The organism is Marinobacterium iners DSM 11526 (genome assembly GCF_900107855.1).
Taxonomy (GTDB): domain Bacteria; phylum Pseudomonadota; class Gammaproteobacteria; order Pseudomonadales; family Balneatricaceae; genus Marinobacterium; species Marinobacterium iners.
In genome coordinates, this window is record NZ_FNRJ01000008.1 from 115,344 (window position 1) to 156,924 (window position 41,581).

Here is a 41,581-nt window from a genome sequence, read left to right on the forward strand (position 1 = left end):
GCCCAGCCAGCCTGCAGGATCTGCCGGCACTGGTTGCGCTGGAAAACCAGACCTTCAGCGAAGATCGCATCAGCCGACGTCAGTTTCGCTGGATGCTCAAGCGCGGTCACTGTGCTCTGATTACCGCCAGTACTGAAACGATTGGCCTTGTGGGATATGTGCTGGTCCTGTTTCACCGTGGCACCTCGCTCGGACGTATTTATTCGCTGGCTGTAGACGATCGCATGCGTGGGCAGGGTATCGCCCGTCAGCTGATGCAGGCGGCGGAGCAGGCCGCACTGGAGCATGACTGTCTTGCCTTGCGGTTGGAGGTGCGTACCGACAATGCCAGTGCCATCCAGTTGTATGAAAAGCTGGGCTACCGCCAGTTTGGACTGTATGAAGACTATTACGAGGATCACGCCCCTGCGCTCCGGCTCCAGAAGCGCCTACTGGCCCTGACTACCCGCTCACCGGGGATGGTACCCTGGTATGGCCAGACCCTGCCCTTTACCTGCGGCCCGGCCTCGTTGTTGATGGCAATGAAGGCTCTCGACCCGGCCATCGTAATGGACCGACGTCAGGAGCTTCAGATTTGGCGCGAAGCCACGTCCATTTTCATGACAACCGGTCACGGCGGCTGCGGCCCTCGAGGGCTGGCACTGGCGGCCTGGCGACGTGGCTTCGGAGCGGAACTGTATATCAACCGCGAAGGCCCCCTGTTCATTCACGGGGTCCGAACCGAACTGAAAAAGGAAGTCCTTGAGCTGGTGCATCAGGACTTCAAACAGCAAACCGAAACGGCTGGCATCATCGAGCATGCAGAAGAGGTCAGCCTGGAGGCCATCGAGCAGGCACTGTCAGCCGGTCGTTTTGTTCTGATGCTGATCAGCAGCTGGCGTTTCAGTCGGCAAAAGAGCCCGCACTGGGTGGTGCTGACCGGCATCGACAACCACTATGTGTATCTGCATGATCCGGAAGTGGATGAAGAGGATGACAAAACGCGGCTGGATATCCAGAACGTGCCGGTGCCCCGCAATCATTTCTGGCGCATGGCGCGCTTTGGCAAGGAAGGGCTGCGAACGGCGGTAATCATTTCAAAACAGGCCACGGGGTGAGACTCAGTCCGTATCGGCGATCACCAGCGCGTTACGATTGCGATGCTTGGCCTCATAGAGGGAGCGATCGACTCGTTCAACAAAGGCTTCAAGGGTTTCAATCGCACCGGGCAGGCAACTGCCCAAACCACAACTGAAGGTCAACTGCTCGGAAATCGGGGAGTCACTGTGCGCAATACCTGCCTTGGCCAGCTGCTCATAACAGCGCTGTATCACTCTCTGCGCCGCCACACGGTCAGTCTGCGGCAGAACCAGGACAAATTCCTCGCCTCCAAAGCGAGCCAGAAAATCACCACTGCGAATGGCAGCCTGTAACAGCTGCGCCACCTGCTTCAGGCACTCATCTCCCTGAAGATGACCATAGCAGTCATTGTATTGCTTGAAGTAATCGATATCGAAAATTGCCAATGACAGCGGCTGGTTGTGACGCTGTGCCCGTTCCCATTCCTGTTCCAGAATCTGATCCAGATGGCGACGATTGGCCACGCCGGTAAGACCGTCGCGCAGTGAGAGCTCTTCCAGTTCTTTCTGCAGGCGCAGCAATTCCTGTTCGGTGCGCTTGCGTTCACTGATATCGAACATGAAACCGACAAGGGCTTCTACTTCTCCGGCTTCGTCGCGCACCACATGCACCACATCACGAATCCAGACATAATCACCCGAGGCTGTCAGAGCCCGGTAGTCCGCCTCATGGTCAACGCCACTTTGCGACTGTGATACACAGAAGTTGACCACCCATTCACGATCATCCGGATGCATCCGTGTTGCCCAGTCGTCAACGCTGACCCAGCTTTCCTGACTCCAGCCCAGCAGAGGCTCTATTTGAGGGCCGATATAGGCAAACTGCAGGGTTTTCCAGTCGATTTTCCAGGGGATTGCCCGAGTTGATTCCAGTAGAGTCTTGTAGATACTGGCGTCCGTTTCCAGCGCCTGGCCAGCTGAGTCATCCGCTACTGACATGGCAATCTCCAACAGAATTCAGGTTTCATCACGATAATCGACTCTACCTTATACCTGCAACGGTAGTGAGTGTTCCAGTATAAAGGTCTCGGCTGACAGGCTGACGCGCCAGACCAGCACTTCAACCCCCCGCGAGATCGCCGTGCGCAGCAGTTCTCCATAGCGACCATCGATCTCGTCCGCCGGCCGGGCCACTACAGCCCCTGTGTGCTGCACGCAGAAAAACAGCACGGCTCTATGGCCCTGCGCCACGACTTGCATCAGCGTTAGCAGGTGTTTCTGGCCACGCTCGGTGACTGAGTCGGGAAAAGCGATGATGCCATCATCGGGATCATCAGGCCCCGGCCCCAGGGTGACATTTTTCACCTCAATAAAGGTATGCGGTTGCTTGCGCTCTCCCAGCGCCAGATCGAAGCGGCTGTCACCGAAGGTCACTTCTCGCTCAACACCGGTCAGCGGCGACAACTCGGGAATCCGACCTGCACGCACAGCCTCTTCCACCAATCCATTGGTGCGGCTGGTATTCACGCCCGCCCAGTGACCGTGCGCGACCTGCAGCGCCTCCAGCGTGTGGCGATACTTGCGCTTGAGGTTGCCGCTGTCGGAAATCAGTGCAAGCTGCTCGACTCCCGGCAACACGCAATTTTTCATTGAGCCGGTATTGGGGCAGTGTACCGTCATTTCACTGCCATCGGCACGGCGCACATCCGCCAGAAAACGCTTGTAGCGGCGCAGTAGAGTCACGGCTTCAAGCGGGGGGTCAAACTTCATGTTCACCCTGTCCTTTCGGGTCGTCAACCCAGCCCTGCTGCTGCATCCACAGCGCCAAGCGCTCGCCCATCACAGGGCCTTGAGTGTGTGACAACTGCTCGGCAGGCGTCAGATCGGGCCGCGCCCTTACCTGCTCAAGCAGCGGGGCGAGCTCCAGCCCATTGAGATGCCAGATGCCCAAAGGTTGGTCGGGGGTAATCACCACCTGCGCTTCACGAATCAGCCCATCCTGCACCACAGGCCGCACGCCAGTGCTGACCTGATCGGGCATCACGTCCAGATGCAGCGGGACCTGATCCGGCCATTGGCTGCGTCCCTGCCAGAACGGGTTGGTCGGCCACTGGGATTCCTGCGCATAAAAGTCACGTCCTATGCGCGCAAAACGGTAAAAAAGCCCTTCAATCCGGGCCTCATGGAACTGCTTGGCAAGACCTGCCCGCTCCGGGTGATTAATCAGCGTGTTGATCACTGCCGGGGCCTGCAAGGCCGATGACAGTGCCTGAAAAATGCCGTTGCCCGAGAGCGGGTCCACCGCCATTGCGGCATCGCCCACTCGAATCCAGTTATTACCAACACTGTGCTCACACAAAACCGGTGTACTGGTACGCGCATAGACTTCGCCAGCCGGTTCGGCGCCGGCCATAAAAGGCTGAGCCTGCTCAAGCTTACTCAGGCGCGCCTGACACCAGTCGCCCAGTTCTCGCTTGGGCGGCAGGTCGGCACTGGCCACATCCAGTGTCAGCTGCAGGTAGCGGCGCCCATCGGCTCGCAGGGCCATCCAGGCCCATCCATCGGCAAAGCTTTGTACCGCCGAACAGGGTGTATCCGCCGGCCCCTGCCAATACTGCAGCAAGGATACGGTCTGCGATCCTTTCACGCGGGGCACGCCGGCTGCCGGGGCCGCTCGCCCGCGGGCTTCTACCAGAAAATCGCCCTGCAACTGCAGCTGTTCTCCACTGACCAGACTGACTTCGGCCACATGCCCGGTTGCATCGGGCTGAATGCCGGTGACACGCCCCTGAATCACGTGGGTGCCCTGCGCCTTCAGATCATCCAGCAGTGCCAGATCGAAGGCTTGACGCGGAATCAGACGCTCGGTATTGGCGGCACTGGTGATACCGTTCCAGGTTACCCGCCGCGGTGAAGGTTCAGCCATCTGCTCCAGTGCCAGATTAAATCCGGCACCCTGCAGCCCCTGCACCACACGATCGGAGATACCCTCAACCGCATCAAAGGGGCGCGGCTCGCTCACCAGCGTGACCGAGTAGCCCAATCTGACAAGACCGATCGCAACCGCACCCCCTGCAGGACCACCGCCCAACACCAGCACCTGTGACTTATTCATCTTCTGCTCCTGTATAGACACCTCTGCGCTGTTCAGGGCCCTGGTAGCTGGATTGTTGGACCAGCCAGTCCCTCACTTCGCTGAGGCTGACAGCATTCCGTTGGAGACAACGTGCCACCCACGCGCTCAAGTGAGCACACCCCATACTGGCCCCCGACTGCCCACGACTGTTATCCAGAGGCCGGACACAGCCACCAAAATCAGCAAACTCGGTGTCCAGGTGGGAGATCTGTTCACGATCACAGCGAGCATCGCCCGTCATGCGAAACACCCCGGGATAGGCAGACGGATAGACTGGTTCCCCTCGGGCCGGGCTGGCCGCACAGAGAAAAACCCCCTGTTTCAGGGCCCGCTCACAGGCTTCCCTCAGCACTGCTCGGTCCTGCCTTAAGCCCAGACTCAGGTTGATCACCTGTACCCCCTGCTCCACGAGCCAGTCGATGGCAGCCGCCACCTGTGCAGCCGTGGTGGACAATCGATCACTGAATACCTGCGCACTGAACAGTGTTGCCTCGGGCATCAGGTGCTGGATGATTTCAATGATGCGAGTGCCATGCCCCAACTGATCAGGCTCCGCTTCCGTCAGCCAGAGTTGACCATCCTGCAGCACAAAGGCGGCACTGGACGTCACCGCTTGCTGCTCTGAATAGCCGGAATCCACAACCCCGATACGAATCGGCTCAACCGACATCCACCACCTCTTCAATCTCACTCAGATGGCCGTTTTGCAGCAACAACCGCAAATCGGCTCCTGCCAGCGTAGAGGGACGGTGACTGATCAAAATACGCGTGCGGTCGGCAAACAGCCGGTCCACAGCCGCAATCACCTGCTGTTCGGTGGCTTCATCCACCGCTGACGTTGCCTCATCCAGTACCAGCACCGCAGGCTGCTGCAGCAGCGCTCGCGCAATGGCGATGCGCTGTTTCTGGCCTCCGGACAGCTGCTGGCCGCGCTCGCCGAGCGGAGTGTCCAACCCCTGCGGCAGACGTTCAATCAGCTCATCAAGTTGAGCCTCACGGGCCGCCCCCCGCACCTGTTCATCACTGGCCTCCGGGCAGGCATAGCGCAGATTGTCCGCGAGCGAGCCTCTGAACAGCGTAATTTCCTGCGACACCACTGCAACAGTGCGTCGCAAGTCCGACAGGCTGAGCTCGCGGATATCAACGCCATCGAGCAACACCCGTCCCTGTAGTGGGTCGTAGTGGCGCTGCAGCAGGTCGATCAGAGTGGACTTGCCCGCTCCCGAGGCTCCCGCCAGCGCGATTTTTTTGCCTGCCTGCAGACGGGCGCTCACATTATCCAGCACTGGATCTCGGCCAGTGTAGGCAAAGCAGACCTGCTCAAGCTCAAGCTCGCCCCTCAGCGGCTGTGGCAGCGCACGCGGGCTCTGTGGCGATTCGATTTCGGCCTCAGCCTGGCGCAGCTCGCTCACGCGGTTAAGGCTGACGCTCATGCGCTGAATCGCAACATACAGGCCCAGCAGACTGTTTACCGGCCCCGTGGCCATCCCCAGATAGGTGGAAAAAGCGATCAGCGAACCCAGCTGCCACTGCCCCTGAATCACCCACCAGCCACCGACCAGAAAGGCCGCGGCACGGGTCATGGAGGTCAGTGTATTGGGAATCGCCTGAGTAAAGAATTCGGTAATCTGCAGCCGCAGCAACTGACTCAGATAACCATCGTTCAGACCTCCGAGTCGGGTGCGCTCACGATTTTCCTGGCCACTGGACTGGATGAATTTCATCGCCGGCATGGTTTCCACCAGAAAGCTGGATAGATCCGCCGAGCGCTCGCGCAACTCGCGGGTGTTAACCTCCACTTTGCGCCGCATCCAACGCAGCCAAAGTACCTCCAGCGGAATCAGTATCAATACCAGTAATGACAGCTTCCAGGACAGTGTCACCAGCAGAGCAAGCGCACCGATCAAACCGATGATACTGCTCACCGCCGAGAACAAGCTATCGACGGCGAAACGTTGGATTTCGGCCACATCTCCGTCGATACGGGACATCAGATCACCGATGCGGCGTTGACCAAAGAAGGTGGGCGAAAGCCGCTGCAGGTGAGCATAGAGGTCGGTCCGCAGGGCAAACAGGATACGCCCGGACAGGCGCGTGTGCAGGTAACGGTTCAGACCGGACAGTGCGGTGCCGAAAATGCCGACCAGAATCATGGCCACGGCCAGCTTGACCAGCATGCCATAGTCCTTGGCCAGCAGACCGTCATCAATCAAAAGCTTGGTCAGCCAGGGCTGCAGCAGCACCAGCGCCGAACCAACAAAAGACAACAGCAACAGGCCGGCAATTGCCTTCTGCTGTGGTTTGACGAAGCTGTACAACCAGCGAAAACCCTGCTCCAGACGGCTTTTGTCCGGAGCGTGGATGGCGCGTACCAGCCAATTCAGCATGGTGAGCCTTTCCTTGCATCCTGTTTATAAACGAAAAACGGGAGGACCGTTACCGGCGCCTCCCGTTGACTATACCTGATTGAGGGCCTGATCAGATATCAGTCTCTGATGGTGGCCACACGCAGGTCAGAGGTGGTCATGTCACCACTGAGTTCAATGGAGCCGATCTTATCCAGTGTTTCTGAATCATGGATCGAGATGTCATTCGCTGTTCCACCTACGTAGATGGTTTTACCATCCGCGGAGATGTTCAGGTTGTAGTAGGTGTGCTCCATTTCATGCAGCGCCAACGTTTCTCCCGTGCGCAGATCATGTTTGGACAACGTGTTAAATGACCCGTAAAGGATGTTCGGATCACGCGGATCAGAGATGAAGTTAAAGATGATGAACTCAAACGGGAATATCTCCTGACGCGTAGCTTCCCCCGTTTCCAGATTAACGCGGCTCATGCCCCACCACCATTCGGCCGTTTCGAAGTTCCATTCTTCGGAATCGAACTTGGCTGTCGAGTACGGCATGATGTATTCGTTGCTCTGCTCACCCTGAGAGTGCATTGCAAAGGCATCGGGCGGCAGCCACAGGGGCCCTTTCTCCCAATTCTGCAGCGGAGTCACCATACGAATATCGCCGGTTTTCGGGTCGATCGCTTTTACATCAGCCCCACCCAGAATGACCTCACCCTTTGCAGTGGCTGCAATTTTGGTGATACGTCGCTCAACGGGGAATGTCCGCACCGGTTTGGCACCCACGCCATCCGCCACGTTAAACACCGCCAGGCGAGGTTGCTCAACGGTGAATCGGTCACGTTTCAGCCCAAACGGGTTCTGAACCGTATACACTTCTTTTCCGTCAGCACTGACTGCCAGTGACTGGAAGCTTTTCACTTTCAGCGTCGGCGTGGACTGAGCCGCATGGAAGGTGATCTCACAGGTACGAATATCGAACCCGTACACATCCTCCATGCCATTGCTGAGCACGTAGGCGATCTTGCCGTCCGGTGACGGGGCAATGGAGCCAGAGCCGAAGTTGCCCGGAATGTCGCAGGTGCGCTCGACTTTGTTGGTTTTCATGTCGATCACATGCAGATGACCCGGACGGGTCACGGTCAGCAGGTATTCCTGCGCAGCCGCGGCCGCCGGCGCCACTGCACTGAGCAGGGCTGCCGTACCCAAAGAGCCGGCCAGAGCGGTCGATTTGAACAGTTTACTTATTTTCATTGCCAGGCTCCCTTATTCACCATCCTCAAAGATACCGTCCAGCTTGCGCCAGTCCTGCGTGGCCTTCGCCACATCCTTGTTCCAGTCCGGATAGGTGTTCATGGTGTCGGGTACCTGAGCCGGCCACCAGCAGGCATCAGCACATCCGTACAGATCCGCTTCCATCGGCTGACAGAGCGAGCCCAGTCCACCGAAGGGATCCAGTTCCCAGCCCGGGTCAGTGGTAGCAGTACAGCCCACTACCGTTTGCATGGCTACAACGTCTTCGACCTCGTCCGGGCTCACGGACTGGTTGATCAGCTGTGCTTTTTTGTTCAGAGACTTCAAATGTTTCATATCAGGCACTCCTCCTCGGAGAGACGTATGCTTCGAAGAACCCGGGGTTCTCAAGCATGATCCGCGAATACACTTCCACGCCGAAATCGACCCAGTCTCGCATCAGGTCACAGTAGTGGTAGGAAGGATGCGTCGGATCTCCATATTTGGCATAGCTTTCGTGATAACAGCCACCGGAACAGAGGTTACGGATGCGGCAGGTCGAGCAACCGGTGTCGGTACGGTCCAGACGCTGCTCGATGAACTGGCCCAGCGCAGCACGGTCAATCCCTTTCTCGACATCACCGAACGTGGGCAGGTCAGAGCCGGTGAATCGATGACAGAGGTTAAGCCCGCCATCCTTGTCCACCGCCAGCAGCTTGAGCCCGGCACCACAGGGCACCAGTTTCTTGTTGCCCTCGTACATGTCGGTAATCAGCTGGTGCATGTTGCCGTAGCCGAAGTTTTCATTGCGCAGCGCCGCTTCGAGGTAACGCTGTCCCAGTCGCTTCATGCCGGCAAACACCTCAACCAGCTCTTCACCGGTCAGGTTGAATTCGGCAATATCGCCTGAGGTAACCGGGCCAAAGCCCACCTCGAAGAAGCCCAGCTCGCCGCTGAGGTGATCATAGATCCGCTCCACATCGGTAATGCCACGCGTCAATGTGACGCGGCAACCGATCGGGCGCGCGGTATAGCGCTTGAGCAGCATCTCCACCTTGCGCCGCACCACATCGTAGGTGCCCTGACCGCCAACCGTTATGCGGTTCTTGTCGTGCATCGCCTTGGGCCCATCCATGGAGATGGTCAGGCCAAAGCGGTGCTCGTTGAACCAGTCAACCAGCTCTTCGGTCAGCAAGGTCGCGTTGGTGGTCATGGTGAAATCCACCGTGGCACCGTGCTCGGCGAAACGCTTCTCGCAGTACGCCACCATCTCACGTATTAGTGGCATGTTGGAGAGCGGCTCACCGCCGAAGAACACCACGTTGTAGTTGCGCTGATCCGGCGACTCTCGCAGCAGCATTTCCACTGATTGAATCGCGGTTTCAAGGGCCATCTTTTCCCCCTTGGATGGGGTAGTCAGATCTTCCTTGTAACAGTAGGTACAGCTCAGGTTGCAACCGGTGTTGACGTTGAGCACAACGGTGGTCAGCGGGAACTTGCTGACCTTCTGCGGTTCAGGGTTGATTCTGGCTACCGCTCCTGACTCGGAGATCACCTCCAGCGTCAGCAGTTCCTCCAGAGCCTCAGACACCTCCTGCTGAGAGTAGCGCTCACACAGCGGGGCCAGGTATTCGGGAGTCACCTGGTCATGGCTGTCGAACAGCGCCAGCAGCTCTCGACTCAAGCCATCAAGCTCAAAAATGCTGCTGCTTGGAATATGAAACAGCATCTGACGGGCATCAACATCAACCCTGTGCAGATTCGGTTTCACCAGCGTCATGGCACCCATAATCACCTCTTTATTATCGTATCTCGGTGGCTGTTCCGGCTTTTGGCTCAGTCGAGCACGCGACGGACAAAGTCAGGCACGGCAACCAGCATGCTGCCTTCACCATCGACTTTACTGGCGCCATCGTTCACCGTTGCCACCACTTTCAGGCGACCCACGTTGTTGGCCGACATCTTGCGCTCAGGGTTTGGCCCTGCGTCACCGGGTACAAAGATACCGGCCGCATTGATCTGACCCGCATAGAGGTGATCCTTGTCATGCTCAGCCACTTCATCGGCCGGCAGGATTGACCAGCTGGCCGGCATGTAGCCCAGGCGCAGATCGTCATCGGTGCCAGGCTTACCGTCAGCACCAGCGCTGTAGCCCACGGCACGATAGGTGGCACGCACCTTTTCCATCTCACTGCCGGCGCCACCGATACGGGTGACCGCATTGGCCGGCGTCACGTCAACACGCGCCAGCGTGCTGTAGACATTCAGGGCAGCGTTATTGATCGCCTTGCCGACCTTAATGGTACGTGGACCTTCTGCCCCGGTTGCCTTGGCTACCAGCGTGATGCGGTCATCGCCGCGGGCAACGATTTTCTCGACCGTGACACCTTCGCCAAGATCGATATCACCCTTGAGGCCGGCACCAATCAGTGTCAGCTCGGCGCTTTCACCGCTGCGCAGATAGGAAGGCTGAACCGCAACCAGTTGACCCATGCCCTGATCCTTCACGGCATTAAGTGCCCCGCCGATCTCCCGTTCGGTAGCGAGGAACATGCGACCTTCCATCTGACCATTCGCGTCCAGCGCCATCACCTGACGCATTTTCACATCATCAATGGTGACGGAGGCACGCCATTCGTAACCGGTGTAAACAGTCGCTTTGCCCGTACCGCTGAGCACGGTGCCATCGGCATAGTGACCTTCCAGCGTCAGGTCATATCGACCATCGCCGGTTTTGGCAGTACTCATCCAGGCGTCAAATTCGCCCTTCTCGGGAATGTAACCGGTCACACGCCAGCGACCCATGACGTCGGCCTTATCGGCTTTCTTCCAGTTATTCCACTCTTCGGTGACCAGCGGATACTTCTCGAACAGGGTATCGACGGTCTGAGTGGTGGCAATCTGATACCAGGGACGGTCACGTGAGCCGGCGTGCAGCTCAATCCCAGGGAACTGGGCCATATGGAAGTCGACCAGCATCTTCCACTCATCCTTGGCACGACGCTGCAGTCCCGAGCGCGCTTCGGAGTGACAGCGGGCACAGGTTTCGACCAGATGTTGATCCGCGCCGGCTTCCACCAGGTTGGTATCCTGCTCCAGCAAATAGCGATAGGGGGCGGCCTCAGACGGGGCCAGCCCCTGCTTGTCAGACAGGTATTTGATCAGTACCCGTTTTTCCTCTGCGCTGATTTCGAGATCACGCAGGTGGATCATACGGTTCAGCGTCATCTGCCAGCCTTCCGGCGTTTTGCGCTGCTCACTGATACGGGAGAAGGTCGGTGCCGCTGAATCACCTGACTCGGTATGACAAGCCAGGCAACGGTCCCTGATTATCTGCTCTGCGTCTGCGGCCTGCAACGGCATACTGACCAGTCCCGCCAGGGCCAGAGCACCGGTGCCGAGTACCGCACGCTTGGAATTATTATTACTCAATGCCATCACTCCCTCACTTGAGATGGGATCCTGTTTTCGCCGGAGCAGTCAAAACGTCAATTGTCGCCAGGCTGCTTCAGTGCGTGTAGCTAAACTAACCCCGTCATGTAAATGAAATTCTGAGGATTTGTGTTAAGTTGTGCACAGATGTAACAGGATGTAAAAAGCCCTTTTACTTTTCTGTGCTGCAGTTGATATTGCACCTGTCGAGTTTGCCCAGAGATGCCCAACACCCATGAATATAGCCCCATCCCACGCACATATCCTGATTGTCGAAGATGATATTGCCTCACGGTCACTGTTGGTGAGCTACTTCGAAAATGAAGGCTACCATGTGTCCGAGTCCGACCAGGCTGATGATCTCTGCGAACGTGTGGTGCAGGAGCAGATCGATCTGGTGCTGCTGGATATCAGCCTGCCCGGCAAGGATGGACTCACAGTCACGCGTGAGTTACGGGCCAGCTCCAGTGTCGGAATCATTCTGGTTACCAGCAAGGGGGATGAGATCGACCGCATCGTCGGGCTCGAGCTGGGCGCTGATGATTATGTGACCAAGCCGTTCAACCCGCGTGAATTGTTGGTGCGCGCGAAAAACCTTCTGTGGCGCATTTTCAGCGCGCGCGGCGGCAGTGGCGCCAGTGACCGAAGAGGCCCAGCCGGCTACCAGTTCGAGGGCTGGGTGTTGGACCCGCACAAGCGCCAGCTGACCAGCCCTGAAGGTGAACATGAGCGCCTGCCCGAAGGCGAGTTCAAGCTGCTGCAGGCTCTGATCAACCACCCCGGGCAAGTGCTGTCCAGGGATCAGTTAATGGATGCAATTCACGACCGTGAGTGGACCCCCAATGATCGCTCGGTTGATGTGTTGATCGGGCGGTTGCGACGCAAGCTCGGTGACAATCCATCCAACCCTCAATTGATTCTGACCGCCCACGGTGCCGGCTACATGTTTGCCGGTGACATCAGCCCATGAGTGTCCCTGAAGGCTACCGGGTTCTGCGCCGACTGCACCAGAGCCCGGGCTGCACCGTCAGCCGCGCCGTCCGGCTTAAAGACGGTGCAGCGGTGGTAATCAAGCAACTGTACCGCAGCCACTGCAGCCGCGAACGCCTGAGCCGGTTGCAGCATGAGTTCGAGATGCTGTCACGGCTGGACATTATTGGCATTGTGCGTCCGCTTGAGCTGATCCAGCTGGAAACCGGACCCGCGGCCCTTTTTACCGACTCTGGCTCGGCTTCACTGCGGCAACTGCTGGCTGAGCAGCAGCTCAACTGGTCCCAGTGGCTGTCAGTGGCGATCCGCATTAGTACCCTGTTGGGAAAGCTGCACGAAGCAGGCGTTATTCATAAGCAGGTGAATCCTGATCACCTGCTGTTCAACCCCGACACCGGTCTGGTCGAGTTGATCGGCTTTTCCCTCAGCACCGGCCTCAGCCGCGAGCAGGCCAGCTGGAACACACCGGAACTCGGTGACGGCGGCCTTGCCTATATCGCTCCGGAGCAGAGCGGACGTATCAACCGCAATATCGACTACCGCAGCGACTATTACAGTCTCGGCGCCACACTGTACGAGCTGATGACCGGGCGCCCGCCCTTTGTCAGCGACGATGGCATGGCACTGGTGCATGATCACATCGCCAAGCAACCTGCACCGCCGCATGAGATCAACCCGCAGCTGCCGCAGATGCTGTCGCAGGTCATTCTCAAACTGCTGTCCAAGGACGCCGCCCAGCGCTATCAATCCAGCGTCGGCCTGGTGCATGACCTGCGCTTCTGCCTGCAGGCACACCAGCGTGGCGAGCATGAGCTGGATTTCACACCGGGCGAGCAGGATCTTTCAGCCAGGTTCCAGATTCCACAGCGGCTCTATGGACGAGAAGCGGTGCTGGAACAACTGCACCGACTGTATGATGGTTGCCGTGATGGACAAAGCCCGCTGGTATTGATCACGGGCTATGCAGGCGTGGGCAAGACCAGTCTAGTGCACGAGCTGCGCCAGTACGTCAACCAGAAGGGTGGCAGTTTCAGCAGTGGAAAATTCGACCAGTTTCGACGCAATCGCCCCTACTTCGCCATTTTCCAGGCACTGCAGGGGCTGGTACGCCAGCTACTGACAGAACCCGAGATTCGCATTGCACGCTGGCGTGAACAGTTGCTGGACAGTGTCGGCAACCATGCCCAGATTTTGTTGAAGCTGATCCCCGAACTGGAGTTGATCATCGGCAGTCAGCCGGACGCACCGCCCTTGTCGGCAGCTGAAGAACAGAACCGTTTTTCCCGCATCTTCATCCAGATGTTGCGCGTTTTTGCTTCCCCCGAACGACCTCTGGTGCTGTTTCTGGATGACCTCCATTGGGCTGATCTGGCCTCTCTGCATCTGATCGAGACCCTGGCAGGCGTAATCGACCCGCCCAGACTTTTGCTCATCGGCAGCTTTCGCGACCATGAACTGGGCGCCACTCATCCGCTGCGCACCAGCCTTGAGCGGTTGCACAACTCCATATTGCCGCCGGTAGAGCTGGCACTGGAACCCCTGAGTCCGGACCAGGTCAATCAGTTGATTGCCGATACACTGCGGGCCGACCTGAATGAGTGTCGCTCACTGGCCGAAGCGTGCAGCGAAAAAACCCAGGGTAATCCCTTCTTTCTGAGCCAGTTTCTGCACTCCCTGCACCAGGACGGCCTGATCTGCTTCCGTGAACAGCGTTGGCAGTGGGATGAGCAGGCTATCCGGTCTCAGGAGATGACCGACAACGTCATCCAGTTGATGGTCAGTAAAATTCAGCGACTGCCCGCGAATACTCAGGCTGTCTTGCCGCTGGCAGCCTGTATCGGCAGCAGCTTCAATCTGCGTACACTGGTGGTGGTCAGCGGCCTCGAACCGCGTCAAGCCGCCGACCAACTCTGGCCCGCGCTCACCGAAGGCCTCATCGTGCCGCAGGATGACAGCTACCGTCTGTTCCAGAACATGAACCCAGGCCGCACCCGCTATCGCTTCGTGCATGACCGTGTCCAGCAGGCGGCCTACTCCCTGATTCACGATGATGAGCTGGAAGCCCTGCACCTTCAGATTGGCCGCCAGCTGGAAAACAGCCTGCGACCCGACGAGATCGATGCTCGCATTTTTGAAATCAGCAACCATCTGAATCAGGCACGACGTCTTCTGGATACACCGACCCAACGCATACGACTGGCCAACCTCAACCTGCGCGCAGGGCTTCGCGCCCGGGAAGCCGCTGCATTCGATTCCGCACTCGACTACCTCAGCACAGGACTGGAGCTGCTGCCGGAAAACGCTTGGCAGGAAAGCTACAGCCTGGCGCTTGAACTGCACACATCCGCTGCCGGCATTGCCCACATCAAGGGCCAGCAGGAGCGGATGCAGCAACTGATTAATGCAGTCGAGACACATGCACAAACACTGCTGGACCGGGTACGGGTATTCGAGATCCGCATCCAGTCACAGGTCGCCAACAATCGCTTTCACATGGCGCTTGAAACTGCGCTGGAGCTGCTCAACCAACTGGGTGTGCGGATTCCTTCTCGTCCCGGCACCGGCCAGTTGCTCAGGGCGGTGGCACGCACCCAGTGGCTACTGCGCCGACAGCCACCTGAAAAGGTTGTTCAACTGCCGGCCATGGAATCCCCACAGCTGCTGGCCGCCATGCCGATACTCGCCAGCATGTTCGGTGCCATCAAGTTCTCAAGCTCCGAGCTGCGCCCGCTGGTGATGGCGCGTCAGGTTGAACTGACACTCAAACATGGCCTTAGCCCCTCTTCCGCACTTGCCTTTGCCGGGTACGGTGGCGTGCTGTGTGGCCAGTTCCAGGCGATTGAGCAGGGTTACCGACTCGGCCAGATGGCACTGGAACTGGATGCACAACTGCCCTCCACGCCCACTCACCACCGCACTCTGTCGCTGTTTGATTGTTATATTCGCCACTACCGCGAACCGTTGCAGCATTGCATGGAGTCGCTGCTCAAAGCGCATCAGCTGGCACTGGACTGTGGCGATATGGAATGGGGGGCCTACGCACTGGCCGCCTACATCCAGTACGCCTTCCCGCTGTGCCGCAACTTGGACGAATTGCAGCCACGGCTGGAACAGTATGCTCGCTGGCTTGAGCAGTCGGGACAGCAGCAGTCGCTGCAGTACTCCCTGTTTACGCTTCAGACCATGGAAAACCTGCGCGGCCAGAACAGTGACCCGACGCGGCTCGATGGCCATTTCTATCAGGAAGAACGCGACCTGGCCGAGCTGGAACGGGAAAACCACCGTACTGCCATCAGCCTGCACCATTTCTACAAGGCACTGCTCTGCTACCTGTTCGGCGAGTACGAGCTGGCCTATACCCACAGCGAAGCCGGTGATGCCCTGCGCTCATCCATCAGCGGGACATTTACCGCGCCCTGGCTGTCATTGCTGAACTCACTGAGCATTCTGGCGCTGCTGCCACGCACCAGCATACTGCAGCAGCCGGCACGGTTGCAGAAAGTGAACAAGACCCTCAAGCGTCTGCGCAAACTGGCGCGTCACGCGCCGGAAAACCAGCGTCACCACGTCGACCTGCTGCAGGCAGAACTGTATCGCAGCCAAAAACAGTACAGCAAGGCGATGGATCTGTACGAGCAGGCGATTGAGCATGCTCGTCAGCAAGGCTTTCTGCTGGAAGAAGCGCTCGCCTGTGAACTCGCCGGACAATTCTATCTTGAGTGGGACAAACCTGGCGTGGCCCGCTCGTACCTGCAGGATGCCTGGGAGCGTTATGCCGACTGGGGCGGACGTGCCAAGCTGGAGCAGATGCTCAGGCGCTACGCGTTTGAACCCGAACGGCCGCTGCGCCAGGTGCGTCCCGAACCGTTCAGCAGCCGTTCCGACAACGGGCAGTCGCTGGACAATCAGGCTTTCGACATCACCTCCGTGATTCATGCCTCGCAGGCGATTTCAGATGAAATTGTACTGGAACGGTTGCTGGAACGACTGATGCGGCTCGCACTGCAGAATGCCGGTGCCCAGCGGGCAATTCTGATTCTGCGCCGGCAACAGAACCTCTACCTGGAAGCGGAAATCTGTCTTAATCAGCCACCAACGCTGTTTAACGTTCTGCCACTGGAACAAAGCGGCAGCCTGCTGCCACTGAGCATCATCAACTATGTTGCGCGCACCAAGGATGACGTCGTGCTGGGTAACGCGGTTGAGCATCAGATGTTCCAGCAGGACAGCTATATCCGCCACCACCTGCCCAAATCGCTGCTGGCCATCCCGATTCTGTACCACGGTGAACTGACTGCCATTCTCTATCTGGAGCATTCACAGAGCCGTGACATCTTCAACCGCGACCGACTCAAGACTCTGCAGATACTGGCGGCGCAGGCCGCCATCTCGATTGAAAATGCCAAACTGTACCAGAGTCTGGAGCAGTCCGAGCGGGAGTACCGCTCACTGTTCGAAAACTCCAGCGAGGGCATTTTCAGAATCGATCGGCGTGGCCGCTTCATCTCCGCCAACCCGGCACTGGTGAGGTTGCTGGGATATGACAGTGCCTCCCAGTTTCTGAACTCGGTCACCGATGTCATTCGTGACTGCTTCATCGACCGCGAGGACTGCCGTCGATTTCTTGCCCTGCTCAATCGACAGGAGCGAGTGCTGCGCTTCGAGACGCGCTGGCGCCGGCGTGATCGCTCCGAGGTTTATATCTCCATCTCAGCCCATCGCATTACCGATGAGCAGGGTCAGCTGAAATATTACGAAGGCTCACTGACCGATATCAGTGAACGCAAGGCCAAAGAGCAGGCGGAGATTGCGCGCGAGAAGGCCGAAGCGGCCAGCGAGGCCAAGAGCCATTTCCTCGCCACCATGAGTCATGAAATTCGCACTCCGATGAATGGCATTCTCGGTATGGCTCAATTGCTGATGCGCTCAGGTCTGAGCCCGGCACAACAACAACAGGTCGACTCCATCTACCGCTCGGGACAGTCTCTGCTGACCATCCTCAACGATGTGCTCGACTTCACCAAAATCGAGGCCGGACAGATGGAGCTGGAACGGACGCCTTTTAACCTGGTTGAACAGCTGGAGCAACTGCGCCAGCTGCTGTTGCCTATGGCGCAGGAAAAGCAGCTCGATCTGATTCTGCGTCTGGAACAGGACCTGCCGGAGCGTGTCATCGGTGATGCCCGCGCCCTCAACCAGATCCTGTTGAACCTATGTACCAACGCCCTCAAATTCACCCAGGAAGGCTATGTCCTGATCAAGGTGCGTGTCCTTGATAAACAGCAGGAACACTGCCGTTTGCGGTTTGAAGTGGAGGACACCGGCATCGGTATCCCTAAGTCGGCTCACTCTCGCATCTTCATGCATTTCAGTCAGGCGGACAGCTCAATTACACGCCGTTTTGGCGGCACCGGACTGGGGCTGTCGATCTGCAAACGGTTGGTCGAGCTGCAGGCAGGCCAGATCGGTTTTGACAGCCACGCCGGTCAAGGCAGCCGCTTCTGGGCTGAGTTGGAATATACCGTCACCAGCGGCAGCGCACTCCCGCCGCCAAGTATCGAACCTGCTGGGACGCTGGAAGAGAAGGCACGACTGGATATTCTGCTGGTGGAGGACACCCCAATCAATCAGCAGGTCACGGTTGGCCTGCTTGAGTCAGAAGGACACAGCGTCAGTGTGGCGGACGATGGCTACACCGCCCTGTCGATGCACAATGATCATGACTATGACCTGGTGCTGATGGATATCCACCTGCCGGATATGGACGGTATCGAAACCACACGCCGGATGCGCAACCACCCTGAGCCTTCCCGTGCAGCCGTACGCATCATCGCCCTGACCGCATCGGTCACACCCGCCGAAATGCGGCTCTACCAACAGGCGGGTATGGACGCTGTTGTCAGCAAGCCGCTGCAGTTCGACGAACTTAATCGCTTGCTTCGGGATACGCCGGCCAGGGATCAGTTACCCACGCTCAGTCGCGACAGCGAAGATCCCTTACTCAACCTTGGCCTGCTGCAGCAACATCGTCAGATGCTGGGCAGCGATCGCTTCACCGCCCTGTGCCAACAAATGCAGGAGCAGTGTCTTGAACTGCTGCAGCAGCTCGATGCAGCCGATTCGGAAATGCGCCCGATATTACTGCATAAACTGGCCGGAACACTGAGCAACTTCGGTCTGCAGCAGGCCGCTCGACTTAGCCGAGACCTGGAGCAACAAGCCGCAACACAAGAGAACCTGCAACAGTTGGATCAGCTTACACGTAACAGTCTGAAGGCTCTGTACAGCTGCTCAGAGCTGGGGCTGCGGGAGGCGGTGCCTGATCAGGATAGAGGCTGAAGCAAAGCCTCTTCCTGATCGGGCCGCTCAGCATCCACGTCTGCAAAGGGGACGCTGAACCGAGGATTGATCAGATAGCGGCTGACGTCTTCAGCGCTGAGAGCACGGCTGAAAAAGAAACCCTGTACTTCATCACAACCGGATAACTTCAGGCACACCAGCTGGTCCGGTGTCTCGACCCCCTTGGCTGCCACCTGCATTCCCTTGCGTCGAGCCACCGCCGCAATGGAAGTCAGTATCACGTTGTCGTCATAACTGTTGCGGATACTTTGTATGAAGCTGCGCTCGATCTTGATACGGCTAAAGTGCACACCCTCCAGCCGGTCATGTTCCAGCCCGATTTCACTGCAACCAAAGTCATCAATCACCAGCTCCAGCCCAAGGCCATAGAGTGCTTCAAGCAGACGTATCTCGATCGGCCCAAGCTGATCCAGAAACTGGTCATTGATCTCAATCTGAATCAGGCCAGGAGCCACTCGGTAATGGTTGAGCCGCTCCCGTAACCAGTCAACCAGTTCAGGATTCTGCAGCTGAGCCAGACCCAGGTTGACCGAAACCGGCAGCAACTCGAGGCCTTGCTCCTGCCATTGGCTCAGCTGGTGCACCACCTGCTCCAACACCCGGTAGCCAAGCTCGGGCATCAACCCCCGAGCCTTTGCAACATCAAGAAAGCCATCGGGCTCAATCAGCCCATGTCCTGGGCAATCCCAGCGCACCAACGCTTCAAACCCGGTCGTCATATAGCCACGCAGGCTGATGCAGGGCTGGTAGTGTACGCGCAGTTGGTGTTGCAGTGCCTGCAGCGACAACAGCGACAGGTCGGGTTTGCTGCCCGATTCATTGCCCTGCCGCGGATCATAGAAGGCAAACTGCCCCCGGCCTGAGCGTTTGGCACGATACATCGCCATATCGGCGTGCTTTACCAAGGTTTCGATATCCACCCCATCTCGGGGCGACACGGCGACACCGATACTCGGGCTTGTACTGAGCCCATGACTTTCCAAATCGGCATAGGGCGCTGACAGAGCCTCTACCAGATGCCGGGCACAGGTTTCCACATCTTCATGTCGGCGAACTTCAGTCAGCATCACCACAAACTCGTCTCCACCGAAGCGGCTCACGATATCGCTCTCTCGCAACCCTGTATCCAGCCGTCTGGCAACCTCCTGCAACAGCAGATCACCCACCTTATGGCCCAAGGTGTCATTGATCAGTTTGAAGCGGTCCAGGTCAATAAAGCAGACAGCGGCAAATCGACCCTGCCGTTTTGAACCCAGCAGATGTGAGTGTGCCAGCTCCATAAAGAGACGACGGTTATACAGCCCCGTCAGATGATCGCGGGATGCCGCTTCCAGAATATGCTGATGTTCGTTACGCAGGGAGTTAAGCAGCTTGAGATTTCGAGTTTCCGAGCGTTGCAGCGCCTGCAGATACTCATCACGTCTGCGCAGCGTCCATAGCAGCCAACCCAGCCCACTTACGGCAATCAGGGTAAGCCCCAGCACGGTCGCCAGAAACAGATCACGCTGTTCACGGTAATTCAGCATGAGATCAGGCTCTGACCGGCAGGCCTGTTCGAGCATTTGATAGAGGCGCTGCAGCTCATCCAGTTGCCAGACCGTGAGCAGCCAGACAGCCAGCACCAGCAGCAATGCAAAACCGGCAATACCAACGCACGGCAGCATCGAGGGCGTAACGTGTGACTCGGACGGAGGAAGGCTCAAGACAGACCCCTGCTAGCCTGCAACAGATTGAAAGCTCCCTGTTGGTATAGGGAGACACCCGGCAGCAACGCTAGCAGAGAAAGATGACAGCAGCATGACACCCCCGGCCAAAGCCGGGGGTGCCATTAATCAGTTGGATTCAGAGCTGTCCATTTTGGCGTCTGAATCAGGCGCTTCTTCCTGCCGCATCTCTTCCATTTTCTGACGCGCCGCTTCGGTCATCTCTTCAGTGGTTTCTGCGGCCTTTTCGCCCATTTCTTCAGCCTCGGACTTGACCTGCTCATAGGTCTCTTTGGCCTTTTCTTCCACCTGCCCGCTCACTTCAGCGGCCTTGTCCACCATTTCAGAGGTTGTGCTGCGAACCTCTTCCCCGGCTTCAGAGGCCACTTTGCCCGCTGCATCCATGGTTTCACCCGCTTCTTTCTTCAGTTCATCCATTGCGGTGGAGCCTTGCTGGCTGGCGGGTGCCGCACCGTTTGTCTTTTCATCAGATGCGCTGTCATCGCTGCAACCTGTCAGGACAACGGCCGATGCCAATACCGCCGGGGCAATCAGTTTGTGCCAACTCATATCAGTCACTCCTTTTACTTCAGTCGTGGGTAATGTGCGTGCAGTATAGAACATTAAAATGAGTCTAAGGTTAACAGGGTCGCGACTCCAAGCCCCACAAACAGAAGACACGCGGCCCAGCGGGCAACGTTAAGCGGTATTTTCTGCATCAGCCAGCTACCGGCGTACGCCACCGGCACGTTGGCCAGCAACATGCCCAACGTCGTACCGACCACTACCCAGAACAGGCTGTCATAGCGTGCGGCCAGAATAACCGTGGCGATTTGAGTCTTGTCACCGATTTCGGCCAGAAAAAACAGAATACAGGTTGCGACAAAGGCACCGTACTTAAGCACCGCGCCCCCGTCTTCATCGTCCTTATCGGGAATCAGTACCCAAAGCCCCACTGCGATGAAGCTCAAACCAATAATCCAGGGCACCCACTGGTCGGGAATCCACTGTACCAGCCAGGCACCCAGCCAGGCAGACAGCGCATGATTCAGCAGGGTAGCAACCAGAATACCCATCACAATCGCACCACGATGGGCGAAACGGGCAGCAAGAAAGAGGGTCAAAAGCTGGGTTTTATCACCAATTTCGGCGATGGCAACCGCGAGGGTCGAGGGCAGAAAAGCGTCCATAAAATATCATCCGGCGGGCTGTTGATTCCATAAGACACGCCACACCGGCCCGCCAGGACAGTGCGTTGTGTCTCAGGTCTCATCAATCCCGAACAGGACGTGACAGCCATGAGCATGAGGCTCAATTATGTTGACAGTCACTCTGATGGCCAGGGCCATTCAGACGATTACTCCCCCAAGAGTGGCGCGAATCTTAACAGCCTATCCGGCGAGGCGCAAACGGGCTGGTCTCGGTACCGATGTCAGGTAGAATGGCGTTTTATTTGAACCGCCAGAGGCCGACTGAATGAGTGCCCGTTCCATCTCTGCCACCATATTGCTGATCACCGGACTGGGTCTGAGTGGTTGCGAGAGCCTGCCTGCGCCTTTTGCACAGCCAACACCCAAGCCCCCTCGTAGCGAACCGGTGATTGCCGAGTCCACACCCACAACACCTGTACCGCTGTCTGAACAGGCGTTGCCGGCCGCGACCGATCTGAACTGGAACCCTTCACTGGAAGCGCCTCTGGATCAGCTTGAGTCCCGACTGACGCAGCAGCAGGAAAACGGCAGTTCTCAGCTGGAGATAAACGAAACCCTTTCCAGCATTGCCTATCTTTATGACGCTGAGCTCTATCTGCTATTCAAGGACACACTGGACTACCTGCCACCCAAGGCACAGCGGCACGAAGTTGATGTACAGAATCGCTGGCTGGATCAACGCCAGCAGGTGATGACACAGGCCTTTCTGATTGATCAGGATGGCGAAATCGCACGTTATACGGCAGGTCAGGCGTTTATCGCCGAGACCCGCAAACGAATCGAAGAGCTGCAGAACCTGCGCAAGCTGATCGTCATCGATTAACCGGGCTTTATGCTAGAATTGCCTCGTTTTTCAACCCTTAACAGGACCTGTGCCACCATGAGCCTTGCCCAATCCGTTCTGGCCGTAAACAACGACCTGCCGATCCGTACCGACCGCCCCGTTCACAGCGGTAAGGTACGCTCCGTTTATTGGCTGACCGAAGCCGACAGCCGCCGTCTGATCGAAGAGAAAGGCTACAACGTGGCGCCTGACGCACCACTGGCTATCATGGTGATCAGCGATCGCATCTCGGCATTCGACTGTATCTGGCACGGTGAAGGCGGCCTCAACGGTGTACCCGGCAAGGGCGCTGCGCTGAACAGCATTTCCAACCACTGGTTCCGGCTCTTCCGCGAACAGGGTTTGGCTGACAGCCATATTCTGGATATCCCGCATCCCTTCGTCTGGATCGTGCAGAAAGCCCGCCCAGTGATGATCGAGGCAATCTGCCGCCAGTACATTACCGGCTCCATGTGGCGCGCCTACAGCAAGGGCGAGCGTGAGTTCTGCGGCATTACCCTGCCGGAGGGACTGCAGAAGGACCAAAAACTGCCCGAACTGCTGATGACACCGTCCACCAAGGGTATCCTTCGCGGTATTCCCGGTGTTCCTGAAGCGGACGACGTTAATATCACCCGTGCCAACATCGTCGACAACTACGCCGCTTTCGGCTTCCGTTCTGCGGCGGATGTGGATCAGTACGAGAAACTGCTGAAGGAAGGCTTTGCCGTCATCAGCAATGCGCTGGCCGAGCTGGATCAGGTATTCGTCGATACCAAGTTTGAGTTTGGCTATGTCACCGATGCTGCCGGCAATGAGAAATTGATCTACATGGATGAGGTGGGCACACCGGACTCCTCCCGCATCTGGGACGGCCCTGCCTACCGTGAAGGCAAGGTGATCGAGAAGTCAAAAGAGGGCTTCCGCCAGCTGCTGCTGAACCACTTCCCTGACCCGGACATCCTGCTGAACAAGGATCGCATGCCGGAACGTGAAGCGCTGGCCCGGGACAACGCCTTACCGGCCGAGGTGCTCATGGACGTGTCGCGTACCTACCTGGACATTGCCGAAAAGGTTGTCGGCCACCCCATCGAACTGTCTGACAACCCGAAAGCCGAAATCATCGCGATTCTGCGCGACCAGTATGGGCTGATCGACTGACAGAACAGACAGAAAAAAGGCCGCCTGTCATTCCAGCAGGCGGCCTTTTTTGTACAGTGACCCTGGTGTCAGCGCGGCCTCAGCCGGTCACAGTCAGGCTTGCGGCCAGCTGCCAATGCCTGCTGATACAGCGGCATGTACTTGCTTACCTGACTATCCAGTTGCCGGATACGCGTGCCAGGTGCCGGGTGGGTAGACAACAGCTCCGGTGGTGCAGCGCCCCCCTTCTGCGCCATCTTCTGCCACAGGGTAACCGCTTCGCGAGGGTCAAAACCGGCCTGGGCCATCAGCTCCTGCCCCAGCATGTCCGCTTCTGATTCGTGTTTACGGCTATAGGGCAGCAGAATGCCGTACTGAGCCCCAAGCCCCAGCGCCATGACCGCGGCCTGCTGAGTTTTTGTGTCCACCCGATCCGCCAAAGCTATACTGGTTGCCACTATCCCCAACTGGGTCAGCTGTTGCTGACTCATGCGCGCATTGCTGTGCTGTGCCAGCACATGAGCCACCTCATGTCCGATCACCGAGGCCAGTTGATGCTGGGTATTGGCCACCTGAAGCATGCCGGTGTAAACACCGATTTTGCCGCCTGGCAGCGCAAAGGCATTAACGGCCTTATCCTTGAACACCACCAGCTCCCAATCCTGTGGCGCGTAGCCATATTTACGGGGCACCTGCATCACGATCGCATCGGATACACACTCCACATAACGGTTGGTACGCGCATCGGTCTCGATCGGGATTTTCTCTTTCATCTGTTCAAAAGACTGGGAGCCAAGCTCATTCATCTGTGTAGAGGAGTTGAGCAGCAGGGTTCGCTCACCGGTAGGGGAAACAGCACAGCCGGTCAAGCCGAGGGTTACAGTCAATGCAAGCGATGCCAACCATCCGGGGCGGCACCGCTGTTTCATGAAGCAGAGCATGGGTCCATATCTCCTTGAACGGATCAACTTTCCCGCAAGAATACCCTGATCAGAGCCGGCTCTCCAGTTCAGGCATCGCCTCAAACAGATCACCCACCAGGCCATAGTCGGCCACCTGGAAGATCGGCGCCTCTTCATCCTTGTTGATCGCCACAATGATCTTGGAGTCCTTCATGCCGGCCAGGTGCTGAATGGCGCCGGAGATGCCCACCGCGATGTACAGCTCTGGCGCAACCATCTTGCCGGTCTGCCCTACCTGCATGTCGTTGGGCGCAAAGCCGGCATCGACGGCGGCACGGGACGCACCGACCGCGGCACCCAGCTTGTCCGCGACCTTGTACAGCAGCTCGAAGTTTTCGCCGTTGGCCATGCCACGACCACCGGAGATGACCACCGAGGCAGCCGTCAGTTCGGGACGATCTGACTTGGCCAGCTCTTCGCCAACAAAGCTCACGTCAGCATGCTGATGAACGGCGCCGCAGCTCTCAATTGCTGCACTGCCGCCCGTGGCTTGCGCCGCATCGAACGCGGTGCCGCGTACCGTCATCACCTTGACTGCATCCGCTGACTTCACGGTTGCAATGGCGTTGCCGGCATAGATCGGACGCTTGAAGGTATCGGGCGACTCAACCGCAATGATGTCCGACAGCTGGTTCACGCCCAGCAGTGCTGCCACACGGGGCGCTATGTTTTTACCGGTCGTCGTGCCCGGCGCCAGAATATGACTGTAACCATCTGCGATCTCAGCCATCAGTTTACTGACGTTCTCAGCCAACTGGTGCGCATAAGCAGCATTATCCGCCACGATCACCTTGCGCACACCGGCAATGGCAGCCGCAGCATCGGCTACAGCCTGACAGTTTTCGCCCGCTACCAGCAGGTCGATATCACCCCCGATCTGCTGAGCGGCTGTTACCAGGCTCAGGGTAACCGGCTTGAGGGACTGGTTATCGTGTTCGGTCAGGATCAGAATGCTCATGCGACCACCTTTGCTTCGTTACGCAGTTTGTCTACCAGCTCTTCTACCGAGCCAACCTTGATACCGGCCTGACGCTCAGCCGGCGGCTCAACGCTCATCAGCTGCACACCGGCAGCCAGCTGTGCACCCAGCTCTTCAGGAGTTTTCACATCCAGCGGCTTTTTCTTGGCCTTCATGATATTGGGCAGGGATGCATAGCGCGGCTCGTTCAAACGCAGGTCAGTGGTCACAACTGCGGGCAGTTTCAGATTCAGGGTTTGCAGACCGCCGTCTATTTCGCGGGTCACCTTCAGGCTGTCGCCTTCAACCACCACTTCGGACGCAAAGGTTGCCTGCGGACGATCCATCAGCGCGGCCAGCATCTGACCGGTCTGGTTGTTGTCAGAGTCGATCGCCTGCTTGCCCAGCAGAATCAGGTCGGCTGATTCTTCTTCCGCCAGCTTCTGCAGAATGCGCGCTACCGACAGGGAGTCCAGCTGATCCGGCACCTCGACCTGAACGGCACGATCAGCACCCAGTGCAAGTGCGGTACGAAGCTGCTCCTGGCAGGCCTTGCTGCCAATAGAGACGACTACGATTTCATCTGCCTTGCCGGCCTCTTTCAGGCGTACCGCCTCTTCCACCGCGATTTCGCAAAATGGGTTGAGGGACATTTTGACATTCGCCAAGTCTACATCCGAACGGTCGGACTTGACCCGCACCTTGACGTTGTAATCAATTACACGCTTAACAGCGACCAGTATTTTCATATCTCAGTACCTTTATCGATCAGCAGCAAAGGGGAAAAAGGAGGCCCGAAGGCCTCAATGCTCACTAAGAAGCCATTTCCTCAGCTGCCTGCTTACGCAGAAGGAAACGTTGAATCTTGCCGCTTGAAGTTTTGGGCAGATCGTTCACGAATTCGATTTCACGCGGGAAGGCGTGGGTGGAAAGCCGATTGCGCACATGCTGCTTCAGAGTTTCAGCCAGTACATCATCGGCATCAACATGCGGGTGTGTCACCACATAGGCCTTAACGATGAAACCACGACTGTCGTCGGGCTTGCCCACCACGGCACTCTCGACCACCGCCTCATGCTCCAGCAGCGTGCTTTCCACATCGGCAGGCCCGATGCGATATCCGGCAGAGGCGATGATGTCGTCATCACGTCCGGTGTAGGAATGTGAGCCATCACCGTTGTTGATCACCACGTCACCGGTCAGGTAGTACTTGCCGTGGTACGGGCTTTTTTCACCCCAGGTATACCCCTGGAAGAAATAGAGCGGTGAATTTTCCATGTCGATGGCCAGCTCGCCACTTTCGCCCGCCGCCACTTCATTGAAGTTGGCATCCAGCGCCACCAGACGGTAGCCCGGCAACTGATAGCCCATGCTGGCATCGCGCAGCTGATGTTCCAGTTCATGGAAGTTGGCAGAGGTCATGCCGGTCTCGGTCTGACCATACTGGTCGCAGACCAGACAGCCGAAGGCGCGCTGTACCCAGCTCACGATTTCAGGGTTCAGAGGCTCACCAGCGCTGTTGGCCACCCGAAGATCGATCTCGGGATAGTCTTTCAACAGTTTGTCGTTGGCCTTTAGCATGCGGTAGGCCGTGGGCGCGGCTGCCAGGTTGGTGATACGGTGCTTGCGCAGAAACTCGAAGGTGTTTTCGGCGGTAAAGCCGGCTTCATTGAAGTGGGTGGTGCAACCCAGCAACAGCGGCCCCACCACGGCGTAGTACAGTCCATACGCCCAGCCCGGGTCAGCCACGTTCCAGAAGTTGTCGGTATCACGCAGACCGATGGCATAGCGCATGTAGACATAGAACGCCGACAACGCCTTGGCCGGAACCGTCACCCCCTTCGACTTGCCGGTGGTACCGGAAGTGAACATCTGCAGGAAGGGATCTTCCGGGCCGATTTTTACTGGTTCAAACTGATCCGACTGTTGATCCAGTGTCGACTGGAACAGGAAGTCCGCCTCCCCTTCCAGCGGATGACCGGCTTGTGCCACCAGCATGGTTGTGGGAAGCCCCTTCACATCTGCCAGCTTCGACCACTGTTCGGGATTGGTAATAATCAGTTTGGTGTCGGCTTTCTGTACCCGGTACTCAATGGCACCCGAGCCAAAAGCGGTAAACATGGGCTGATAAACGGCACCGGCGCGCAGTGCACCCAGAACAGCAACCATCAACTCGGGGGTACGGGTCAGCAGGGCCGAGATGCGATCACCCTTGCCAATCCCCTGAGACTTCAGGAAGTTGGCAAACTGAGCAGAACGCTGCATCAGTTCGCGGAAAGTCATTTCACCGCCGCTGCCATCCGCAAGCTCATAGCGCAGTGCAACCTTTTCAGGGTCGTCGGCCCAACGGTCACAGATCTCCTCGCAGACATTGATCCCCGCGTTAAAATCGCCCACGAAGTTCTGTATGATCGATTCCGGCGTGAAATCCTTGATGAAATCGTTGTAGCTGATCTTGTCCATACTGAAACCTGCTTATTGTTCTAATGAGGTTCACCATTACCCGGACAGACCACACTGGCCAAACCGGGCATGAATAAGGGAAAATACCTATTCCTTCTGTATGAACGCAGAGTAATGCAATCGCCCGTGGCAACAGAATGACAACTTTCGACAGATAAATTGACATTTTTTGCACCACTGATTCGTCATCAAAAACAAGCGGTTGATATCAATCAGCCCGCACAGAGCCCAGCCCTGACCTATGAAGAACCTGACTTTTTCGTCCCACTATGCTCGCGCCATGCTGCAGGGCTATCGCGCTCAGGGGCGTGATGTGGAGCGCTTGCTGGCCAGCTGTGATATCGATCCAGACCTGATCAACCAAACCAAGGCACGACTGCGCACCGGTCAGTTCATCCAGCTATTTCGCCGCATCTGGCGCGAGCTGGACGACGAGTTCATGGGGCTTACATCATCCCCCTGTCGGGTTGGGCACTTTCACCTGATGGGATCATTGGTGGTGCACAGCACCAATCTTGAAGACGTAATGCGGCAAAGCATTCGCTGTTACCGCCTGTTCTCGGATGATATCGAGATCAGCCTGAGGCTGGAGGGCGACGAGGTCGAGCTGAGCCTGACCCATCATCACCCTGAGCTGGACCCGAATAATTTTCTGGTGGAGTGGCTGCTGATGGTCTGGCATCGCCTGATCGGATGGCTGATTGGGCGCAAGATCGTACTCAGCCATGCCAGCTTTACCCACCCGCTTCCCTCTCACTTCGATGAGTATCGCTTCATCTACCCCTGCAAATGCCTGTTCGAGCAACCCCGCAGCAGTATTTTCTTCAGCAAAAACTACCTCAGCATGCCGGTAACGCGCACCACACGGGAGCTGGACGAGTTCATTCTCAGTTCACCGCGCGACCTGCTGATCTGGACCGACGAAGACGATAGCCTGAGCACCCGGGTACGCGGCCTGCTGGAAGGGTTTGAAGAAGGTGGCCTGCCCAATCTTGATTGGGTCTCGGAGCAGCTGCACACCACCTCTTATACGCTATCACGCAAATTGAAGGCTGAAGGTACCTCCTACCAGAAGATCAAGGACAACCTGCGCCGTGACCAGGCAATCATGATGCTGACCCGGCAAAATTTGAGCATCGGAGATATTTCAAGCCAACTGGGGTTCGCAGAACCCGGCGCATTCTCGCGAGCTTTCAAGCACTGGACCGGTGTCAGCCCACTGGCCTATCGCAAGCAGGAAGCTTGAATGAATATGTATACAAACTTAACTCGACATGACAGGTCGAGTTCTTTATAAAGCTAGATAGTTACCTGAAAAACGGAACTTTCAGCCGAAGATCTCCGTGCTTGGACGAACGGGCGGGCAATAGCCCGATGTGATCACATACTCTGCCCTTTTAAGGAACGGACTTTATGACCAACCTGTCCATCCGCTTCAAGCTACTGATAGGCTCAGCGCTCGCTATTCTTGCTTCACTGGGAATTGTGATTTATTTGGCTCTTTCCGCTTACCAAACATCCATCCACAGAGCTGTCAAAGACACGACAGATATAATCACCGATAACGTAAACAACCAGCTTCACTTGACCGCAGATCAAATTACAGTCGATATTCGACAGCGATTGGAGCGTGGCTTCGACTCGGCCACAGCACTCGCGACGTTCATGGGGGCAACCGCCTGGAGCGATCAATTAATTTCTCGTCAAGCCGTCAAACAACTGGTCCGAGCGCACCTTCTGGCCAATAAAGAAGTCAGCTCGATGTATACCATGTTTGAGAGTAACGGCTACGACAACTTTGACAACCTGTACAAGGGTGATCTTGAACACAGCACTAAACAAGGCAACCTTGAAGTTTACTGGGTTAGAGAAGGAAACACTGTCAACTTTTACCCGACTGAAGACTCAGATCGCAAGCTGGATGCAACCGTGAATGCTGACGGTATGCGTGAGGCCGAGTGGTACCTTTGCCCTCTCGAAACTGCGCAAGCCTGCATGGTCGAACCCTACCTGTATGAAATCACCAAGGGCAATTCTGTTCTGATGACATCCCTTACCGTCCCCATTATTCATGACAAAAAAGTTATTGGTGTGGCCGGTACAGACATTAATCTTCCAGTACTTCAGGAGCTGACCGAGCGTTTGGCCAGTGACCTGTATAACGGAAGGGCCAGCATCACGCTTCTGAGCCAGAAAGAACGAGTCATTGCATCCAGTCAGTTTAAAGGCGCGGCCGGAAAGCCCATACAGTCCGTGGCCCCAGCTTTCCTTGACCGGATTAATAACAATAGTGAAGACAGTGATGTGATTATGGTGAACGAAACACTGTCAGTTGCCGGCACCCAGTGGCGCTTGATTGTTGAAGTTCCCAAAGCCGCCGCGCTGGAGCAGCTACACAAGTTGCAAGCCGATATGGAAGATAACCGCAGCAGCACCATCTGGGATTTGCTGATCACCGCAGGCGTCATCCTGCTGATCACCCTGGCAGTGGTGAATCTGTTCATATCCGGCATTACCAAACCGCTGGCACAACTCGGCGAGCGCATGCAGGCACTGGGAGGCACTGAAGGCGACCTGACTCAGGAGCTGGAGCATTTCCGTCATGCTGAACTGAACGCCGTTTCGGATGGTTTCAACAGCTTTACCCGCAAGATCCGCACCGTCATTCACGAGTTGATCAGCCTGTCGGCACAGCTGCAGCAGAATGCCAAAGCGCTGGCAGACAATGCACAACAAACCCGAGAATCAACTGAAGAACAGCAGAAACAGCTGCAAAGCGTGGCTGCAGCCGCCAACGAGATGGCCGCCACCGCCACCCAGGTGGCCAACCTGGCCGGTCAAACAGCCCAGGACGCCGGCAGCTCCGAGCATGAAGTCAGCGCCACCCGCAATACCCTCAAGTCGACCGTTGACGAAATCGGCAACATGTCCGGTGCACTGGATGACGCTTCAGAGAGTATTGGTCAGGTTGCCAGCCGCAGTGACGAAATCTATAACATTATCGAGACCATACGGAATATCGCCGAACAGACCAACCTGCTGGCCCTGAACGCCGCAATAGAAGCCGCACGCGCAGGTGATCAGGGACGTGGCTTCGCGGTGGTTGCTGATGAAGTCCGAAACCTTGCCAGCCGCACGCAGGACGCTACCGGCGATATCGACACACTCATTTCAGCCCTGAAACGCGATGTGGATGACAGTGTCGGTCGCATGCAGCACTGCCGTGGCATGGCCGCTCAGACCGTCGAGCAGAGTCACTCCAGCTATCAGCGGCTGGAAGGCGTCTCTTCACGTATCACGGCCATTTCTGAAAACACCACTCAGGTCGCGACTGCTGCCGAAGAACAGAGCATGGTGAACGAAGAGATCAACCGCAACATCACCAGCATCGGCGATTCGGCCGACGTACTGGCTCAGGCTGCTGCACAGGTCACGGCACTGGGTAAAGAAGTATCCACCAGCGCCGCTCGCCTTGACCAGCAGCTGGGCCGTTTCAAAGTGTAAGTTACGCGCCAGCACGACACCGGCAAATGCCTTGGCGCTCAACATGATCATTCATGACGAGCGCCAAGACAGCTCTGCATATGGCGATACCCGCTTTCTACGTCAGGCCCTCCTGCTCGGCCTGATCGCTCATCAGTAGGTTGGCCTCTTTCTATTCACTACGGGGCCTTTTTTGGCCTAGGGCAGTCCTTTCAGAGCTCGACGTTATGGTACACCTGCTGTACATCGTCCAGATCGTTCAGCATCGCCAGAAACTTCTCAAACATCGCTACATCGTCGCCACTGAGGCTGGTATAGCTTTGCGGGATGAACTGAATTTCATCTACGTCGAAATCGAGATCGCCAAAGCGTTCGATCAGCGCGGTCTTGGCCTTGAAATATTCAGTGTTGGGCGCGAAGACGGTAATTTTGCCGTCTTCAAGTTCGATATCGGTAACATCAACATCCCCTTCCATCAGCGCTTCAAGCACAGCTTCTTCATCATCGCCAGCAAAGACGAAGATGGCACAGTGATCGAACATGTGGCTGACGCTGCCCTGAGTACCGATCTTGCTTTTGGTCTTGGTGAACGCCTGACGCACGTCGCCGAAGGTGCGGTTGGGGTTATCGGTCAGGCATTCGATGATGGCCATGCTGCCACCGGGGCCGTAACCTTCGTAACGCGCCGGGGAGTAGTCTTCGCCGCCAGCCCCCTTGGCTTTGTCGAGCGCCTTTTCGATCACGTGCCCTGGAACCTGCTCCTTTTTCGCTCGATCAATCAAGCCACGCAGCGCCAGATTACCATCGGGGTCGACCCCACCCGATTTGGCCGTGACATAGATTTCGCGCCCGTAACGGCTGTAGAGCTTGGCCTTCATGTCTGATGTTTTGGCCATCGACTCTTTGCGGTTCTGATACGCTCTGCCCATGGGTGGTTACTCCGATAGTGATCGTTAAAGCTGGCGATTTTACTGCGATCTGTGCAGCATGAATAGCAAGCCTCGAGCGAGCCCTGAAAGAAGAGTTCTCCAAACGCGAAATACTGGTTTAGTTTGCACCTGCCAGAGTTGTCTCTTCCAGATACTTTACTCTGCGCTGTTCCTGCAACAGCACGATCAAGGTAGTGATCCCCATAAACGCCGCTGCGGCCCAGAACAGGCTGGTATACCAGCCCTGGTCCAGCATGAAGCCGAACAGTATTGGCCCAACCACGCCTCCGAGGTTGAAACCGGTCGAGACGATGCCGAAAGTACGCCCCTCCGCCCCTGCCGGTGACGCCGCACGTACCAACATGTCACGTGACGGAGCGACCACACCGGCCAGGAAACCGGTCGCGCCCAGTACCAGTGCCAACATCAGGGGCGACAGCGGTACACTCGCCACCACCATCGCCAGACAGGCCGCCAGTGCAAAGGCAATCCCCGCCAGGGAACCGTGTCGTTTAGTCATGTCGGCCAGCACACCACCGGCCAGCACGCCAAAGGCAGTCGAGAACAGAAATACCGTCAGCGCCCGGTTGGCGTCCGGCAGTGACACACCGAATCCGCCCACCAGTGCCGATACCGAGAACTGCTCGATCGAGCCAGTGCTCAGATTCAGCATCATGAACAGCAGCATCAGAATTGCCAAAGAAGCCAGCGGCGTGGCCAAAGGACGTTGCTCGACGCGAGATGCATCAGCAGTACCCTGGTCCGGCAGCCCCTGCCCCACTCCAGGCATCACCAGTGCACATACCAGCAAGCCCGCCATTGCGGCAACCGCAAACGCCCAACGCGGCTCCAGCATCAATGCCACCCCTATCATCACCGGTGGCGCCAGCGCACCGCCCAGAAAACCCGAGAAGGTATGCACCGAGAACGCCTTTCCCATCCGTTCCGGCGCCATCCCGCGAGACAGCAATGAATAGTCTGCAGGGTGGTAAACGCCATTGGCCAACCCCGCCAACACCATGGCTACCAGCAGACAGCTGTAGGTCGGTATGGCCGCCACCAGCCCGAAACTGAAGGCTCCCAGCAGCAGCGCAGCCAGCAGCATGCGCTTGGCCCCGACCCGGTCGACCATGAAACCGAGCGGGATCTGCACCATCGCCGTGACAATGTTGAACACGCCGATGGCGATGCCCAGCTCGACGAAACCGACCTCCATCACCCCGGGCAGCAGCGGCAACAACGCGGGCACCGTCATGATATGCAGATGGCTGATCAGATGGGCCGCCGAGACCTGCGCCAGCAGGCCGTTCCGTGTCACGTTCACCTTTGACTCTCCTTGCCTCTTTCTACGGGGCTAATGACGGGGAATAACCGAGTATAACGGCAACCTCGTATAGCCGAGACACTTTCGCCTCAGGCATAGACCGGGTAACGGCGGCACAGCGACAGCACCTGCTCCCGCGCCCTGGCAATGACAGCATCGCGGTCGGCGGATCCCAGCGCATCCAGCACATCACACAGCCAACCGGCCAGCTGTTCACACTCTGCCACACCGAAACCACGGGTGGTTACTGCCGGTGTACCGATGCGAAGTCCCGAGGTAACAAACGGCGAGCGTGGATCATTAGGCACCGAGTTCTTGTTGGTAGTGATCCAGGCTTCACTCAAGGCTGCATCCGCCTCCTTGCCGGTGTAACTACGGCCGATCAGGTCTATCAACATCATGTGGTTGTCCGTGCCACCAGACACGACTTTGTATCCACGCGCCTGAATCACAGTGGCCATTGCGCGAGCGTTGATCACAACCTGTTGTTGATAGCTTCTGAACTCGGGCGCCAACGCCTCCTTGAACGCCACCGCCTTGGCGGCTATCTGGTGCATCAGTGGGCCGCCCTGCACACCCGGAAATATCGCCGAGTCCAGTCGTTTGTAGAACTCCTCATCCTGCCCCTTGGACAAAATCAGCCCGCCACGCGGTCCCCTTAGCGTCTTGTGGGTGGTGCTGGTGACCACATGGGCATGGGGCAAGGGGTCCGGGTATTCACCGGCTGCCACCAGACCGGCCACGTGCGCCATATCAACCCAGAACAAGGCTCCCACCTTGTCGGCAATGGCGCGCATCCGACCCCAGTCCTTACGACGCGAATAGGCTGAAAAACCACCGATCAACAGCTTGGGACGAGTCTCCAGCGCGATGCGCTCCATCTCGTCGTAATCGATCAGGCCGGTTTCGGGGTCCAGGCCATAGGGCACGATATTGTAATGCCGCCCTGAAAAATTTGATGGGTTACCGTGGGTCAAGTGACCACCCTGTGCCAGATTCATACCCATCACGGTATCGCCCGGCTGCACCAGCGCCAGAAAGACCGCCGCATTGGCCTGAGCCCCCGCGTGTGGCTGCACGTTGGCATAGTCACAGTTGAACAGCGCCTTGGCACGGTCGATGGCCAGCTGCTCAGCCTGATCGACGTACTCGCAACCGCTGTAGTAGCGACGTCCCGGGTAGCCTTCGGCATATTTGTTGGTAAACACCGTATTCTGCACCGCCATCACCAGCGGGCTCGCATAGTTCTCGGAGGCGATCAGCTCGACATGGTCTTCCTGACGCTGGATTTCGCCTTGCAAAGCCTCAGCCAACGATGCATCAAAGGTGTCCAGGGTGATCGAAGAATCGTACATAGTGCGGTAATTCCTTAACGATAAGTGGGTAAAAATAAGAATGGGTAAACGTGCCGTTGCAGCCAGCCAACTATGCCGAAGGCCAGTAATGACTGTCCGGAATAGCGCGAGCACCGAAAATGGCCTGGCCAACACGAACGACGGTAGCGCCCTCTTCTATGGCGATTTCAAAGTCGCCTGACATTCCCATCGACAAGTCATCCAATGTGACGCCTGCGGGTATCTCCTGACGCAAGCGGTCTCTAAGTTCGCGCAAAGATGCGAAGCAAGTGCGGACCCGAGGCGCATCGGACGAAAACAGAGCGAGTGTCATCAACCCGCGGACGCGTAGAGCGGAAAAGTGAGGCATCTGCCGCATGAAAGTCGCCACCTCGTCCGGGGCAAGACCGTACTTGCTGCTCTCACCTGAGGTATTGACCTGTACGAAGACATCCAACTCCCTCCCCTCTGCCTGAAGACGCCGGTCCAGCGCCTCCGCCAGTTTCAGGCTGTCCAGTGCCTGAAATTCGCTGGCGAAACGTGCGACCAGTTTGGCCTTGTTGGTTTGCAGATGGCCTATCACCGACCATCGCAACTCAGACAGGTCAGACAGGTTGCCCCATTTCCGATAGGCCTCCTGCACCTTGTTTTCACCCAGCTGGCGACACCCTGCTTCATATGCCAGTCGCAGCTGGGGCTCGGAAAAGGTTTTGCTGACCGGCAGCAAACGCACATCCTGAGGATCTCGCTCCACCCTGAGGCAGGCATCAGCGATCCGCTGCCGTACCTGCATCAGGTTGCGACGAAAGTCAGCGACATTGCCTGCTTGGGGATAGCGACCGTGCTGTTCGTGCCAAGTAGAAGTGGCAGAAGACTTAGACTGCGTGTTCATTGAGAGGCCTCTCCCGAGCATGCCACGAGCTCAACGGTCTGGCGGCGAGGCAAGCGACCATTGAGCACAAGGTAGGATCCCAGGCCGATCACTAATCCCCAAAAGGCACCGCCAATCCCCAACAGCGTGATATTCGCGGCAGATGCCAGGAAAGTGATCAGAGCCGCTTCCCGAGATTTGGGATCATCCATGGCACTGGCGAGGCTGCCGCCAATCGTGCCCAGCAGAGCCAAACCCGCCAAAGTGCTGATGAAGGCCTGCGGGAACGCCATGAAGACGGCGGCAAGAGTCACGCCAAAGACACCCACCAGGATATAAAAAACACCTGCGGCGATCCCTGCAACCCAGCGCTTGGAAGGGTCATCGTGCGCTTCCTTACCGGTACAGATTGCAGCCGTGATAGCAGCCACGTTGAAGGCATGCGATCCAAAGGGAGCCATAAGCAGGGAGCCCAGGCCCGTAATGGTCAGGATCGGGTTGGCGCTGGTTTTGAAGCCGTCATTACGCAACACCAGCATGCCAGGCATATACTGTCCGGTCAGCGTAATCAGGAACAAAGGCAAGGCAACACTCAACAGGGCGTTGAATGAGAACGACGGCATGGTGAAAACCGGCGCTGCGAGTTTCAGTTCCAGTGCCGACAGATCGACACGCTCTTGAACCAAAAGCAGAACAACACCCAAGAGCAGAATACCCACCACGGCATAGCGCGCTGTGAAACGCTTGAGTACTACATACGCCAGGATCAGCATACCGGCCAACAGCGGATCAACGCTCATGCCACCAAAGGCACCGATACCAAACTGCAGCAGAATACCGGCCAACAACCCGGCAGCAATGCCGGATGGAATCAGACGAATGACCTTTTCGAAATAGCCCGACAGACCAAGTAAAACAAAGGCTATCGCCGATACCAGATACGCACCAATGGCTTCTTCGTAAGGCGTTGTGGCCAGAGCCGCAACAAGGAAAGCGGCGGCAGGTGTCGACCAGGCTGTGATGATAGGCTCGCGAGAAATCCAGCTGAGTATGATCCCGGTTACACCAACGCCGATCGAAATGGACCAGACCCATGAAGTCGTCAATTCAGGACTCAGACCTGCGACCTGCGCAGCCTGGAACACCAGGATGAAGGTTCCGCCATAATTCACGATAACCGAAATCAGGCCCGCCACGAGCGGATGAACAAAATCATTCAGCCTGGAAGATGAAGTTGAAGTTGAACTTGGACACGACATGATTGCGCGAGCCTCTTCTAACGATTTGAATCAAAAATTGAGGCAATCATTTATATCGTGAAAATGGATTGTGAAAGACATCCATTTTTACAGAATTCACCAGACCATTTACACTTTCAGCGCAAAAAATCCTGTGAAATATTTTTCGACTTAATCAATCGCGACACCTGTCAATGATGCGGCTACAAACGAAAGAGGCATCATTTTTCTGTCTTGTACAGATTGCACAATGTGAAATTTATATTATTTTTTCCTAAGAACATTAGACAAAGCTATAACTGATTTCTCTATCTCATAATCCGATAACGAAGAATAACCAAGAACCCAACCTTCTCTCTTTTTTTCATTCGTATACAATTGACTAAGGCCCAATATATTAATTCCATGGCGCCTGGCTTTGGTTATTGTTTCTTCTTCTGACCAACCTTCTTTCAAAAAGCATGGTATCTGTAGCCCGCCTTCTGGACGTATTACATCAACAATATCACTCATATACTTTTCCAATGACTGGACCATGACTTCCCGTCGCTCTGCATATAGTTTACGCATCGCACGTATATGTGTATTGTAATGACCATCCGCCATGAAGTGGGCCAATGTTAACTGAGGTATTTGCGGTGTGTATCCATCTATTATATTTCTGGCATTAACAAAAATATTAACCAGTTCAGAAGGCAAAACCATATACCCTAACCGCAGCCCCGGGAATAATGTTTTACTAAAAGTCCCCAAATAGATTGTTCTATTATAGCTATCCAAACCCTGCACGCAGGCTGTCGGCAATCCTTCATAGTGGAATTCACTATCATAATCATCTTCGACTATCCATTTCCCATTACTGGCAGCCCACTCTATCAGCTCAAGCCTGCGCTCCAATGACAGAGTCACACCTGTTGGGTATTGATGTGAAGGAGTTACGTAAACAAAACTCGCATCAGTGTTTTCACTGTTGAGAAAAGCCGTTTTTAAACCATGTTCATCCACTTCAACCGGAATCAAAGGTGCACCATTTGCTTCGAAAACCTTCTTCGCACCATAATAACTTGGGTCTTCAATTAAGATAGGTTTGTTATGATCTGAAAATAACTGTGCGCATAAAAAAAGGGACTGTCTTGTACTACTCAATATGAGAATCTGGTTAGGAGCAACATTAGCACCACGTTCCAAGTTCAAGTACGTAGCTATGGCTTTTCTCAAGGGCTCGGCACCTTGAGGGTCTCCATGAAGCATAGCTTTTTCTCCATACTCTCTGGTGACTTGGCGCTGAATTTTTTCCCAAATTGCCATTGGGAAAGTACGGGTTTCCGGCAACCCTGTTATAAAGGCTTTCACTGAGTTTGTGTCCGCTACAGAACCTGTTTTTCTGTAACCCTCACCTCGATGGCTCAAACCGAGGTCAATGCTTGAGTCGTTTTTTCCGCCTTTTGCAGACCCTCTTCGTTTGCTTTTCCCTCTTACGGCTCTCCCCAAACTTTCTGTTACGTAGCTCCCAGAACCTACTCTCCGCTCGATGTATCCGTCACGATGTAACTGGACATAGGCATTTTCGACTGTATCCCTCGCTATTCCGAGTGACTGAGACAACTTCCGGGTAGCGGGTAACCTCATCCCCGGTTCTAGCGTTCCTTCAAGGATAAGGGTACAAAGTGATCGCTGGATTCGTTGGTGCAAGTCCAATGGTTTCAACTCAGAGCTGTTAATCAAAATTCTGAGGGTTTCAAGCTCGAATGTTTTTCCCATTTGGTCTTCTCTGAACTCTACAATTGGTATGACTGCATCATCAATACTAACTTTATACTTATCGCCTGTCACTATGCGTACGTATCTAAAAGCGGAAATCACCTTAAAATTAAAAGACAGATCATATGAATTTATTAAATTTAATAAGATTTGTTGACTCGGTTTAATCTATTTTTCAATTCACAAATAAAAAAGACAGACATCACCCTATTTAAAAAGGCATTGTTTTTAATTACGACCATATTTTATATGAACATCCCAAAAGAATATCAGGTAATTTATGAACGTTAAAAACTCATATCTCATGAATGCTTACTCACGCCAGGAAATATCCTTCACTTCTGGCTCAGGCATTCGACTGTGGGACAATAACGGTGTCGAATATATAGACGCCATTTCGGGTGTCGCTGTAACCAGCCTGGGCCATTCTCACCCCGAAATCGCCTCAGCTATTGCTGAGCAGGCCTCTCAGTTGATGCACACTTCCAATCTATTCAAAATAGACTGGCAAGAGAGGTTAGGTGAAAAGCTTTGCTCAATATCAGGAATGGAACGCGCCTTCTTTTGCAATTCGGGTGCCGAAGCGAATGAAGCTGCCTTGAAGTTGGCCCGCCTGCACGCCAACGCTAACAATGTTTTTGACCCCGTTGTCGTTGTAATGGAAGGCAGCTTCCATGGCCGTACACTGGCAACACTATCGGCAACAGGCAATCCTGCTGTGCATTCTGGGTTCTCTCCACTGGTCCCCGGTTTCATGCATATACCATTCAATGACATTGAATCCATACATCGACTGGCTGATCAAGTCCCCAATATAGTTGCTGTACTCGTTGAACCGGTACAGGGAGAAGGAGGAGTTAAAGCTGCATCCCAGGAATTCATGCAGACTATCCAGCACCTGTGTCATGAAAAGAACTGGCTTTTCATGGTTGATGAAGTTCAAACGGGCATGGGTCGTACCGGTGCCTGGTTTGGTCATCAAAATGTGGATGTCGAACCTGATGTTATCACGCTCGCAAAAGCCCTCGGCAATGGCTTTCCAATCGGCGCATGCCTTGCGCGTGGTAATGCCGCAAAGTTGATATCACCCGGTAAACATGCCTCTACTTTTGGTGGAAACCCCCTCGCATGCCGTGTTGGATGTAGCGTCGTTGATATTATGGAGCGCGATAAGGTTCCTGATAATGCATTAATCCAAGGCAAGCGATTGCTTCAAGGCTTGAAGGCTGAACTGGGGCATCACCCTGAGGTTATTGCCATTCGGGGAGAGGGGCTGATGATAGGAATAGAGCTTTCCTATCCTTGTGAGAGCATGGTGAAACGGGCTCTGACTGAACACAGGATTTTGATAAATGTTACGCGTAAAAATATTATCAGACTATTGCCACCTCTGATTTGTAACGAAAACGAGACCGATGAAATCGTAGCGCGTATTTCTGACCTTGTTCGAACAACAAATCGTCATTAAGCGTTCTCAAACAGTGCTACATCATCGCCGCTGACGGTGGTGTAGCATGTGGGATGAACTGGATCTAAGCAACGCTTGTCAGCCGCACCTACGCCTTGACAGGGTAACGGCTGGAAATAGCAATACGATTCCATGTATTGATGATAACGGCAAGCCACTCAATGGCCGACACTTCCTCTTTGGAAAGGCTGGCTGTGGCCTGTTCGTAGATAGCGTCAGGCAATTGGCCGTCAGAGATCAGTGTAATTGCCTCAACAAGCTCTAACGCGGCACGCTCTTTTGAGCTGAAGTATTCGGTCTCTTTCCATGCGGAAAGGACTGCTACACGATCAGCAGATTCCCCGCTAGCAAGTGCATCCCGCGCATGTAATCTGATGCAGAAAGCACATTGATTTATCTGGGATGCGCGCAGGCGTAAGAGATGCGAAAAGCCTATGGCGACCCCCGCATTGGTTAAAGCATCGGAGGCAAGCCGGTCAAGCTCAATGACTGTTTGGTACAGCTCAGGTGCTGACTTACCAAGATTTACTCTTTCGGCCATGTGACCTCCTTGATTTTGCCCAGCAGCAGTGGACACACCGTTAAGGTAGTAAACTAACCGAGGTGTCCCATGCAAGACAAGCTGTCTCCGATGAAAATGAGCGCTAAAGGCACTTGCTACGACAACGCCTGTGCGGAGCACCTTCTCCCACAGCTTAATTGCTGTTGTAGGATCAGACTATCCCTTAGAGCTCGTCATTCACGATTGCTTCGTGTTTGCTAATCTTCTGCTCAATGGCAGCCGATAACGCTGCAATCATCTGCAAAGACGTACCTTCCTGCCACCTTAAACCGATACTTCGCTCTACCTCTAGCCCTGAAACTTTTATAGAAACGAGGTCAGAAGGAACAAGGCTTTCTGGTGCTAATGTAAACTTTTTGCTTCTCCTGATTAGTTCAAAAGCCAAGCTTTCACTTTCAATTCTTGCTCGAGCATCCAGCTTGACCCCTTCCGCCTTAAGCCTAGCTGTGAATACTAAACACGTTGTTCACGCAGCTTCGGTATTCGAGACACCGGCGGTAGATTTCCGATACTGCCATGAGGGCGCTGTTTATTGTAGTGGTTGATCCAATCTGTCAGCGCCCATGTCCTTGATATGTCGTTTGCATAGGGCATCGCATACGCCCATTCCCGGATCATTGTCTGTATAAAACGCTCCGCCTTGCCGTTCGTTCTGGGCGTGTATGGGCGCGTGTACACATGCTTGATCCCTTCCCGTTGTAAAACTGCATTGAACCGACGGGAACGATAAGCAGGGCCGTTATCGGTCATCAGGCGTTTTACCTCCACACCTATTCCGCGGTAGGCCGCCAG

General features: G+C 55.9%; 32 protein-coding genes (1 of these 32 running past the window's edge). 8 read left to right on the forward strand and 24 right to left on the reverse strand.

All coding sequences use genetic code 11. The annotated features are described in order from the left end of the window. Positions 1–1,097, forward strand: the 3' portion of a protein-coding gene (locus tag BLV48_RS10485) for a GNAT family N-acetyltransferase/peptidase C39 family protein (RefSeq protein WP_091826694.1). 22 nt of this gene lie to the left of the window's left edge; 1,097 of the gene's 1,119 nt are visible here — the last part of the coding sequence; the start codon falls outside the window, past its left edge; the stop codon is at positions 1,095–1,097. A 3-nt stretch (positions 1,098–1,100) separates the two neighbouring features. Here BLV48_RS10485 and BLV48_RS10490 read toward each other — a convergent pair whose 3' ends face one another. The 9 genes from BLV48_RS10490 to peaA all read right to left on the reverse strand — a co-directional run bounded on the left by BLV48_RS10490 (position 1,101) and on the right by peaA (position 11,215). Further along, positions 1,101–2,057, reverse strand: a complete 957-nt coding sequence (locus BLV48_RS10490; RefSeq protein WP_091826695.1) for a sensor domain-containing diguanylate cyclase — start codon at positions 2,055–2,057, stop codon at positions 1,101–1,103. A gap of 48 nt (positions 2,058–2,105) precedes the next feature. After that, positions 2,106–2,828: a DNA/RNA nuclease SfsA gene (gene sfsA / locus BLV48_RS10495; protein ID WP_091826697.1), complete on the reverse strand. Its 723-nt coding sequence runs from the start codon at positions 2,826–2,828 to the stop codon at positions 2,106–2,108. Continuing rightward, entirely contained in the window at positions 2,818–4,173 is a 1,356-nt protein-coding gene (qhpG, locus tag BLV48_RS10500; RefSeq protein WP_091826699.1) for a flavin-dependent monooxygenase QhpG, read from the reverse strand. Before qhpG ends, sfsA begins: the two co-directional genes overlap by 11 nt. Continuing rightward, positions 4,166–4,864 carry a subtilisin-like serine protease QhpE gene (qhpE, locus tag BLV48_RS10505; RefSeq protein WP_091826701.1) on the reverse strand — a complete coding sequence of 233 codons (699 nt, stop codon included), beginning with the start codon at positions 4,862–4,864 and terminating at the stop codon, positions 4,166–4,168. The genes qhpG and qhpE overlap by 8 nt, the downstream gene beginning before the upstream one ends. Further along, entirely contained in the window at positions 4,854–6,581 is a 1,728-nt protein-coding gene (locus BLV48_RS10510; protein WP_091826704.1) for an ABC transporter ATP-binding protein, read from the reverse strand. The genes qhpE and BLV48_RS10510 overlap by 11 nt, the downstream gene beginning before the upstream one ends. Positions 6,582–6,679: 98 nt before the next feature. Then, positions 6,680–7,798, reverse strand: a complete 1,119-nt coding sequence (peaD, locus tag BLV48_RS10515) for a quinohemoprotein amine dehydrogenase subunit beta (RefSeq protein WP_091826705.1) — start codon at positions 7,796–7,798, stop codon at positions 6,680–6,682. Positions 7,799–7,810: 12 nt separating this feature from the next. Continuing rightward, positions 7,811–8,134, reverse strand: coding sequence for a quinohemoprotein amine dehydrogenase subunit gamma (gene qhpC / locus BLV48_RS10520; RefSeq protein ID WP_091826707.1), 324 nt, complete (start codon positions 8,132–8,134; stop codon positions 7,811–7,813). A gap of 1 nt (position 8,135) precedes the next feature. Beyond that, positions 8,136–9,566, reverse strand: a complete 1,431-nt coding sequence (gene peaB, locus BLV48_RS10525) for a quinohemoprotein amine dehydrogenase maturation protein (protein WP_091826709.1) — start codon at positions 9,564–9,566, stop codon at positions 8,136–8,138. A 47-nt stretch (positions 9,567–9,613) separates the two neighbouring features. Next, complete coding sequence (gene peaA / locus BLV48_RS10530) at positions 9,614–11,215, reverse strand: quinohemoprotein amine dehydrogenase subunit alpha (protein ID WP_091826711.1); 1,602 nt, start codon at positions 11,213–11,215, stop codon at positions 9,614–9,616. Positions 11,216–11,444: 229 nt separating this feature from the next. Between peaA and BLV48_RS10535 the strand changes: the two genes are divergently transcribed. Both BLV48_RS10535 and BLV48_RS10540 read left to right on the forward strand, forming a co-directional pair. Continuing rightward, the gene (locus BLV48_RS10535) at positions 11,445–12,179 is read left to right on the forward strand and encodes a response regulator (RefSeq protein WP_091826713.1); all 735 of its coding nucleotides are present in this window, start codon (positions 11,445–11,447) and stop codon (positions 12,177–12,179) included. Continuing rightward, on the forward strand, positions 12,176–18,538 hold the full coding sequence (locus tag BLV48_RS10540) for an AAA family ATPase (protein WP_091826715.1): 6,363 nt from the start codon (positions 12,176–12,178) through the stop codon (positions 18,536–18,538). Before BLV48_RS10535 ends, BLV48_RS10540 begins: the two co-directional genes overlap by 4 nt. Here the strand turns inward: BLV48_RS10540 and BLV48_RS10545 are convergent. The 3 genes from BLV48_RS10545 to BLV48_RS10555 form a co-directional block, all read right to left on the reverse strand. After that, complete coding sequence (locus tag BLV48_RS10545; RefSeq protein WP_139253908.1) at positions 18,523–20,262, reverse strand: putative bifunctional diguanylate cyclase/phosphodiesterase; 1,740 nt, start codon at positions 20,260–20,262, stop codon at positions 18,523–18,525. The genes BLV48_RS10540 and BLV48_RS10545 overlap by 16 nt on opposite strands. 129 nt (positions 20,263–20,391) lie before the next feature. Then, a complete protein-coding gene (locus tag BLV48_RS10550) occupies positions 20,392–20,832 on the reverse strand; it encodes a hypothetical protein (RefSeq protein WP_091826719.1) in 441 nt (146 codons plus the stop codon). 53 nt (positions 20,833–20,885) lie between these two features. Further along, the gene (locus BLV48_RS10555) at positions 20,886–21,452 is read right to left on the reverse strand and encodes a TMEM165/GDT1 family protein (RefSeq protein ID WP_091826721.1); all 567 of its coding nucleotides are present in this window, start codon (positions 21,450–21,452) and stop codon (positions 20,886–20,888) included. Between the two features lie 286 nt (positions 21,453–21,738). Here BLV48_RS10555 and BLV48_RS10560 point away from each other — a divergent pair, with 286 nt between their 5' ends. Both BLV48_RS10560 and BLV48_RS10565 read left to right on the forward strand, forming a co-directional pair. Then, positions 21,739–22,296, forward strand: coding sequence for a lysozyme inhibitor LprI family protein (locus BLV48_RS10560; protein WP_091826723.1), 558 nt, complete (start codon positions 21,739–21,741; stop codon positions 22,294–22,296). Positions 22,297–22,353: 57 nt separating this feature from the next. Further along, positions 22,354–23,457, forward strand: coding sequence for a phosphoribosylaminoimidazolesuccinocarboxamide synthase (locus tag BLV48_RS10565; protein WP_091826725.1), 1,104 nt, complete (start codon positions 22,354–22,356; stop codon positions 23,455–23,457). A gap of 68 nt (positions 23,458–23,525) precedes the next feature. Here the strand turns inward: BLV48_RS10565 and BLV48_RS10570 are convergent, their stop codons facing one another. From BLV48_RS10570 to BLV48_RS10585, 4 genes are all read right to left on the reverse strand, one after another. After that, the gene (locus tag BLV48_RS10570) at positions 23,526–24,377 is read right to left on the reverse strand and encodes a M48 family metallopeptidase (protein WP_254775018.1); all 852 of its coding nucleotides are present in this window, start codon (positions 24,375–24,377) and stop codon (positions 23,526–23,528) included. A gap of 49 nt (positions 24,378–24,426) precedes the next feature. After that, positions 24,427–25,356 (reverse strand): electron transfer flavoprotein subunit alpha/FixB family protein, encoded by a 930-nt coding sequence (locus BLV48_RS10575; protein WP_091826727.1) that lies wholly within the window; start codon positions 25,354–25,356, stop codon positions 24,427–24,429. Beyond that, on the reverse strand, positions 25,353–26,105 hold the full coding sequence (locus BLV48_RS10580; RefSeq protein WP_091826729.1) for an electron transfer flavoprotein subunit beta/FixA family protein: 753 nt from the start codon (positions 26,103–26,105) through the stop codon (positions 25,353–25,355). Before BLV48_RS10580 ends, BLV48_RS10575 begins: the two co-directional genes overlap by 4 nt. 64 nt (positions 26,106–26,169) lie before the next feature. Beyond that, positions 26,170–27,819 carry an AMP-binding protein gene (locus BLV48_RS10585; RefSeq protein ID WP_091826731.1) on the reverse strand — a complete coding sequence of 550 codons (1,650 nt, stop codon included), beginning with the start codon at positions 27,817–27,819 and terminating at the stop codon, positions 26,170–26,172. 241 nt (positions 27,820–28,060) lie between these two features. Here BLV48_RS10585 and BLV48_RS10590 point away from each other — a divergent pair, with 241 nt between their 5' ends. Next, positions 28,061–29,065: an AraC family transcriptional regulator gene (locus BLV48_RS10590; RefSeq protein WP_091826733.1), complete on the forward strand. Its 1,005-nt coding sequence runs from the start codon at positions 28,061–28,063 to the stop codon at positions 29,063–29,065. Positions 29,066–29,403: 338 nt separating this feature from the next. Then, on the forward strand, positions 29,404–31,323 hold the full coding sequence (locus BLV48_RS10595; protein WP_254775019.1) for a methyl-accepting chemotaxis protein: 1,920 nt from the start codon (positions 29,404–29,406) through the stop codon (positions 31,321–31,323). A gap of 191 nt (positions 31,324–31,514) precedes the next feature. Here BLV48_RS10595 and BLV48_RS10600 read toward each other — a convergent pair whose 3' ends face one another. The 6 genes from BLV48_RS10600 to pdxR form a co-directional block, all read right to left on the reverse strand. After that, positions 31,515–32,231: a YebC/PmpR family DNA-binding transcriptional regulator gene (locus tag BLV48_RS10600; RefSeq protein WP_091826738.1), complete on the reverse strand. Its 717-nt coding sequence runs from the start codon at positions 32,229–32,231 to the stop codon at positions 31,515–31,517. Positions 32,232–32,349: 118 nt separating this feature from the next. After that, a complete protein-coding gene (locus BLV48_RS10605) occupies positions 32,350–33,555 on the reverse strand; it encodes an MFS transporter (protein WP_217632994.1) in 1,206 nt (401 codons plus the stop codon). A gap of 89 nt (positions 33,556–33,644) precedes the next feature. Next, on the reverse strand, positions 33,645–34,910 hold the full coding sequence (gene glyA / locus BLV48_RS10610; RefSeq protein WP_091826740.1) for a serine hydroxymethyltransferase: 1,266 nt from the start codon (positions 34,908–34,910) through the stop codon (positions 33,645–33,647). 70 nt (positions 34,911–34,980) lie between these two features. Beyond that, the gene (locus tag BLV48_RS10615) at positions 34,981–35,781 is read right to left on the reverse strand and encodes a YggS family pyridoxal phosphate-dependent enzyme (protein ID WP_091826742.1); all 801 of its coding nucleotides are present in this window, start codon (positions 35,779–35,781) and stop codon (positions 34,981–34,983) included. Then, the gene (locus tag BLV48_RS10620) at positions 35,778–37,019 is read right to left on the reverse strand and encodes a benzoate/H(+) symporter BenE family transporter (protein ID WP_091826744.1); all 1,242 of its coding nucleotides are present in this window, start codon (positions 37,017–37,019) and stop codon (positions 35,778–35,780) included. Before BLV48_RS10620 ends, BLV48_RS10615 begins: the two co-directional genes overlap by 4 nt. Before the next feature lie 243 nt (positions 37,020–37,262). Beyond that, a complete protein-coding gene (gene pdxR / locus BLV48_RS10625) occupies positions 37,263–38,831 on the reverse strand; it encodes a MocR-like pyridoxine biosynthesis transcription factor PdxR (RefSeq protein ID WP_217632996.1) in 1,569 nt (522 codons plus the stop codon). A 208-nt stretch (positions 38,832–39,039) separates the two neighbouring features. Here pdxR and BLV48_RS10630 point away from each other — a divergent pair, with 208 nt between their 5' ends. After that, positions 39,040–40,227: an aspartate aminotransferase family protein gene (locus BLV48_RS10630; RefSeq protein ID WP_091826746.1), complete on the forward strand. Its 1,188-nt coding sequence runs from the start codon at positions 39,040–39,042 to the stop codon at positions 40,225–40,227. Positions 40,228–40,315: 88 nt separating this feature from the next. Here BLV48_RS10630 and BLV48_RS10635 read toward each other — a convergent pair whose 3' ends face one another. Together BLV48_RS10635 and BLV48_RS10645 are read right to left on the reverse strand one after the other, a co-directional pair. Then, complete coding sequence (locus tag BLV48_RS10635) at positions 40,316–40,768, reverse strand: carboxymuconolactone decarboxylase family protein (protein ID WP_091826748.1); 453 nt, start codon at positions 40,766–40,768, stop codon at positions 40,316–40,318. Between the two features lie 474 nt (positions 40,769–41,242). Further along, a partial coding sequence (locus tag BLV48_RS10645; protein ID WP_139253909.1) for an integrase core domain-containing protein occupies positions 41,243–41,581 on the reverse strand: 339 nt, incomplete at its 5' end.

Coding starts and splice junctions, on each gene's coding strand:
- BLV48_RS10575 (WP_091826727.1), bottom strand. CDS start 25,356: ATGAGCATTCTGATCCTGACCGAACACGATAACCAGTCCCTCAAGCCG.
- qhpE (WP_091826701.1), bottom strand. CDS start 4,864: ATGTCGGTTGAGCCGATTCGTATCGGGGTTGTGGATTCCGGCTATTCA.
- BLV48_RS10600 (WP_091826738.1), bottom strand. CDS start 32,231: ATGGGCAGAGCGTATCAGAACCGCAAAGAGTCGATGGCCAAAACATCA.
- BLV48_RS10635 (WP_091826748.1), bottom strand. CDS start 40,768: ATGGCCGAAAGAGTAAATCTTGGTAAGTCAGCACCTGAGCTGTACCAA.
- BLV48_RS10510 (WP_091826704.1), bottom strand. CDS start 6,581: ATGCTGAATTGGCTGGTACGCGCCATCCACGCTCCGGACAAAAGCCGT.
- glyA (WP_091826740.1), bottom strand. CDS start 34,910: ATGTACGATTCTTCGATCACCCTGGACACCTTTGATGCATCGTTGGCT.
- BLV48_RS10550 (WP_091826719.1), bottom strand. CDS start 20,832: ATGAGTTGGCACAAACTGATTGCCCCGGCGGTATTGGCATCGGCCGTT.
- BLV48_RS10565 (WP_091826725.1), top strand. CDS start 22,354: ATGAGCCTTGCCCAATCCGTTCTGGCCGTAAACAACGACCTGCCGATC.
- qhpG (WP_091826699.1), bottom strand. CDS start 4,173: ATGAATAAGTCACAGGTGCTGGTGTTGGGCGGTGGTCCTGCAGGGGGT.
- BLV48_RS10555 (WP_091826721.1), bottom strand. CDS start 21,452: ATGGACGCTTTTCTGCCCTCGACCCTCGCGGTTGCCATCGCCGAAATT.
- BLV48_RS10630 (WP_091826746.1), top strand. CDS start 39,040: ATGAACGTTAAAAACTCATATCTCATGAATGCTTACTCACGCCAGGAA.
- sfsA (WP_091826697.1), bottom strand. CDS start 2,828: ATGAAGTTTGACCCCCCGCTTGAAGCCGTGACTCTACTGCGCCGCTAC.
- BLV48_RS10585 (WP_091826731.1), bottom strand. CDS start 27,819: ATGGACAAGATCAGCTACAACGATTTCATCAAGGATTTCACGCCGGAA.
- BLV48_RS10535 (WP_091826713.1), top strand. CDS start 11,445: ATGAATATAGCCCCATCCCACGCACATATCCTGATTGTCGAAGATGAT.
- qhpC (WP_091826707.1), bottom strand. CDS start 8,134: ATGAAACATTTGAAGTCTCTGAACAAAAAAGCACAGCTGATCAACCAG.
- BLV48_RS10615 (WP_091826742.1), bottom strand. CDS start 35,781: ATGAACACGCAGTCTAAGTCTTCTGCCACTTCTACTTGGCACGAACAG.
- peaB (WP_091826709.1), bottom strand. CDS start 9,566: ATGGGTGCCATGACGCTGGTGAAACCGAATCTGCACAGGGTTGATGTT.
- BLV48_RS10560 (WP_091826723.1), top strand. CDS start 21,739: ATGAGTGCCCGTTCCATCTCTGCCACCATATTGCTGATCACCGGACTG.
- BLV48_RS10590 (WP_091826733.1), top strand. CDS start 28,061: ATGAAGAACCTGACTTTTTCGTCCCACTATGCTCGCGCCATGCTGCAG.
- BLV48_RS10490 (WP_091826695.1), bottom strand. CDS start 2,057: ATGTCAGTAGCGGATGACTCAGCTGGCCAGGCGCTGGAAACGGACGCC.
- peaD (WP_091826705.1), bottom strand. CDS start 7,798: ATGAAAATAAGTAAACTGTTCAAATCGACCGCTCTGGCCGGCTCTTTG.
- BLV48_RS10570 (WP_254775018.1), bottom strand. CDS start 24,377: ATGCTCTGCTTCATGAAACAGCGGTGCCGCCCCGGATGGTTGGCATCG.
- BLV48_RS10580 (WP_091826729.1), bottom strand. CDS start 26,105: ATGAAAATACTGGTCGCTGTTAAGCGTGTAATTGATTACAACGTCAAG.
- BLV48_RS10540 (WP_091826715.1), top strand. CDS start 12,176: ATGAGTGTCCCTGAAGGCTACCGGGTTCTGCGCCGACTGCACCAGAGC.
- peaA (WP_091826711.1), bottom strand. CDS start 11,215: ATGGCATTGAGTAATAATAATTCCAAGCGTGCGGTACTCGGCACCGGT.
- BLV48_RS10620 (WP_091826744.1), bottom strand. CDS start 37,019: ATGTCGTGTCCAAGTTCAACTTCAACTTCATCTTCCAGGCTGAATGAT.